The following is a 56731-nucleotide window of genomic DNA, read 5'->3' as shown; positions in this document are numbered from 1 at the left end:
GTGGGCGCGAATGGAAGCCTTGCTTGTGTCGGTAGGGTGCCGCGTCATCGAGGGAAGCGGATCATCCGTGACATTCGAGAAAGATGGGTTTCGCGCCCACTTCCACCGGCCTCACCCGCAGAAAGAAGCCTTGAAATACCGCGTCAGACTGGCGCGGGAGTATCTGGAAAAGATTGGAGCGACCCCATGAACAACGTCATGACTTACAAGGGCTACACCGCCAGCATGAGCTACGACCCGGACGACAAAATCCTGGTCGGGCGTGTGCTGGACATTGCCGACATCATCGGCTTCCACGGGGAGTCCGTGGCCGAGTTCGAGCAGTCCTTCCACGAAGCGATTGATGACTACATCGCCGCCTGCGCAAAGCTGGAGCAGGAACCCGAAAAGCCGGCATCCGGGAAGTTGATGCTGCGGATCGACCCCAGCATTCATGCGGCGGCGGCCAAGGCGGCTGCGCGCGAGGGTCAGAGCATGAACAAGTGGGTGGCGAAAGTGCTGGCAGACGCCACAGCGCATCGCTAAACGAAAGGAATACAAATGAACACGATCAAGCTGTGCTGGCTTTACTTCCGAAACGCTCTGGGTGCGGTTTCGCTGCTATGGCCGATCGCGCTGGCTGCCTGGGTGTTTCACATGGCGCTGGGTCTTGGCGATGCGGGCGGACTGTGGCTGGCGATCCTGGGCGCAGGGGCCGTGCTGGTGTTCTTCCGATCCTACTGGCGCCTGTGGGCGATCCTCTTTCCCGAGGTCTGGCGTTGGTCGCGCCCCTTGCGAGACAACCTGACCTATTGGGCTGCCCGCAAGATTCAGGCGGGCCTGTGGCGCATCCGCACGGACTGGAACGACCTGCGCCGGGCGCTCAAATGAAATCGCCGTGGGCGCGGCCACGGCGAAGAGGGGATTACGGACTCCGGCGTCCGGGTGGCTCACCGATCAGCGCCTGCCCCTGGACTGATCGGCCTGCAACTGCCGAATCTGCATCTGCATCTGCTGCATGACCGGCTGGTCGCGCCATTCCACCTGTTTGCCGCCCCACCAGTAACCCGCAATCGCGACCAGCAACGCCGCAGCGACCGCCGCAGCGACCTGCCACGAAAACAGGGTGTCCGACACAGCGCCCCGGATCGCCTCATGGGCTTCCTTGGCATCCATCTTGACCACCCGGTCAGTCAGGGCCGCCTCGAAGGCGGGCATCGCGGCTTTTGCGACGGCCTGCGCGATCTTGCCCGCGTTGATCTCCGGCGCGGGCACGTCGATCTCATGAGCGTTGATGTGCGGGCCGATGAGCCGACCCAGTTTCTCCGCGTCAATGCCGCCCGTGCTGATGTTTTGCACGGCCCGCAGCAGGGCTTCCTGATCGACGCGCGCCTGCTCCCGGCGGTTGGACAGGAAATACATCGGCAGGATCACGCCCCACTGGCTGTCGTTGTCGTCGAACTGGGTCGCAAGACGGATGGAGTCGATTTCAGCCTGCTGCTGCGAAGACAGACCGTCCGGGGCGAATCGCTCGATCAAATCGGAATAGATGCTCATGGCGTGCCCTCAAATTTCCTCAACGTCAGGACGGACGGCGAAGTGACCAGGCAAAGGGGCGTCCGGCTCTTCCGACTGCTCAGACTCCTTGCTGACGGCTTCCCGTTCCATCTCGGCCAGCCGCTGACCGGCGATCCCGCGAAAGGTCTTGACGGCGATCAAGGAACCCAGGCCGAGACGCTTGCCGCCGTTGACCGCCTTGTTGATCTCGGCATGGTGCAGCGGCGTGCGCGACAACTCAGCAGCGACGAATGGCGTGAGCACCGGCAATTCGATTTCGCGCCAGCCGCTCGCAAGGGCCTGCGTTCTGGTTCCGCTGTTGTTCCAATGCGCAAACTTGTCCCGCGTGCCGTGACGCATATTGAGGACGACGAACCCGCGTTCATAAAACTTGGGGAACTGGTTGAAACGATCCTGCAACTGCCGCACCGACTCATGGTCGGTGCCGATCACCCAGACGTGCACGGCGTTCAGCGCTGACATGACCTCGGTGACTTCACCCGCCTGCGCAATGGCGAGACCGGCCCCGGCAGGCAGAGAAAACACGATCCGGCCTTCCTCGTCTTCGGGCCAACCCTGAATCAGGCCGAAGACCTCATTCCCGACGGAAACCCACTGCTCGGGCGTTTCGATGCCGCGCATCACGGTGGAGACATCGCAATTGCCGACACGCTCATCGACGAATCCGCCCGGCCCGCACACGTCCTGATTCATCTCATCTGCATCAACAACCAGCAGGCGCTTGGCCGGGTGCGGTAAATGGAAACGCTCGGCCTGCATCAGCATGTCGGCGAGGGTTCGCGCGGTGAAGCTTTTGCCGACGCCGCCCTTGTCGCCGTCCACGAAATAGGTTTTGATCATCACGATCTCCAGTTGGTAGGTACACAACTGGATATGCGCGAGGGCGGCACGGCGAATCAATAAGGGATGCCGAGCTTCTTCTGCCTCTCGATCAAATCCTCGATTTCGCGCACCTGCCTGATCAGGCAGGCAAAGTCGTTCACCGCGATCCCGCCCACCTGGACTTTCCCGTTTTTGTCCACGACTTCTACATTCCGCTGATCGCGGGTCCTCAGGTGCAACCCGTACTTCTTGATAGTGGCCCGCGTTTGCGCGTCATGCACCGGCAGATAGCCACTCTTGCTGTTTTCCATCGCCACCGCTTCCGGCGGCCACCACGGTTCGTCGTAGGTGATCCGCCCGTCCGGGGTGAATTGCTTGAACGAATAGGGTTGGCCGGTTTTCTGATTGACCGGCGCTGGCTTGTCCCACAGCTTTTCCAGCCATTCCTGCGCGGCGGGCGTCAACTCGTCGGGCTTGACCTGCGTCGGATGCCGGTCACCAAACTGCGCGGCAATCCACTTCTTGGCAAGCTCCGAGCGTTCCGTGTGGGTCAACTCGCCGCGCGGGATGTCTGGGAACGGGGCGGGTGATGGGGTCTTGGCTGTAGAAACGGACGGGGCCGGACGCGCGGGGGCACCCGCAGCTTTCGCGGCAGGCGCAGGCGGGGCCGAAGGCGCGGCGGGCTGGGTGTCGTTTGTGGTTTTCTTTGCCCCTTGGGGTTGGGGTGCGGTTGCCGCAACCGATTTGGCTTGTTGCAGATCATCGCCCATTTCATTCTTTTTTGGGCGGTGACCGCGCGGCAATTTGAATTCGACGCCAGTCCCGTTGAGGCAGATTTGAATGGCGCGGACGGCCACATGATGGCTTACCCCGAGACGCGCGCTCACGATTTTGAGAATCGTGACAGAGGAAACGCCGCTGTCGAGCATTTCCGCAATCTTGTTCGAGTGCGGTTCCAGGTCGAGCGCCGCGCCTGCCGCGTCCTTGTGCGATTTCAACTGGTCAAGATCGATCCCCAGGAGGTAGGAGGTGCGGGACATTTTCTGCGATTTTTCGGGTTTCGGGTTCATCTTTAGCTCACTGATGGCGTCCATGCCTGGTTATGCCAAACACCGGCAAAAATTGGAGAACCGCTTTCGAACCGCTACACGAACCTGTTTGCAACCGCTTTCGAACCGCTACACGAACCTGTTTGCAACCGCTTTCTAACCGCTACACGAACCTGTTTTCAACCGCTTTCTAACCGCTACGCGAACCCCTGTTTTCAATTAACCACCATAAGACAGATAAAAAACAAGTACAGGGTAGGGGGCCGTGGCCACAATCCTCGAAACCGCCCGCGCTTCGCTTGTCGGTTTCTGCGTTTGTGCCCCGTCCCCACCTGCTCAGGCTCCGCCCGAGACCCGAAAGGCAGCGTTCTCGGCTGCGCCTTGAACGCCAAATCAATCGGCAAACGTACCCGCGTTGCGTGCGAGATAAGACCAGGGGGCAAGAAAGCAAAGTGCCGCCCCCGCGCATATCCCGGTATCTCCCATTCCTGGACATGCCGTCATGCGCACACCCACCGCAATCTACGCTGCCGCAACCCTGCTCGCGGCCAGTCTCGCCACCGCCCACGCCGCCACACTGACCGTGGGCTACGCCAACGTCAGCCTGAACACCGGAAACGGTTTGTCGTCGAGCGTGCCCGCGCTGCACCTGGCCGCTCAAGCAGAGCTACCTGACGGGTACGACGTCACCGCCAGCGTCACCCACGGCAAACGCGAAGCGGCGAGCGACACGGACGCCCACGTTGCCATCAACGGAAATTTGCCACTGGCAATCGGAACCATTCAGCCCGGCCTGGTGACGGGTTACACCCGCATTGACTACAGCGGCAGTTACTTCCATGACGGCCCCGGCTGGCGCATGGCGAGCGGCTACGCCGGCGCGCGCATCGGCTATCTGTACGCGCCGACCTCGGATGTCTCGCTACATGCTGCGTTCGAGTTTGGCCGCAACTTCGCGACCCAATACACGCAGCGCCCGACCATCGGCGGGCTCTACACCGCAGCCGACATCGGCGCCTCCCTGCGCTTTGGCCCTGGCGCGCTGACCGTCGGCGCGCGACTGATGAATTTGCCGATCAGCCAGGACAGTGGTCTGCACATCCGGACTGCCGAGTACCGCATCGGCTACGCGCTGACGTTCTGATCACCGATCTGCCGCCCCTGCGTATATCCCAGCATCCCAACACATTCGGAGATGCCGAAATGTCCAGCAGCAGCCCGCCCATCACCGCGCGCACGAAAGTGCCGCCGCCACAAAACAAGGCCGTGCATCACTTTGTGCGCAGCCTTCGCCGCTCATCAGAACTCGGCTGGACTGTCGGCCTCGATCTGCAGCGCGCCTGGGGAATCCGCCCCGCGTCCTCACGCCGTGCCGCCCCTGCGTATATCCACTCAAGCAGTTCCCATCCTTGAAGGAGAACCCGACATGGCTCAAGCCAACCCTTACCTCAATGCCCGCCGCGAGTGGGACGAGCGCTACGGCGACCAGATCGCCCGCGCCAAGTCCTGGCGCATCGCCGCCATTGCCGCACTTGCCGTGGCGTCCGTCGCCGTAGCGGGTGTGGCCTACATCGGCGCGCAGAGCAAGATCAAGCCCTTTGTCGTTGCCATCGACAAGATGGGCAGCCCGATTGCAGTGGCCCAACCCAGCAACGGCTCTGGCGTGACTCAGCGCATCATCGAAGCGCAACTTGCCAACTGGATCGTCAACACCCGCATGGTGTTGCCCGACCAGACCGCGCAGCAAACGCTGCTCAACCGCAGCTACGCCATGCTGTCCAGCAATGCCGCCAGCACGGTCAGCGACTGGTTCAAGGCCAACAGCCCGTTCGGTGCGGCCTACACCGTCAACCCGCAGGTCAACAGCGTGTTGCCGACGGGCGCCAACACCTACCAGGTGAACTGGACGGAAGTCAAAGCCATCCCCGGGCAGAACAGCACGACGACGCACTGGAAAGCGCAGATCACCGTCGGCGTGGACGCCAAGCTGGCCGACAAGCCGCAAGTCATGCTCGACAACCCGCTGGGCATTTTCATTCAGTCCCTGAACTGGACGCAGAGCGTGTCCTGATCCACCCCGATTCCATCCCCCGGAGAAACCCCCATGAAACGCACTCTTCTTGCCGTCGCCCTGTCGGCCTCTTTCTTTGCCCCTGCCTTTGCTGGCGGGTCGGCGCCTGACAACGGGCGCGTCAGCCATGAACTCCAGCGTTTTCGCGTCGTCCACCGGGCGATCCCGGTCGGCACGCCCGACAACGGGCGCACCAGTCATGAACTGGTGAACCAGACCCCGCCCGTGCCGCTGTCGTACCGGGCGACCGACGCCGCCGCACAGCAATGGCTGCAAACCGGCGTCGCCAATGACATCATCGGTACGAACGGGCAAGTGATGTACGCCTACGGCCAAAGTCGCCCCACCATCACCTGCGCCCCGCTGCATGTCTGCGTCATCAACCTGCTGACCGGCGAGCACATCACCAGCCTGAGCATCGGCGACTCGGTGCGCTGGCTGGTGCAACCCACGAATGCCGGGGAGCGACCCATTGTGATCGTCAAGCCGACGCAAGCCGGGCTGGTCACCAATCTGGTCGTGACCACCGATGCCGGACGGGTCTACTACATGACCCTGAAAAGTGATGCGCACGACTATGTGCCACTGGTCGGCTACTACGACCCGCAGCAACTGGTCATCAACATGCAGCAGCAGGCCGCACAAGCACGCGCCGCCGAACAAGCCAAAGCCGAAGCCAAGAAGCAGGCCGTGGTTGCCCCGCTGGGCAACATCGACCCGGCCAAGCTGGACTTTGATTTCACCTGCACCGCGGATAACGGCAATGACGATACGAACATGCTGCCGGTGCGCGTGTTTGCCGGTGGCGGCCACACCTACCTGCAGATGCCGCAGTCGATGAAATTCACCGATGCGCCCGCTGTGTTCAACACCAGCAATGGCAACACCGAACTGATGAACAGTCGCCTGGTGCATGGCTACTACGTTCTTGACGGCCTGCCGAGCAAATTCAACCTGACGCTGGGTGTCGGAAAGAACGCGCACACCGTGGTGTGCCAGCACGGCGGGCAAAGCAGCGCCGGCTTCTTCGGCTGGGCGCGCTGATCCATCTGCGGCAGCGAGCCCCCAACACAGAGGCAAGAAACATGAATGACGACAACCAACCCGCAGGCGCAATTGAAGGGGCAGCGCTGCCCGTCCCCACCGCGCCCGCCGCAGAACTTCCCCCGATCGCTGACGTGATCGGGCCGGGAAAGACCAAGGGCGGAAAAGATGGGGGCAAAGGCGACGGAAAGGGCAAGGGCATGAAGCTCAAGGCCGACCCGAAGCAAGGCAAGCGCCTGTCCAAGAAAAGCAAGACGCTGATGTTCGGTGGGTTGACCGTGCTCAGCGCGTTGATCCTGATCGGCATCGCCACATCGGGCAACAAGTCCGCTCCTTCCGAAGCCTTGTCAGCCAGCAGCACGGATCAGGTCGGCATGAGTACGCCGCCCGCACCGAGCGCGGCGCAAACGAGCGCGTTCACCGTGCGCGGCGCTGTCACACAGGCGACCGCCGCATCCGCTCCCGCGCCTACAGCCAGCGGTGCAGGGGCTGCACTGGCACATCCGCAGGGCGCCACGCTGCAACCGGGTCAACCGACGGCTTTGACGCCCGCGCAGAAATATCACCAGTGGCTGGTTGACCAGCATTACAAGCGCCTGGAAGGGCTTGTGCTGGCGGACCAAAGCGCCAACCTGGCGGAGACCGGCGTCGGCGGAAAGGGCTTGATGCAGACTGCCGGGACGAACCAGGCCAGTCCGCAAGACTTGCTGGCGTTGCAGCATCAACTGTCGCAAGCCATGGCGCAAAACCCGCAGGCCGCGAACGATCCCAATGTGCGCAAATTGATGGCTGCGCTGAGTGGGATGAATGGGGCGAGCGGGATGGGCGGCGCTGGTGCGCAGTCCAGCAATCAAGGTTTCCTGGACGTGCAGCAGAACAAGGACGGCAACGGCTATCTGCAAGCCGCTGTGCAGCCCAAGGCGTCCAACCATGAACTATTTGCCGGCTCGGTCATTCCTGCCGTGTTGCAAACCGGCATTGATAGCGACTTGCCGGGGACGATCACCGGCATGGTGCGGCAGACCGTGTACGACAGCCTGAACCCGAGCGTTGTCCTGATTCCGCAAGGCACCAAAGTTATCGGCTCGTATAGCAGCGACGTGGCCTATGGCCAGAGCCGCGTGCTGGTGGCCTGGAACCGGCTGATTTTCCCCAACGGATCGATGATCGACCTCAAGGGCATGATCGGCGCGGACGGGCAGGGCGAAAGCGGCTTGTCCGATCAGGTGGACAACCACTACGCGCGCATCTTCGGCAGCGCCATTCTGATGAGCATGCTGGGGGTGGGGGCGCAGTTGAGCCAACCGCAGACCGGCAGCGCACTGACCACGCCAAGTGCCAGCCAGCAGGCTGCAGGAGCCTTGTCGCAGCAGATCGATACCGTCGGGACGAACCTGCTCAACAAGAACCTGAACATTCAGCCGACGCTCAACATCCGGCCTGGCTACACGTTCAATGTGCTGGTCAACCGGACGATGATTCTGCCGCCGTACTCGGGGAGTTGAGAGCAGAGCATCGCAGGGAAGGGCGGCTGAGGCCGCTCTTTTTTTACTTGTCCGACGACGCGGACGGCTCCAGCCCCTGCAATGGCTTGCCCGGTTTGAATTTTGGAAACCGGGTCGCTGCCTTCTGCATAGGCTCGCCCGTCCTCGGATTGCGCGCTAGATGAGCCTTGCGCAGCGAAGCGCTGAAAACGCCGAAGTTTCGAATTTCCACCCGCTTTCCCTCGGCCACCGCCCGCATGATGACGCTCAAAATGACTTCTACAGCCTCTTCGGCATCTTTGCGCACAAGGTGAGGGTGGTTTTCCAGCAGGCTGTCGATCAGTTCGGAGCGGGTCATATCGGCGCCTCGCGCCGATCCCGCTTTTTCAGGGGCGGCAGCAGACTCGTCAGCCGCTGATACAGGCTGAACAAAAACGCCACGCGCGGGGCGTCGGCGCGGTCGCCTTTGTAGCCATAGGCGGCGTCCACGGCGCGGTCGTTGGCCTGGTGGGCTTTGCGCAGTTCGGCGGGCATGGTCAGCGGGTCGTAGAGGTCGGCCAGGGTGGCGTCTGGATAGCGGGCGCGGGCGTCGAGTATGGCGTGGCCCGCGGCCTCGATGGCGGCGCGCTGCGCCTCGGTCGGCTCGGGCCAGGGGAAGTTGTTGTAAACGATGCTGGCGGAATAGCGATAGCGGCTTTCGAGCCTGCCGCCCACGGCGCGCAGCCAGGCGTTGTGCAACGTGCTGTTGAGGAGGGCGAAGTGGTAGGGCGTGGCGTCGGGGATCATCAGGTTGGCGTTGCCGATGATCGTCGATACATCCGCATAACCAAGCGGTATGTATTCCCTTGTTTCAGATGAGTGACAGGGCACAATAATCAGGCGCCCTTCGTCAGGTTGGCGGATCTCTTGAAACAGATATGGCGTGGCAGCGCTTTCCTGCGTAGGCAGCTTGGTGCTTTTGAGTCGCATCGCTTTGACCGCCTGCACCCGGCGATAAACCTCGGGCATGGCGCGCAAATCTGTCGGAGAAATGCCCACCATCCACAGGCAGTAACGCGGCAGTTTGTTGATGAACTCGTCCGCACCGAGAAACGGACGTATCCACTTGGCCGCATGCGGTTCGCTCTGCAACAGCGCGGCACGTTCTTCCGGTGAGAGCAGCAAATGCCCGCCGTCCGTCGGCTTGCTGCCGTAAACCATCTCCGGCACGTTCTGTATCGGCGTTCTGCGGCTGGTCATCACCACATCCGGCGCATCCACCAGATACGGATTGATGCGCTTGGCCGCGATGCGCTGGCCGTCGCTCTTGATGTCTTCGCTGTAATCGAACAGGGTGCAGCGCTCGGGCTCGCGCAGGCCGAAGCCAATGATGACGCAATGCACCGCGGCAATGCCCTTGCCTTCATTGCTCCACTGAAAGGTGCGGTGGGCGAAGCGAATCTTCACCCCGGCCTGCAACAGCGTGGGCCATAGCGCGGCCACCTGCTCGCCCTGGGTGACGGAGTTGGTGGAGACGAAGGCCACGTCGATTGCCGGGTTGCGCTGAATGTAGGCGGCGGCTTTGGCGTACCAGGCGGCGACGAAATCGAGCACGCCCGCACCTTTGACCTTGGCGAACACCGGTGCCATGTCGGCCTTCTGCTCGTCGCTCTGGTTGCTCTTGCCCACAAACGGCGGATTGCCCAGCACATAGCGGCACTGCTCGGGCTCAAGCACCTCGGCCCAGTCGGTGCGCAGGGCGTTGGCGTGGTGGATGTGCGGGCTATCGACCAGCGGCACGGTGGGCCGGGTGGTGCCGAAGCGCTCGGCGGCTTCGAGGTTCATCTGGTGGTCGGTGATCCACAGCGCCACGCGGGCGATGTGCGCGGCGGACTCGTCAATCTCGATGCCGTAGAACTGGCTCACGCGCAGGCGCGACAGGGTGGAGACGTCGAGCAGGCCGCGCGTCTGCCCGCCTTTGCTGAACAGCAGCTCGATGACTTCGTTCTCCAAGCGGCGCAGTTCGCGGTAGGCGATGACCAGAAAGTTGCCGCAGCCGCAGGCGGGGTCGAAAAAGGTCAGCGTGGGCAGCTTGTCGTACAGGGCTTGCAGCCGGGGTTTGCTGTGGCGGGCGGCGGTGAGTTCGTCGCGCAGGTCGTCCATGCACAGGGGCCTAAGCACGCGCAGGATGTTGCGCTCGCTGGTGTAGTGCGCGCCGAGTTCGCGGCGGCTGGCCTGGCGGCGTTCGTCCGGCGAGTGCGCTTCGAGCACGCCCTGGAACATGGCGCCGAAGATGGCCGGGGAAATGCCCGACCAGTCGAGGTCGATGCAGCGCATGAGCAGGGTGCGCAGCGCAGCGTCAAAGGCGGGAATGCGGGTGCGCTCGGCGAACAGGCTGCCGTTGACATAGGCGAAGGCGCGCAGGTCGTCGTCGAGGGTGGACTGGCGCTCGGCTTCGGCGGTGTTGAGCACGTCGAAGAGTTGGGAGAGCGTGGCGCCGAGGTCTTTGCCGTCGGCGCGGGTGCGCTCGACCAGGCGGCGGAACAGGCCGTTATCGCCAAAGATGCCGGTGTCGTCGGCGAACAGGCAGAACAGCAGCCGGGTGAGGAAGACTTCGAGATCGCGCCCTTTGAAACCGGCTTCAAGCAGCCCTTCATGCAGCTTTGAAATGGCGTAGGCGGCATTGCGGTTGATGGGCGATTCTTCAACGATCTGCGGGGCCTCGTCTTCGAGCAGGAAGCTGAACCAGTTGGCCTTGCCCGGGAGACTCTTGAGGGACGTTTCCCAATGCTGGCCTTCGCGCAGGTCGTACAGGCGGATGCGGGCGAAGTCGGAGGTAATGATGAAGCGCGGGCGCTCGGCTTCGGGCAGGGCCAGAAAATAGTCGGCGGCCTGGTCAAAGGCTTTGTCGAGATCTTTGCCCCGGCTCTTGTGTTCGACGATGAGCTTGCCGGGGATGAAGCTGTCGATGAAGCCGCGCGCGCCGCCGAGCTTGTCCACGGCTTTTTCGTAGATGGTGGCCGACTCGGCGCGAATGCCAAAACACTCGTAGAAGCGTAGCCAGAAAGTCTTGGCATCGGCAGCCTCTCGCTGGGCGTTGGCCCATTCCTTGGCGAAGGCGGTGAGGCGGCGGCGGATGTCGAGGGCGGAAGGGCTAGGCATGGGCGGTGTCGAATCAATCGTGCAACCGCAAGCGTAGCGAACTCAGCCCGCCGACCGTGCAATCACCCGATCCCGCTGCACCACCCCCCAATTCCGGCTGTCGAACGACACCTTCGGATCGCCAGAACCAAACGTCCAATACTCGCCATCCGCAAGCCGGTGTACACCGAAATCAGCGGGCAGCGTCAGCCCTGGCCAAGCCTTGGGGCGAACAATCACTCGGCTCTGGGGCAGCAAATGCCCGTTGACCGACACCCCTGCCGATGACACGTCCACCACATCGCCCGGCACGCCGACAACGGTTTTCAGAAACGGCGCACCGCCGTTGGGGCACGCGCCATGAACCATGAACGGATAGAGCGCCACAGGGGGACAAAATGAAATCAGGTCGCCGCGACGAATCACAGTCTGCGCCGTCACGGGCGCCAAGCGGTATAAGCCCAGCGGCTCGCTGGGGGTGGTGTTGAACCGCCATCCGGTCGCCCAGGCAGAACCGATCGCTGACGCGACGATCAGGCCAAGGACGGCAGGCCAGCGCAGACGATGCCAGTTCCCGTGGCGAATGGTGATCTTCATGTTGGCCTCACGAAAGATGGCCCGGCGAACCTTGCGGCTGGCCGGGCCTGATTCAAGCGGCTGTCGGCTTACCCGCCGATGCCAACACCCTGATCAGGGGCGCGCTGCGGCTGCGGTTTGGGTTGCTTGGGTTCCTGGACGTGGAGTACAAGCTTCTCAGGCCGCTCTGCGCGCGCCTTGGCGATGTCGTACTGCTTTTGAGTCAAAAGCAAATGCTCTTTTTCCGGTTGCCGTGGCCAGACGATCGTGCGGGCGACGTGGGTCATCACCCAGCCGTCACGCTTGCGCTCAATCTGAGCTTCCAGGGTGTTTTGCGAGTACTTATAGGCTTTTGCTGTCGGCCCTTCAGGCTTGATGTAAACCACAGCACCGGGGCGGTCAGCCGCGGGGATTTTGAGCGCTTCAAGCCGTTCTTCCGCCTTGTCCGCAGCCAGCCAGATGGCGGATGGGGAGATCAGGTTTTTTTCGATCTTGCCGCGGGCGGCGTCAATCGCCGACTGGATCGCCTTTTCAGACGCCCTGTCAGCTTCCTCGCCAGTCTGCTTGTTCCGCCCGGCCCCGGCGATGAGGATGGGTTTTTCAAGCTTGCCGTTTTCTTTCATCATGATGCATATCTCCAAGAGATGGACGCGGTGTGACCCGCGCGGTCAGCGTGGAGCGGGCGCCCCACGCATAGGGATATGCACGGGGGCGGCACGAATAGAAAAAGCCCGGCGAACCTTGCGGCTGGCCGGGCTGACCGAAGCGGCAAGAACTCAATCCTTGCCCCTGCCTGTCTCTTTTGGCGGCGGCACGGCGCAGCGGGCGGCGAATTCGGGGTCTTTGTAATAGATGATCTTTTTTGCATAGATCGGCGCATGACCGGCCACGAACACCAGTTCATCCTCGGGCGGCAGGCGCATGCATTCGTCTGCTGTCAGTAGCGGGCGAGACACGATCTGCTCATTCGTGTTGACGTTCTGCAGCACCACAGCCAGGCGGTTGCCCGAATACTGCCGCTGCGTATGCTCCACCGTGGCCGTGCCCGCCATCTTGCTCAGCAGCTCCGCCGTCTCAATCTTGTTGGGCGCGTAGGCGATGCGGATGTGGCAGTTGCTGATGATGGATTCGTCCTTGGTGTAGGCCGCATAAAGCTGGCTCAAATCTTGAACGATGAGCAATGCCTTCATGCCATAGCCCGCGATGAACGCCAGCGCTTCCTGGAACACGTCCAGCTTGCCCAGCGACGGAAACTCGTCGATGGCCAGCAGCAGCCGGTGCGGGTAGCGCGACTTGCCGCCACCCTCATCAAAGTCCATGCTCTCGGTGAGTCGCCGAACGGTCTGGTTCAAGATCAGGCGCAGGAGTGGCTTCAGACGGTCCTTGTCCGATGGCGAGACCACCAGGTACAGGCTGGTGGCCTGCTGCATCAGCGATTCCAGCGTGAAATCCGAAACCCGCGTGTTCTCGGCCACGATCGGATCGCGGTAGAGCGACAGGAACGACAGCGCGGTGGACTGCACGCCCGACGCCTCATTGCCCGCTTTGTTCAGGAACGACTGCGCGGCCTGCGCCGCGGCCCGCCAGCCGTGCGCCGAGAACTCATCGGCCAGTCCGTCGTTGAGCATGGCATGCGCCGTATCCCGAATCGCCGTCATCACGGCGGCAGAGCCTTCCATGCGCTTGCCCCCGCCGCCCTCTTGGTCTGCGGCAGCGTCGGCCAGTTGCTCGGCAAGCTCGCGGATCGGCCCGCCGTCGGACAGAATGGCCTGCACGGTGGAAAGCGACTTGTCCTTGATTGGGTCATACAACAGCACGAACAGCACGATGCCCGTCATCAGGTCGAAGCCGGTCTTGGCCCAGTGGTCGTTCAGGCCCTTGCCGTCAGGGTCGACAATCATGGTGGCGATGTTCTGTACGTCCTTGATCAGATTGCCGTCCATGCGGATTTCCATGAGCGGATTGAAGCGGGCCGAATCCGGGCTGGCCGGGTCGAACTTGATGCAGCGCTGACCCAACGCCTTGCTGCGCCAGCCGGATGTGAAGTGCCAGCATTCGCCCTTGATGTCGTTGACCAGCACCGAATGCTTCCAGGACAGCAGCGTGGGCAGGATGATGCCCACGCCCTTGCCGGAGCGCGTTGGCGCGAACGCCAGGATGTGTTCAGGCCCAGCATGGCGCAGGTACTGGTCGTCGTAATCGCCAAAAAACACCCCGCCTGCATTCTTTTCATCGGGCAGCAGTCCGGTGGCCTCGACCTCTTCGGGTTCGGCCCAGTGCGCCGAACCGTGCAGATCGTTCTTCTCGCCTGCAGCCTTGCGCGTGCGCCGGAATGCCAGGGCCACCGGCATCAGCAGCGACAGAAGCCCGCCCACACCCATGATGAGGTGCGCGTGCTCAAAGACTTTCATGACCGCCAGGCCGTAGTCGAGCGAGTTGTATTTCCACGTCCACACCAGGATGTCGAACGGGAAATACACGGCGGGCGCGATCATGGGTTTGCCCAGCATCGGACTCCACTGCAATGCCCAGGCGGCGTATTCCGTGGCGGCCCACATCGAGACCAGCACGATCATGGTGAACAGGCCCAGGGCCGTCCACACGAAGCGGGTGATGTCCTTCTGCGCGCGGGGGATGTGGTACAGGTCGGGTTGGTGTGTGCTCATTTCTTTGCCCCTTGGGGTTGGTTGGATACCTTGATATGCGCGAGACCGGCAACAAAAAAGCCCGGCGCGCATCCCTGTGGCCGGGCTTGTGCTGCGCGACAAAGTGCGGGGTTTAGAACGTCATCGCGTAGCCGACGCTGAAGCGGCTGACGTCGATGTTCAGGCCAGCGGACACGGGCAAGCGGGTGTAGTCGTAGCCGACCTGCACCATGCCAGAGCCAGCCGCAAAGCCCACGCCCGCGTTTGCGCCCAGGTAAGTGCCGTTTTCAGCGCCGGGCACGCCGGACACCCCGAACGAGCGTCCAACCTTCGCGCCGCCGAACAGTTCAACCGGGTCTGCATCGACCGCAGCCTTGACGCCAACAGCAACGTGCTTGGCGGTGTAGGCGTTGATCTTGTCGTAGCCGATTTCGGCATACGGGGTCACGGCAGCAGACTTGCTGACAGTCACTGGCATGCCCGCAAACACGGAGAACTGTCGGGCATAGACACCTTCGCCGTGGCCGTCGGCCAGATTGCCGCCGAAGGCGACCGGGCCAGCTTGATCGGAAACACCCAGAGCAGCCTGCGGAACCGAGGCTGAAACGCCACCGGCTCGGATGCTTGATGTCGCGATGCCGCCGGTCACGCTCAAGCCACCCGCAAAAGCAGGGGCAATGAAAGCTGCGGCGAGGGTAGATGCGAGGAAGAGTTTTTTCATGATCTATTTAAGAAGAGCAAGCGGAAGTCCCGCTTGCTCGGATATGAGAAAGGGCGGCACTGCGCGTCAGCGTTCCAACCCCACGGTCGCGCGCGGGGCAGGGCGGGACGGGCGCGATGGGATGTCGCGCTGCTCCGGCTTGAATCCCAACTCCGCTGCCTTTCGGTCTTCCTTGGCGAGGATCTGACGATGCTCTTCGATGGCCGGCGCGAACTTCTCTTTCAGATCGGGGTATTCATCGAGCACATGCTGAGGCGGCATGCTTTTGGGTTCCATGCCTGGCGGGCGAACCGCATCTAGCATGTGGTCGTACAGCGCGTTATTGACCCGGTTTTTGTGCATCATGCGCAGGGCATCCTCTGCGGTCGGCCCCTCGGCATAGCCCATCAGTTCACCACGCTGCGCGCTGCCGTTGAACACGGCCCACTCCCGCCCATGGTTCGGGCCGAGTTTCTGCGCCGTGGCAACGGTGGCGAACTCGGCAAAGGTCAGTTCGTGAGGCTGCTTGGACAGCAATTCATTTTCACGCAGAAGTGCCTCCTGCATCCTGTCGGACGCGGAGGGTGCGGATTGAACCTCGGGCTCACCCTTGCCGCGAATGGCCGTCACGCCCAGACTTTTTCCATGCTCAGCCATCAGAAGCTGTTTGGCCGCCTGGTCGAGTTCAGCGACGCGCTCCGTCGGCGACAAGCCGTCCTTGACGGGGACGGGAATGTCGTCCCATCCCTGTGCGATCACAAAGCCACTGGACCGGGTATTGACGTTCAGGATTTTCTCGACGGTTCCCTTGCCGTGCGTGAACTCGCCGCCTTTGTTTCGGTTCTTGTCCAGCAGGAAGGTCTTTTCGTAGGAGCCGCCCTTTTTGCGCTCCCACCCGCTGGCTTCCAGGGCTTCATGCAGGGTTGGCGGTTTACCCGTGGGTTTGCCTGCCTCTGGATTCAGCCCGCCGTCCACGCTCGGGCCGATGTCTTTTTCTGGCACCAGGAAGGAATAGGTTGCCATCTCGGTGAGCAAGCCTTCGTGACGCCCCATGAAAGGATCGGACATGGAGACCGGCCAGCCGACGCCTTGCTTTCCGACCCAGTCCTTGACGCAGGCGGCTTCGCTCTCGCCCAGTCCGCTTTCATCGCGGTTGACCAGAGCGCTGCCCCAATGCGCGGGCGCGTCGATCTCGATGGTCTTGAGCTTGCCTTGCGCCGGTTTGGGCTGTTGTACTGAGTCAGCCGCCAATTCCGCCACATTTACCGAAGCCTGCCGTTCCTGCGTGATCTGCAGGGCCTGCTCTTTGGCGAGTACGTAGTCCACCGCCTTGCCCGCTTCGGCTGCGGCCCGGAAGATTTCGTTCTTATCCTGCTTGAGCACCTTGGCCCAGGACTGCAGATAGGCGGTGTGCTGGTCATCGTCGTGCGGGATGCCGGTTTCCGCCGACATGAACGCCGAGAAAAGCTCGGCGCGCAGTTCTTCCTTGGCGTACCCCTCGGAGCCGAACGCATGCTTGCCGGTAATGCCCTCACGGTTCAACCGCTTCTCAGCGCCCGTGGCGTGTCCCATTTCGTGCAGCGCCGTGCCGTAATAGCCCTCAACCGACTTGAACGTATCGCGTGGGGGGAGGGCGATCAAATCCCCTGCCGGGGAGTAATACGCACTTGACCCTTGGTGCACAAAGCGCAGACCGTCTTCCTGCATCGCGGCCATCAGCCGCTCGCCGCGCTCAACGACCGGGATGTTCTGGCGGGGGGCGAGTGGCGGCAGGTTGAGGCCCTCGCATTGCTCCGCGTTGAACACGACGTAGCTGCGCCCGACCAGTAAGTTCAGATCGCGCTCGGCCTGTTTCCAGGTGTAGTCGCGGGACATAACCCCGGCCCCTGTGCGTTGTTCGTGTGTGACCGTGATCTGACCTGGCGACACGACGCGCCCGCCGACCAGATGCACGCCCTCAGCATCGACCCCGCGCTTCGCGTCGACCGCGACAACGCGCCCGCCGAGCGTGAGTTCGACATCCTTGCGCGTCCAGAACGGCTTGTTGTCCCAGCGCTCAATCATCACGCCTTTTTCGCCCTTGCGGACATGTCCGCCCAAGTCGTTCGACTGCTTGACGGTCATCCAGCGCGGGTCGGTGTAGCCCTTTTCCATCGCCGCTAGGCCCAGCACGACGCGGTTGCCGCCAGCGTAGGGTTTGTCGGACACTGCGTTGCGCGGCAGTCCCTGCATCGTGTACCAAGGCTTGTCCCACGGCAGTGCGTTGCTGGAGTCGATGGCGGCAATCACTTTGTCGGTGAACTCCTGGCGGAAGTCGCGCGGCGGGGCCTTGTCTTGCAACTCTTTCTTTGCCCCTGCCTTTGCCTTTGCGCCGCCAGAGGCGGGCGCTTCTTGCTGCCTCGCAGGCGTAGCATCCAGTGCTTCTTGCAGCAAGCCCATGTTGCGCAGGTCCGGCAGATCAACCGAGACCGTGCGGTTCGCGTTGATCGTCAAAGCGCCATCTGGCACGGCGCGGAAGGCGTCGGCGATGGTGCGCGCGTTGGGCGAGTCATAGCGGGCGTTGATGATGTCGGCAAAGTCGGAAAACGAATAGGCGCCAGGGCCTTTGTCGGCCACAAGAAAGCTGTAAGCCTGCACGCCAAGGCGCAGGTCGGGACTGAGGTCTTCGATTGCGGTGTTCATCTCACACCCCCAGTCCGATGTCTTCGACGCCAAGCTCCAGCGCGTCCATCAGCGCCCGCTCCTGCTCAGCATCCGCGTCGTCAATGGCGGCAAGATCGTGATCGATGACGGCGCCTACGCGCTGCGCGTCGCGCGCAAGAATTTCAGTGCTTGATTCATTCATGACGGTTCTCCAAATCCTGGTTGATTTCTTTCAGTAGCCCGGTGATCTGGTTTTCGATGCGCCACGGCAGGCCCATCGACCAATCGACGCCGGACAGATCGCAACCGACCCATTCGGCCAGACAAAAAACAAGCCGGTCGTCGAGGCCCAGCGCTTCACGCACCAGGGCCTCGCGATCCGATTGGCTCAAGCGGCTCACGGTCAGAACCCGATGCCCTGGCCCATGTCCATGCCCCGCCCGGTACGCCCGGAGCGGAAGACGGCAGGTGCGGGGATGGCTTTTTCTTCGGACTTGATCTCGCGCTCTTGCTTCTCTTCGCGGCCCTCCTGCTTGGCCGCTTTCTCCGCGATCTCTTTGTCCAGCGCCTTGTCCGCATTGCGCACCAGAAGGCTCTTTTCGTCGGCCTCCTGCGCCTGGGTCTGCGCGGCGCTGCGTTCGACTTCCTGTGCCTTGGCGATGCTTGCGGCCACTTCCTCGTTCTCGCGCACGCGCTCACCAGCAGTCATGTAAGCCACCTTGAACACTGGCTCCAATTCCTTGTCGAGCGATTCGCGGGTGCGAATCACGCGGTCATCGCGCACGATCACCACGTCCCGTGCCAGTTCCGTCAGGGAACCGTTGCGGGTCAGGTTGGGCGCGAGTTCCTTGAGCTTGCCGATGTCCACGCCACCATCGGGTTTGCGCAGATCGGCTTCGGCCAGAATGTGCAGCGCGACGTTCTGGGTTTCGCGAAACGCGGCACCGGCGGCCAGCACGCGCTCGGCAGGCATGACCACCACGCCATCGCCGTTCGCAGTGACACCCAGCGTGCCAGCCTGCTCGACCGTCAGCGGGTCAGCGCGCAGTTGCACCGGGCCTGTGCGCTCGGCAATCGGCTTGGCCACCGCCAGGTCACCCGTGATGCCGCGCTCGACGCTGGGCATCACTGCCCGCTTGAGTTGCGGGTTGGTGTCGCGGCCCTTTTTCCAGGCCATCAGCACTTCGGGCTCACTGTTCTGCAGCGGGTAGCCCAGCTTGCCCGCGATCTCCGCGGCTTTAACCTTGAAGGCGAGATCGCCGGTCAGCATCAACCCCTTTTGCAGATCGAACTTTTGCGCAGAAATCTTCAGCGCCGCCTCGATGTCGCGGTCATCGTTGCGCTGCACGTCCAGGCGAGAGCCGCGGTCATGGATCACGGTGCGCAGGCCGCGCTTGTAGTGAATCTGGCCGTCCTTGTCGATGTTGTTCACCAGGTCGGACAACGTGACCGCTTTGGGCGGCACACCACCGAAGCCTTCAATGCCGGAATCAGGAGCCTTCTTCGCTTCTTCCAAAAGCGACTCCAGCACGGGATCACCAGGGTTTTCCTGCGCCTTTTCGCCCAGGAAATCGACCCAGCGCGCCGGGCGCGGCATGGACTTGTCCAGTTCGCGCGCGGCGGCATCCTTGCGGGCCTCAAATTCCTCGACCAGCACGGCGGTTTCCTTGGCCAGCAGGCTGTCGTGCAGGTGAGCATCCACGCCCTCGGCAGTCAGCGATTCCGAGCGCTTGGCGCGAGCTTCCTCGACTTCGCCCTGCAGCTTCATCCAGCGCTCGCGCCAGTCCGCGTCGAAGGCGTCGATGGCGGTGTTGCGCTCGGTGCGCTGCGGCGCGGTCAATTCCTCGTATTCGTGGAGCAGATCGATGCGCTTTTGCTGCTCAACGGAAAGCTCCGGGTCAGCGTTTGCGGAAACATCGGGGGCAAGAGATGCGGACGGGGCGGGCTGCGCCTCGACCTCTGGTTGTTGATGCGGTTCGGCGGCAACTTTGGCCTGGGAAATCAGGGAGTCGAGGGTATCGAGTGCGCTCATGGAGTTCTCCGAAATAGGGTCTGTATGACTGGATATGGCGTGGACACGGCACGCTGCAGCAACGCCTCGCCTGGATCAGCGCTCGATGTCGGCCATGGGTTGGCGCTGCACGGACACGGGCCGGCCCTGGACAAGCGTAGGAACCGGCACCTTGTCCCACTTCTGGGCGTTGGCGATGGGTTCGCGGATGGTGCGCTTTGCGGCATCCTGGAGGGTCTTGTCGCGCCGGACTTCATCGAGCACGGTTTCTGGCGCCGGAAACAGCTTGTCTGCCCACTTGTGCGCCTCGGCCATCACGCCCAGCAGGTTTTTCTGCTCCGGGCCATAGTCGATCTGCGCCACCTTGCCATCCACAGCCCGCGCGGCTTCGTGTGCTGCACGTTTGGATGCAACGGTGTTGTCGGGCACCACAACAATGTCCTTGGCCTTGAGCGTGTTCTTCGCGAACTCGGCCACCGACTTCATGTTGTCCGGCGTGAACGAGGGAAGCACAATCGCCCGTTCCCCTGTCGCGTGGTAAATCGCCAGTGCGGACGCCACGGAATGCGTGACGACGACCTGGTTGCCGAACTCGACCGGGTCGGGCGCGTCTTTTGCAGTCATCGGCTCGCCCGCCATCATCTTGAACCGCATGGTTTCGGTCACAGGAATGATGGAAAACGACGCGGCGCCGAACTGCGAACCAGGGTAGATCGCCGCTTTGTCGGGGTTGACCTCGACTTTCTGCGCGCCGTCCAGTCGCAGCGTCTCGCCGACGACACGGAAAACCGGTACGGCGAACTGCGCAGGCTCGCCGCGCATCGCGGCAGCCATCGCCTGCCGGGTGAACTCGGGGCTTTGCTTGCCGAAGTCGGCTTCAAACTCGGGGTTCTTGAACATCGTGGGCTCCTTGGTTCAGCGGCCAATTTCAGCAATTGCGCGGGCGGGGTGAGACAACCCTATGGCTGGGGGCGGCGCGGCGTTTGAAATCGGCTCAAGAATCAGTCGACGGACATCGATGTCCCTCGCTTGTTCGGTCGCGTCGATCAGCGCTGACATGAGGTTGTTTTGCCCAGGCTGGAATGGCACGTTCGCCACCAAGGCGCCTGTTTCACGCGCCGCATTGCGCGCCAGCGCCCGCGACAGAATGTTGTTGTCGGGCACGATCACCACGTCAAAGCCAGCGGCGCGCATGTCGGAGGCCACCGCGCGAAAGTTCTCCGGGCGCATGGCTGCGATCGCATTTCGGCCGCCTTTCGCGCTTATTGCCAGTGCGGACTGGGAACTATCAGTAATAACCACCTTTGGCATCGCTCTGTTGAGCTCTTCGAGCTTGGGCAGTATTCCGTTGGCGGCGCCCAGCCGTTGATGGAATTGCTCGTAGCGCCACGGGGCGGCAAATGCGGCAGGATGGAGGCTTTGTTCTACGCCACTGTCCGGATACAGTGCGCTGAACTCGGCACGGTCGGCGCCATGCAGGCGCAACTTATGTATCGAAACCAGTTGCAGGGTGTCGCCAACTGGCGCGAGGACAGGAATCAAAAATGATGTTTCTTGGCCTGCGAGCGCCCGGCGGATGCCGTTGTCGAAATTGGCATTGCTAAACGCTTTGAGCCTCTCAAAATTGAAATTCGGGTCGTGGTCGTCCATAAAGAGTCTCCAGATGGGGATGTATGGATATAGCGTGGACACGGCATATCAGCGGTTAAGTTCGGCGTAATGCTCGATTTCCTCGCCCCTGTTTTTCTGCAGCAGATCGAACGCATCCACTCGATCAGCCCGCACCTGATCCGGCGAACGCGCTGCATCAATAAATTCGCGCACTGCGGCCATGCCTGCGCGCAGGTCGTGCTTGCGCTCTATGAGCAGGTCGTGCGCGTCGAAGCCGGGCTTGTTGCTGTCCACCAGCGCGACTTTCCCGCCGCAAATTTCGGCCGCCTCGACGGCCTTCTTGATTCCGACGAAATCGGACTTGCGAAGGTCGTTGTCGGCGGCGATCACCACTTCGTGCGATGCCGCCACTCCCGACGCCTTGAGCCAGCGCGCGAGAGCGGGCAGGTTGTGCGCGGACAGCGCCGCCAGCACCACGGTTTCTTTGCTCCCTGCCGCGGCCCACTGCGCCGTCGCCGTGCGCACCGCTTGCCCGGTGCGAACGCCCTCTGTGACGACAATCCGCGTGCCAGACGGAAGCCAGTCGGCGCCGATCTTCGCGCCAGCCTCGAAGAATGACTGGCGAAGCGGCAGCGGCACGAACGCGCCAGCCGTGCGCGAACCCGAAACGATGTACTTGTCCGGGGTCGCTGTTGTGTCCCGTAAAAGCTGCTGCGCGCCGCAAAGCTCGATGGACAGCGACCCTGGCGCGACAGGACGGAACAACGGGGCAATGAGATCGCCAGCATGCCGGTGCCCAGGCGGAAACTCACGCAGCCCCCCAGGGTGTACCCACGCGCCGCCCTTCACGAATTGCGGGTGATCGTCGCGTGGGAAAACTTTGGCATCCCATGCTGCGCGGACACCGGAAACACATGTGGGGTCAACGGGCTCGACCGCCGGTGGCGGCACCAACGCGCGTGATGGCGCATGGCGGATCGTTGACAGGTCAATGCCAAGGTCGCGCGCCGTGATGTAAGCCGTGGGCGACCCATCTTTTGCTTCTCGCCCAGCCCGCCAAGGAGCGGGGAGATCAACTCCGCCGCGATGCGAGGTGACGACCGCGATGCTGTCTTTGATCAGGATCGTTTGCGCATCGGACGATCCCGCGCCGTCGTTAGCCCGGTACATCGTGCCGTCGCGGCCTTGGTGCGGCTTGCCGATTCTCCAACCTCTGAACTCAAGATCGTTCAATACAGCCTGCTCGAATGCGGACATAAAAAATCCCCAGTAGTGCTTCTACGGGGATATGCGCGCGGGCGGCACGGCATAAAAAAGCCCGGCGCACCTCGCGGCTGGCCGGGCTAATCTCGGGAAGGGAAGGGCGAGCGTCAGTCGATGTGGTTCATCCGAATGCTCACACCGCCGGATTGCCCGTCGTGTGACAACCCAGGTTTGCGACGGTTTGCCTCGTATTGCAGGCTCTGCGCCCCACTCTTTAACGTGTCCGCCAAGCTGCGGCCCTTTGGCTTCGGCGCGTTGTCTTTTTCGAATTGGCGCTGCGCGGCAGAAGCATCCGCAGCGTTGGCCGCAGGCGAAGCATCGGCGCTTGCGCCGATTTGCGACTGAGTAGAAGCAAAGCCATTGCCACCCGGCGTTGAGCCAACCGTCGTGCGCGCCGAAGACAGCCCAGCTTCTTGTGTCGCTGGCGCATCGGCTTTGCCAAGTTCCGCGCCGGACTTCACGCCCTCTACAGCCTTGCCTGCGCCCTCTGCGGCTTTGCCTGCAACCTTGCCAGCGCCCTCTACAGCTTTGCCTGTCGCCTCAAGCCCCTTGCCTGCGACCTTGCCAGCCGCTTCGACACCGGTTCCGACCGCCGCACCCACCGCGGCAATGGCCTGCCCGGCAACCGGGATGACATTCGCAGCGCCGGACGCAGCCTTGATGCCGGTTCCAGCGGCAGACCCCGCGGCGCTAACCCCTTGCCCCGCTGTCTGCAAGCCCTTGCCCGCACCGGACGCCAAGGATTCCAGTCGCGAAGTGCCAGACACCCCGCCGACCGGACCGCCGCCCAGCATCGCACTACCGCCAATGCCGCCTTTAGCTCCACCCGATCTTGAGTCTGGAAGCAGCCCTGCAAGCGCGCTTGCGCCTCTCATACCCGCAGCGCCGCCAGCCAAGCCCGCCGCAATCGGAGCCACAGCCATGCCGCCTGCAGCGGCCCCGGCGTTCGACAGGCTCATGGCGGGCGAGCCATTCATCATCGACCCGGCAATGCCCGGCACCAGATAGCCCACCGCGCCATAGGCCAGCGCAGTCGCTCCCGCGGTCAGGAAGTCCACCGGGCCGACGACATTGTTTGGCGGCGCACCGGCCTGCACGGCCGCCCAGTGTTGAATGATGATGTTCGCAAGCTGTCCGCCAAACCCAGCAACCAGGTAAATCGTGAACAGCTTGATGCCGACACTGACCGCGTAGCCAAAGTATTTTTCAGCGAAGGGCAAGGTCCAGCGGCTTCCAGCGAACCCCAGCATAAGCGCACCGCCGCCGATCACGATGTAACTCTCGATCGTCGTGATCAGCAGCTGGATCGCGATGGCGAGGAAGCCGAGAATGATCATCAGCCCTGTCATGCCGATGAAGATTGCCGACAGAAATCCTTGTCCAAGCGCGGCGATAGAGTCGCCGGGGTGAAAAATGCTGATGCCGCTGGACGTTTGCTGCCCGTTGATGCCATTCGCCACGGAAATCACTTTCGCCGCGGTATTGATGCCAGCGTCCAGAATTTCTGACGGCCCGACCGCGCTTGAAATGGACGTCGCCCCGCCGCCGCCGACGGTCTGCCCGGCCTGGACGAAGCTGTTGATGATGGGGGGAATCCAGGTCGGCGCTTCGGTCAACAGCATGGCGAAAAACGCGATGCCGAGAATCTTGAGCGTTATCGAAGTCAGCAGTTCACCGAGGTCGTTTTTGCGCAGCGTGTAGTTGATCGCAGCCCAGGCAAACTCCAGCCCCGCGAGCCCGAAAAACAGCGGGCGGGCGAGATTGAGCGATGCGGTCATCCAGCCCGTCGATGCCGACTGAAACGCGGTTTGAATCTGGTCGAGGACGCCATTGCCTGCGTATGCGGCAGGGGCAGCGAGGGCGAGCAGCAGGAGTGGCAGGAGCCAGCGCTGGGGGCGGTTGATTTTCATGGGTCACCTGTTGTTGCGAGGGTTGTCAGGTGGATATGCGAGACAGCGGCACCGATGCGACCGCGCCGGAAAGAACAAGGGGCAAGGAAGCCACGGGTTCCTTGCCCCTGTTGCTTGCTTTGGCCTCAAGCGGGATCAGTAGAACCCCGCGCCCGTGGTCTGCACTGCGGCGCAGGTGCCGGTTGCGCCAAGGGTTTCTTTGCCCAAAGACTGGCACCACGCAGCCTGTGCGGTGCGCTCTTTGGGGTGCGCCTTGAACCAGCCGTGGTCGCGCCCTGCATAGGGGCCTTGGGCCTGATCGACTCCGGCGTAAAGGTTCTGGCAGGACACCGTGCCGCGCCGCTTGGTCACGGCATCGGCACTCGCAACCGCATTGCCCTGGGCGTCCTTGCCGCCGCACCACAGGGCTTCTTGCCATGCCGGATCGGCGGCTTCGCCGACCACGGCGTGACTGTTCAGTTGCGCGGCGTACCAGGCCACGGTTTGCCCGCCGAACGGGCCTTCACTGGCATTGATCTTCGCCCCAGCAACCGGGCCAACGCCAGGTGCGGTGACGGACGATGCTTGTTGCCCGCAGCCCGACAGCAGGGCGGCGGCAACGATAAGCATCGCGGGAATGGAAAAACGTGCAGACGGTTTCATGGGGCGCTCCTTTGCGCTTGAAAGTGTGGGAATTGGGACTGTTTCTATGAGTCGCCCCGCACTCGCGCCCGAAGGCCGTCTGTACTCTGGATGTTACCGAAGGCGGCAAATCAGTAAAAGCCCGCACCGGTTGATCCGTTCAGAAAGCTCTGGTTGATCTGGTTCTTTTGCAGGTCTTGCGCGTTTTTCGCGCCGACGGCGTTCAGCTCGACTTGGCTGTTGGTCATGATCGTTTGCTGCAGGCCCTGAAGTTGGTTGACCAGCATCCCGGAAATCTGGTTGCCCGCCTGTAGTACCTGCATCCGCCCCGTCGCCGACTGGCTGGCGTTCTGGATTTGCTGTAGCGCCTGCTGCTGCGTCTGGAAGTCCTGCGCCTGCAATCCGTAGGAATTGAGCGCCTGCTGGATCTGGCTGGTCAGGTTGCCGTTCCACTGTGACAGGTTGGCTTGGTAGCTTTGCCCGTTCACGCCGTACTGCGCCTGAACCCCGGCAGCCGTGTTCTGCGAGGCGTAGGTCAACCCCTGCGCTTGTCCGACAAGCGTTACAAGCGACTGCAACTGCCCGGCGATGTTCGGCCAGATTTGATCCGGCAGATTTTTCAGGTTCATCGCCTGGTTGTAGACCATCTGGAACTGCGCTTGCAGTTGCTGCGCCTGGGTGGCGTACTGCTCGACGGCGGTCAGTTCCTGAACGATCTGTTCAGGAAACGTGGCCCCGGCGATCATGCCGGTGGCGTGAGCGGGCGTGCTGGCGAGGGCGGCAATCGCGCCCAAGGCGACGATGGATTTTTTCAGAGTCATGAGGGTTCTCCTGCGAGGTGAGAGGGTTACTGGCCTTGCGGCACGCCGGTTTGTGCGCCGATGTTCTGCAGCGTGGTGCTGGACTGATTCGCTGCGGCGTTCTGCGCTGCGGTGTTGAGCGTGCTGCCGATGCTGGGCGACAGGGCGTTCTCTTGTGCTGCAGTCGCGTTTCCGGTGGCAATCGCTTGGCTCTGGATGTTCTGTTGGTAGTCGTAAAGGCCTTGCTGCTGGTCAACCTCGTTCTGCGCGATGCCCGCGGCCTGCGTCCAGGTAGGGTCGCCCGTGGACTGCGCCTGAGCGTTGTCGTAGCTGGCAATCTGGTTGGCGGCATTGCGCGAATACTCGGCGCTCAACCCAGCGAGACCGGCCTGCGCTGCGATGACGGCGGCGTTCTGGTTCTGCTGCGCCGCTGCACCCAGGGCGTTCTGCTGGGCGTCGGCAGCGGACGTGTAGGACGTGTCCGTACTGGCCGCGGTTGCCGATTGCCCTTGCTGCACGCCGGTCTGCGCGGTCGTTTGCGCGAGCGCCTGCTGGGTATTCGTCGATCCTGCCGCCTGACCCTGCTGCACGCCTGTCATGGACTGAATCTGTTGCAGCGTGCCCTTGGCGCTGTTCAGCGCCGATGCGGCGGCTGCGACGTTCAGCGCCGTGCCCAGTACCGGGGCTGCGGCGACGTTGGCGGCATAAGCGCCGTTGGCAATGTTCTGCTCAACCGCATTGGCGGCCATCCAGCCCGCAGCACACCACGGATTGCCGCAGGACGCGGCGTTTTGCGCGTCCTGGTAGGCGGCTTTGTTCGCGGTGAAGCCGGTAGTCGTCAAGCCGTTCATCGCGGCCTGCGTTGCTGCCCCGGCGATCAGGTATTCGCCCGTGTTATTCGTCACCGTGGGTTGACCTTGCTGGACGCCGGTGCTCTGCGTGATGCTGGCCGTTGATTGTGCGGCGCCGGACGACGCAGCGGACTGCGCGGCGGAGTTGTTGGACTGTGCGACGGCGGGTGCAGCGGACACCTCGGCGTTATATGACGCGCTTTGAGACGTGGCCGCCTGCTGCTGCACAGGAATCTGGGCGCCAGCTTGTGCCTGGTTGTCGTTGGCGACCGATTGCGCCTGATCAGCGGCTTGCTGCCAGGCGTCGCTGTAGCCGCCGCCGCGCCCTCCGTAGTAGTCGCTTCCGACGTTCGCCGCATCCTGATTCGAGATGTCCTGCGCCGTGTTCGACGCAGCCTGGTACGCCTGCTGGTTGTAGTAAGACATCCCGCCGTTGTAGGCGCTGGTCGAGTTTTGATTCGCAGACGCGCCCAGGCTCTGCTGGGCAGTCGGATCGGGCGTGGGCGCCGGGGCTGGATAGGTCTGCGCGGACGCCAGCAACGGCAAAGCCGCCAATGCGGCGGCGAGGGTGAATTTTTTGAGATTCACGGCAAATTCCTTTCTGGCCCCTTGTTGGGGCTGTGTCTGGTTATGCTGTGACCACGGCAAAGCGATCAACCCACGGGCACGACACGCGCCTTGCCGCCATACAGATTGCCGATCACCTCGACACGCTGCCCGGCGACAAGATGCACATCGGCAGCTTGCGTGATCGCCACAGCTTGCCCGTTGTCCAGCCGGATCGTGATCTGCAGGCCCTGTTCGCGGGTTGCAGCGCCCTCTGCCGCGCTTCCGGCGATGCCGCCAGCGACAGCGCCGATGATGGCCATGGCTGTAGAGCCATGGCCGTTGCCGATGCGCGAGCCGAGATAACCCCCGGCAGCAGCACCGCCCAGCGTGCCGATGCCGGTGGAGTTCGGCGCGATCAGCACGGGCTGAATCGCCATCACCGTGCCGAACTGGACGGCCTGCGCCTGTTGCGAGCCCTGGACGGTGTAGTTCAGGGCGGATGCGTCAGGCACGCCGGGGTTGGCGCACGCAGACAGAAAAGCAGGGGCAAAGAGAATGGGGATCAGGAGTTTGCGCATGATGGACTCGCGTGTTGAGTGCTGATGCCTGGATATACGAGGGGGCGGCACGAGGCGGAGTCGGTTGATGAAGCCACACTTTCCTTGCCCCTGTCTGTGCGCCGCCGTAGGCGGGTGCAGTTGCACCGCGCGCAGCGTCCGGTCAGTACCCCTCCCAGGTCTGGGCAGCATCAAACTGCCCGCGCTCGCGCAGCCACTGCGCAGGCCAGGCATCGCCCAACGTGTCGCGCAGTTCTCGAATGCGCGCGATGTCTTCCTTGCCTGACACCCCTACAAAAGCCAGTTCGGGCGCGGACAGCCCCAGTTCGAACAACCGGCGACCGTCCGGGTGAATGACGTAGTACTGACGCTTCGGAGTGGCCATCGTCAGAATCTCGATCTGGCGATGATTCAGCCCGACACCCTCATAGAGGGGCCGGATGTTCTCGGTCATCGCCTCGGGGTTGGGCAAAAAAATCTTAGTCGGGCAGGACTCGAAGATCACATCGGCAATGCCCGATTTGGTCAGATCGGTCAGCGATTGCGTGGCGAACACCACCGCGACGTTGGCCTTGCGCAGCACCTTGAGCCATTCCCGAATCTTGGCCTTGAACGCCGGGTGTCCGAGCATGATCCAGGCTTCGTCCAGCACGAGCAAGGTCGGCTGACCCTTGAAGCGCTGCTGGATGCGGTGAAACAGGTAGGCCAGCACCGGCAGCACCACCTTGTCGCCCTTGTTCATCAGATGTTCCATTTCGAACACCTGGAACGGATCTTCCGCCAGCGCGTCGGTCTCGGCGTCGAGCAAGTGCCCGGCTGCGCCGCTGATCGTGTAATAGCTCAGCGCGTCGCGCAGTTCCGCATCCTGCAACTGAATCAGGAAGTTGGTCATCGTGCGCTGGTTCATCGCGTCGGTGGATTGACCGAGTTGCTGAACAGCGCGATAGATTTTCTGGCGATGCTCCGGCGTGACGCGCACGCTCTGCAGTTCGCATAGTTGCTCGATCCACTCTGCGACCCAGGCCTGCTCGTGGGGTTCATCACAGCGGCCCAGCGGACAAAAGGCCAGATCGCCGTGCTCGCCGCCGATGTCGTAATGCTGGCCGCCTGCGCCCCAACACAGGGGCAACATGGAATAGCCTTTGTCGAAGGCGAACACCTGCGCTTTTTTGTAGCGAAACTGCTGTGCGACCAGCGTGGACAGCAGGGTGGACTTGCCCGAGCCGGGCGGCCCCAGAATCACGGTATGCCCCAGATCGCCCGCGTGCAGACTCAGACGAAACGGAGTCGCGCCATCGGTCTTGGCGTACAGCAACGGCGGGCTGGCAGGCGGATAGAAAGGGCAAGGATTGCTGTCCGGCCCAGCCCAAACCGCCGTGAACGGCAGCAGATGCGCCAGGTTCAGGGTGTTGATCAGCGGACGGCGCACGTTCGCGTGCGTGTTGCCCGGCATCGTGCCCAGATAAGCCTCAACCGCATTCACCGTTTCGATGCGCGCGCCGAAGCCGGCGTTCTCGATGATTTTCTTGACTTCGCGGGCGATTTCGTCCAGCGTCGTGCTGTCGTCATGCGCAAGCAGAATGACGCTCGTGTAGTAGCCGAAGCGCACCGCGCCTGATTGGTTTTCGCTGATGGCGGCCACCGCATCTTCGGTCTGTTCGACCGCGTGCATGTTCAAGTGCGTCGCCGCGCCACCCGAGGCTTCGCGCACCAGGTTCATCATGCTCTTGCGCTTTTGCGCCCACTTGCTGCGGTAGCTGTTGAGCACCTTGTCGGCCTGGGCTTGCGACAAGTAGATGAAGCGGTTGCTCCAGCGATAGGCCACCGGCAGGCGCGACAGGAAATCGAGGATGCCAGGGGCAGAAAAAGCCGGGAAGCCTTCAACGGCCAGGCAGATCATGGGCCGACCGTCCAGACGGGGCTCAAAGCCAGTCGTGAAGTCGTGCTGGCCGATCACCGCGTCCAGGTACATCGGCACTTCGGGCATGCGCACCCGGCGCGGCGCTTGCAGCGTGATGCACGAGTCCAGATAGCCCAGCAGTTCGCTGGTGACCGCGCCAGTATGTTCATCGACCGAATCGGTCATCCGATTGATCTTGACAACCGTGGACAGGCGGGATTCGACTTCGCGGATGCCGTCCTTGAAGCGCTGCAGGTTGCGCGCGGCAACGCCGGTTTTTTCACCGCCGTCAATAAACATGGACGCGGCTTTGTCCGCAGCGTCAGGATCGGGAAACCAGGAAATGGTGAGCGCAAAGCGGCTCTCGAATCCTGCATGCTGACCTTCGTGCCGAGCCTTGCGCATGTCATCGATCAACCGCGTGGTGCGGTCGGGGAATGCCCCGGCCTTGGCATAACCGGGAGCCTGCTGGCGGATCGCATCGCAGTTGACCACCCAGCCGTCGTCGAGCAACAGCGCGTTGTTGATGCGCGCGGCCATGGCGCCGAGTTCGCCCTTGGTGGCGGAATCCAGATCAGGGCCTTGGTACCACCAGCCAGCAAGCAGCGCACCAGCCTTGGTCAGCACAATGCCATCATCGACCAGGGCCGCCCAGGGCAGCAAGTCGGGCAATCCGGCGGCGCGGTCACGGAATTCTTTGAGGGCAAGCATGGGTGTTCCTTTGTTGGTTGCTTCCGGGGTCACTTCCGGGGGTTACTTCCACTCGCGCGACTTGCCAAACGGCGTGGCGCGACCGGAGTAAAAGCGTTTGAATGCAAGAGAGCGGCGTCCGGTTTTGGAAAGCTGTGGATCAAACGTTGCGGCGCGGGACAGCGCCCAGGTGCCGAGCACCCAAAGGCCGATCCCGAGCCCCGCAGCCCACAGCTTGGCCAGCGAAAACACGAACACCCCGGCGAGAGTCATCAGACCAAGAACCAGGGTGCGCTCACCGCCCAGCATGAGCAGCGGACGGTTGAGCGAACCGTGGATCGGCGCGGAAATGTTCTGATCGTCCACGGCTGCTCCTCAGATGACCGCGCCGGACAGGCCGAGCGCCGACAGGAACTTGTTGCCCATGACGATCATGGCCACGCCCAGCACGACGTACAGGGCCTTCTTGGCGATCCCGCCCAGCTCTTCGCCGAATACCAGGGCGGCGCCCGCAGCGAGGAAAGCAATGACGCTGATGCCGGTGGCAACCGGGCCGGTCAGATCGTTCTGCAGGGTCTGGATGGGCGTATCCCAGGGCAGGCCCCCAGAGGTGGAAGCGAACGCTTCCATGGTGGTCGCCGCAAACACGGCGGCAGCGAGGGTGAGGCGACGCACGACGGCGGCGCGCAGGTTGCGGATGGTAGAAAACTTCATGGCTGATCCTTTCGTGATCAAGTAACTGGTTGGGGCGCGGCGGAAGCCTTGCTTGAGTGGATATGCGCAGGGGCGGCACGGCGCGATTCAGCGCAGGGGCGGATCACGGGGTAGGACGGGGCGACGCGGGCGGGATGGACTGCGCTCGACTTCGATTTGCGCGCGTTCCTGCTCAACGACCTGTTGCAGGTCGGCATCCTTGACGCCAACACCCAGGCGAGCGGCCTGTCGTGCAGCCTGCTCGCGGAATGCGGCGTCGCCAGTGATGTAGACCTCGCCACCAAACTTCTGAGCAGCCAACCGCAGTCCGGCCTCAATCGTGTCGGCATCCGCGATGTGGACATCGACGCGCGGGCCGGAATCGGTCATGCGCACGCGCCCGGCTTGGTCGTGGTATTCGATGCGCTGGTGGCGGCGATCGACCTGGATGCGGGCGTCTTCGAGCGCAAAGGCTTTCCTTGCCCCCGCTGTTGGGTCTGGCGGAGCACCGCCAATGGAGCCAGCCATAGCGCGCGGCTTTAACGGGTCAAGGTCTTCGCCCTCGAAGCCATTCTTGCCTTTGTTCTTTTGCTGTCCCTCGCGGTAGCGAATGCCGCGCAGCGCCGATGCGGCTGCTTCATCGTCCGCCATGGCTTGGCGCTCAAGCCAGTCCACCCAACCCACGCTCGGCGCATCCTTAGTCAGAGATGTACGTTCGGCTTTCTGCCGCTTTTGCAGTTCCTGTCGCCGAATGACCGCTTCGGCAGCCCACAGCCCCTGCGCGATTTGCTTGCTGCCATGCTTGGCGGTGAGTTCTGCAATGCGCACCGGCTTGATGGCCTTGAGTTCTTGCCGGAGCGTGGCGCGCTCGGCCTGGTGATGCGCGCGCAGGCTGGAAACCAGCGTGCCACGGGCCTGCTTCTGCGTCGCCTGCTCACGCTTGAATGTGTCCGCCAGTTCCTTGCGTGCCAAGGCGCGCGCCTCGCGCTTCGCCTGCCGTTCCGGGGTTGACCCCGTGCGTCCGGGGATTTCCTGCAAACCCGGTTCAGTCCCGGCGCGCACGCCATCGACAAAGCGGGCATAGGTTTTGGCGGGCTGCACGCGAGCGGCAGAAACATCAGGAGCGACGAAGGGTGAACCAAACTTTTTCTCCAGCCGGCCCAGGCTCAAGGAGTAATGCACGCCGCTGGCCTTGGTGCTGGTGGCGCGACCATCGGGCAGGTTGGTGTCGATGACCAAGCCGCCACCGCTCTGCCGCAAGGTGCAGCCGCGCTCGGCCAGCGTTTGATGTAGTTCCTGCCACGACCGCGCGGCGAGCAGTTCATCCTTGGCGCGTTTGCTCAGCCAGTCCGACAGGCTGGGAACGCCGCTGTGGACTTCCGCAGCACGCGCACCCGGCGTCGGCGCCCGATCGGTCTTGCGCAGGCCCAGTTGTTCGCGCTGGGCTTTGCTCAGGCGCTGAACTTCGCCGTCGATGACGACATACGGCCCCTTGTCATGCGCCCATCCCTGCGCAAGCTCAAGTTCGCGCATGCACTTGTCCAGCACCAGAAAATCCAGCTTTGGCGGACCGGACAAATGGAGTTTTTCCGGGTGAACGCGGTTGGCTAGGATGTGGATATGCCAATGATGGTCGCGGTCGGTGTGCAAGCCCCAGACCGCTTGATTTTCAGACAGTCCAAGCGCCTTGAGCGTGTGCGCTGCAGCTTCACGGCACTGCTCCGGCGTGGGGTGCTCGCCCTCGCGCCAGGAAATGGCGTAGTGATAGAAAGGGTTGCTGGTGAACCGATTGCGCAAGCGGCCCGCCTCGGCGGTGTAGTCCATCATGCGGATGGCCAGAGCGCGATCCAGCGGGTCGGTCAGATCGAGGTCGCCCATCTCCAGGTTGAAGCTGCCACCGGTGACGTTGCGATCCAGCGCGTGCTCTTCGCCGCCCTCGCGGAAGATGTATTGCACGCCGTGGTGCGCGGAGACCCGCCCGCCGCGCTCGTTGTGCAGCTTGATGACTTTGGCGAGCATTCAGGCAGCCTCGTGCTCGTCGCCTTCATTCTTGCCGCCCGCGAGCCTGTCGGCGTGCTCCAGCACGGCTTGCATGGCCGACCAGTAGTGTCGCTTTTCCTCATTCGTCCAGTTGGACTCTTTTGGGTACTGGCCCTTGAGCATCGCGCCCAGGCGGCGTAACTCAAACACCGCGCTTTCATCGACGCGGGAAGCAATGCGCAGCTTGCCGCCAGACAGAGCGAGGTCGCGCACAAAGACGCCGGGCCGCATGCCGGCTTGCGCGGCATGGGCGTTGATGACGTCGATTTCCGCGCGCGTGCAGCGGAAATGAAAAAAGAGTTCGCGCGGCGCGCGTTTGGTTTTTTGAGTGATGTTGGTTGCCATGAAAGTCCCCATGTGTGCTTATGGGGATATGCGCGTGGGCGGCAACACAAACAGCACCCGCGCTGCGCGCGGCGCCCAGGCAAAGGCAGGGGCAAAGAAAAGGGCGGGCGGGGGATGCTCAACGACCGAGGTCGATGTCCGGATTTTGTCGGTGTATTGCCGACAGCCCGGCGCTGCGGCCTGCTGAGCGTGTGTAGCGGTCGGCCTGTTCCAACGCCCACTTGATGGATGCATCGAACGCTGGCTTGTCGGGAGCGCGGATCGCATCCCATGCCGCTTGCGCCGCCCGTGATGTGGTCATGGCATGCAAGGACTCTCGAATCGCATCGAGCCGGTCGCCAGGCAAAAAAACCTGCATGGACTTCGCGACGTGCCCAGCCGCGCTGTGCGCGACGACCGCGCGCCAGTCAAACAGGTCGCGGGGCGTCAATGCCCATCCGCGATAGAACAATTTCTTTGCGAGGACTTCATCCACCGGCTCAAGTGCGAAAGGCACCTCGACATCGGACGCATGCTCATCGGGCAAGCCAAGCAGCGACATGCTCACGATGAAGTCGATTTCCCCGGCAGGGAGTCGAAGTTTCAGCGCTGTGGCGGACTCTTCATATCCCGTCATGACGGACTCAAAGCGATCGTTCAGCCGGGGAGTGAGATACCCGATCCACTGTGGATCACGGATAAACAGGTCAATGTCATCGCTGATCCGGTGTTCGAAGGCCAGCATGAGCCGCGTTCCACCACCCAGCTTGGGGTCCATCTTGGACCCAGCGCGTTGCTCCGCATCGGCCACCATCTCGGCAGCAGCACGGGCGAGTTCGCGCCACGGGCCGCTGGCCTTGAACTGAGACACGTCGTCGCGCGTGGTCATGTCCGATCGGCAACCAGTTGCTCCCACGCCTTGACACGCGGCATGCCGTCCGCCAGGGTTTCGGCGTAAAGCTGATGGGCGTGTCGCCAGTCGGTCTTCGCTTCGCGGGCGCAGCTCAGGATGAGCGCAGGGTCGATTTCCGTAAAAAGGCTGTGCAGCAGTCCCCGAACGATGCGGGTCTTCTGTCCGGCAACGATATGCGCAACGGTGCCTTCGCGCAGCGCAAGCGCAAGATCAGCCGGGCGAACCACCGGGCCGGTCGCCGCGTTCAAATGCCCGACGGCAAGATCGAGTTTGCTGTCCATAGGTGCATTTTGCAGCAGGCGGCCCCTTCAAGCCAGCCGCTCGACGTGGAACCCGCCGCTGGACGACCAGCCGCGCACGGCGGCCACTTCTTCGACCCGGCGACCATCGGCGGTGCGCTTGATCGAGACGACCACATTCACCGCTTCGGCGATGAGTTCGGGGTTGGGCGGCACGCCAGCTTCTTGAATGAGCTGGCCGATGCGGATCAGCGCAGCGCTGGCGTCATTCGCATGCACCGTGCCGACGCCGCCTGGATGCCCGGTGTTCCAGGCTTTGAGCAAGGCCAGGGCGCTACCGTCACGCACCTCGCCCACAACGATACGGTCTGGCCGCAGCCGCATGGTGGCGCGCAGCAGTCGGGTCATGTCGGTATTGTCGCTGGTGCGCAGGAACACGACGTTTTCAGCATTGACCTGCAGCTCGCGCGTGTCTTCGATCACCACAATGCGGTGTTCCCCGTCAAGCCGGGCCACGGCGTCGAGGATGGCGTTGGCCAAGGTGGTCTTGCCTGTGCCGGTGCCGCCGCTGACCAAAACATTCAGCCGGCCAGCGACCGCCTCTTCGAGCGCTTGGCGCTGGGCGCGCGTCATGATGCCCTTGACGACATAGTCATCTAGGGTAAAGACCAGAGTGGCTTTTTTGCGCAAGGCAAAGCTCGCGCGCTCGACCAAGGGAGGAATCAGCGCCTCGAACCGGCTGCCGTCCAGCGGTAGCTCGCATTCGAGGATGGGTTGCTGGGACGTCACCACGGTATCGAGCATGGCCGCCACGGTGTTGACGATGGTCAGCGCCCGCACAGCGTCGATGCGGCCGGTCTGCCGCATGCCCTCGCCCAGGCGATCCACCCAGAGCGTGCCATCTGGGTTGAGCATGATTTCGACCACACGGGGATCACCCAGAGGATCGAGGATTTCACTGCCCATCGCCCGTCGCAGGGCCTCGGTTTGCCGTGCGCGTGCCGCTGATTGTTGTTCGTCTGCCATATTCCTGCTCCTGTATCACACACACAGATATGGAAAACGGCGGCAAACAAACGACGATGTTGATTATTCGATGATTATAAGTTGATATTCGACATTACTGGTGCGCGCTGAAAAAATTGTGGTCACTGCAGTTTAGGAGGAACCACAATGGACGCAGAAATAATGACAAAAACGGAAATCCGGGTGATGCGCATCATCCATGGCTTGCCTGACAGAAAGCCGGGCTTTACATGGCGCGATTTCTGCAATTCGCCAAGTGCATTTTTGAAAACCTGGCCCCTGGGCCGCGCGGGCCGCAGGCTAGCATTCCTGCTGTCGCGCAAACAAAAAACCGCGGCGCGCAGCGGCCTGGTTGTTGCTCGACACGCGAAACTGGCGCTGGAAAAAATGGCCCAGAAAATCAAATCGCGTGGCGGCGATCTGGCGCGGCAGTTTATCGGTTTTGTTGTGCTGCTCGGAGTTTGGGCTGCGCGCACGATTTCTGTGGTGCTGCCCGACGTGCCGCTAAAACGGCAGCGGAAACTGGCTCTCGAATCGCAGCTTCAGATCGAGATCTGAAACCACCAACACCAAAGACAAAAGGAATGAAAATGAAAAATGAACTCTCACTTACCCCGCTGCAAACCTGGGGTGCCGAGTCGATTTACCAGGAAGCCATGCGGGCCGCGCGCCGTTGGCGCAGCGAGCCAGCATTCAATTCTGGCGGGCCGCTTGATTATGTTGAAGACCGTGCGCAGGAAGTTGTTTGCCACGCCTGGGGATACATCAAAAAGCGTGGCTTTAGCGAGGAAGAGTTGTGTATGGATCAGGTGACCCTTTTCCACCGGATCGCAGAATACTCAAAATTTGGAATGATACAGCGATGCTACGCTGTAAAAACGACCGAAATTTTTGCTGACGAAGCTAGCGACGAAGACGCGCGCACCGACAATGCGTCTGGATGTACGGAAGATGCGGAGCATGAGGAACGCGATCAAGAAACGCGAAGCCGCATCAAAGAGATTTTCAGGGCAGTCGGAATTACCGATGCCGACTGGGCCATTTTTGGCGACGCAAACAGCGATCTGACAGAATCTCTCGGCGTCTGTCCGCGAGAAGTTCGGAATATCAAGTCGGATCGCAGTAAGGCGATTATCAAGAGGTTCGAAAAACTTGGCCTGCTGGGCGAAATAAAATCAATTCTCGGCGTCCGGCAACTCAACAAGCTCAACCCGATTTGATCGCCGCTGATCACCACTTCACAGCCAGCCCGCCGCCCTGGGGCGCCAGCGGGCTTGCCTGCGGCGTCCAGGTGATGACGGGGCGAACAGGCGGCAGCGCGCCTATGTTTGCCGGATCACTGCTTGCCCACTGCGCCAGCTTGCCGCCCGGAATGGCTGGCACGAAAACGCCAGCTTTCCCGAACACCTTCTCCCCATAAGCCATTCCCACAGGGCTGTGGAGCTGGCCGGTGTTGTACGCTGACAAGGTGGCGCGTAGATCGCCCGAACGCATCCATCCCTCCATCAGAACCGTCTGCGCGGCGCGCAGATTCGCGCAGGGGTCGAGAACCTGATCGACGCCCAGCCCCAGCCGGGGCAGGTTCCTGCTGTTGATCTGCGCCAGTCCGATGTCCACCGAGTGTCCTCGCGCGATCAGCTCGCGTGCGATGCGCGCAGCTTCCGCCACGCTCGCAGGCCGATAGCTCTTTCCGCCGGTGTTGTCGTGCACGGCCAGCGGATCGCCCCCGCTTTCCTGCTGCACAATCGCCGCCAGCGTCACGGGCGCAATCTGGGGTGCGCATTGCTGAAGCATGGCAACCGGCGTCATTTCGCGGCTCCACCAAGCAGGCCGAACCAGACGCTTGCCATCAACGCAGCGGACGCAATGACGGCAACGGCAGCAAGCGTGCCGAGAAACCATCCGGAATCCTCAAGCTCTTTGATCCCAGAATCGTTGCGCCCAGAATCCCCGTTACTCACATCGCCGTTGCTCATCTCATCGCCCCCCACTTCGTGCCAAGCTTGCCTTCATCCTTGCTGTCGGGCCCTTGCAGGTCGGGCACTTCGGGCCGGCGCCTGCAGCGCTCGATGTTTTTTGCGCAGTCTCGCCTGCCGGTCTGTCCTCGAAACGCTTGCCCGGCTTGCCGCCGTCATCGCCGAATGCGGCTTGGCAGTCCATGCAGCGGTGATAGACGTTCCCGGCCTTGCTTTTGAGTTGGGCGCAGCGACTGCCGCCGCATGCAGGACAGGCATGCATGACCATCTGGCCGTCCGTCAGCTTGCCCTCCAACAGCGCCCGCGAAAACTCCCGCGTTGCATCCACCTGGACCTGCATGAACGCAGCCAGCGCTGCACGCCCTGCGGCGATGTCCGCCAGCGCGTCCTCCTGCAATGCGGTGTAGCCTGGGTCGGCCAGATCAGGCGCGACCTTGCGCAGCATGTCGATCAGCTGCACACCTCGGTCGGTCGGGTGGATTTCCTTCTTGCGGCGCTCGGCGTACTCGCGCGTGATCAGCACCTCGATCATCGAGGCCCGCGTCGCCTCGGTGCCCAGCCCTGACGTCTCCTTCAGTCGCGCCTTGAGCTTTGGATCCGTCACCAGCCTATGCACGCCAGTCATGGCGGCGATGAGCGTGCCGTCGGTGTAGGGCTTCGGCGGTGTGGTGCGCTTGGCGACGACCTCACCGCGCTCACAGGTGCGGACTTCACCCTCGCGCAGATCGGGCAGCGCACCCTGGGCTTCGCCTTGCTCTTGCCCCTCGTCTTCATCCTTGGCGCCGAGCCGCGTCCAGCCGGGATCGAACACCACGCGCGCCGCCGCGCGGAACGCAAGCCCGTCGATCTCGAACAACCCTTCGCGAGTCTCGAATTTCTCGGGCGGCATGAACAGGCGGATGTAGGACTCGCGGATCAGATCGAACACCCGCTTGGCGTTGGCCGACAGGCTGGCCGCATCGGGGCTCTGCCCAGTCGGGATGAGTCCGTGGTGCGCCTCGACCTTGGCGGTGTTCCAGGCCGCGTGCTTGCGCGCCGGGTCGATCCCCGCAACATCCGCGCCACCAATGGCCTTCAGAATGCCCGCCGCTGCACCATGCATCTCAACGGGCAGGTAGGGGCAATCAGTACGCGGGTAGGTGGTGACCTTGGCTTCGTAGAGTTCCTGTGCCGCAGCCAGCGTGTCCTTGGCCGACAAGCCCAGACGGCTGCTGGCGGCCTTCTGCAACCCGCCCAGCGTGTAGGGAATCGGTGCGGCACGCTCACCCGCCTTGCGGGTGAATTTGGTGACTCGCGCAGCCTTGTCGGTGATTTGGCGAGCAACCTCGTCCGCCTTGGCCTTGTCCAGCAACCGCCCATCTTCATCCACCAGATCGTCCGGCATCTGCCATACAGCCCTGATGCCGCCGTCCAGATACGCAATGACCTGGTAGAAGTCGCGGGGCTTGAAGTGATCGATCTCGCGCTTGCGATCGACCAGCAGTGCCAGAGTCGGGGTCTGCACCCGCCCGACACTCCAGGCGCCCGGCACGCCGCAGCCTTGCAGATTGCGGCTCAAGGCGATGGAGCAGTTCATGCCCATCAGCCAGTCGGCCCGCTGACGCGCCAGGGCGGATTCGTAGACGGGGCGCATAGCGGCGTTGTTTTTGATGCCAGAGAGCGCTTTACGCACACTGGCATCATCCAAACTGGACAGCCACAGGCGCGAGGTCTTGCCCTTCCAGTTCAGGAACAGCAAGACCTCATCGACCAGCAGTTGGCCTTCGCGGTCGGCGTCCCCCGCGTTGACGACCTCGGCGGCTTCTTTGAGCAGATCGCGGATCACCTTGACTTGCTTGCCTGCACCACCGTCGCGCGGCGACAGCTTCCAGGTCGTGGGGATGACGGGTAGATGCGACGCGAGAACCTTGCCGCCATCTACATACTCTTCCGGCTTGGCCTGTTCCAGCAGATGGCCGAAGCACCAGGTGACGCGGGTCTTGGCCTGCGGGCAATCAATGAATCCGTCGCTGCGTTTGGCTCCGCCGATGACACCGGCGATGGCTTGGGCTACGGAAGGTTTCTCGGCAATGATGATGCGCATATCCGGCTCCAGAAAAAGGAGCCGGGTGCGTCGGCACCACCCGCGAATCGCGGCAAAGGAGCAACGCAGGAAATCCGCGAACCGCACCCGGCATAGAGATATACGCCGGGGCGGCACGGGCGGGCAGGTGTCGCGGAAGAACGAAAAGCCAAGGCAAAGGAGGGGGCAAAGAGAGGGTACAGCGCAGCGCAGTTATCCCAACTTCTTCGCCAGCTTTTCCGCCTCGATGTGCGTGTAACGCTTGAGCATGGACAGGCTTTTGTGTCCCGTCATGCTCGCCACTTCCATGACGCCCAGGCCCTTCTCAAACAGCCGCGACGCGGCTTCGTGTCTGAGGTCGTGGAAGCGAAGATCAGCCAGGAATGCGGGATCTGGCTTCTTGCCGGACTTGGCGCACTCTTCTGCATAGGCCGCTTTAGCGCGCACGATGCAGCGCTGCCAAGTTTTCTCGAATGAGTCCTTGGCTTGCCAGCCAAACACGCGCCCATCGAGGCGTCGAGGCAGGCTATGCAGTGCGTCCAGTGCGGCGGTTGACAGCGCGACGGTGCGTGCGCTGCCGTTCTTGGTGTCCACCAGGTGTGCCGTGCGCCTGGCCAAGTCGATGCGTGACCATTCCAGCCCGAGCAGTTCCCCCAGGCGCATCGAAGTCTCGACGGCAAGAATGATGATCTGTCGAAGCCCAACCGCACGCGCCTGCGCGGCAGCGGCCAGCAGCGCATCGACTTCGCCTGCTCGCAGCCGACGATCCCGCGCTGGCGGCGCGGCTGGTTTGCGTACCTTGCTCGCCGGGTTGCCTGCGGGCAAATCGATGCTCAAATCTTTTTCGACGAATGAAAACAGGGCTGAGAGCACGTTGATGTGGTGGATGACGGTTTGCGGTGCCAGTCCTTCTTGCAGCAGATCATCGCGCCAGCCCGACACGTCCACCCCGCGCACATTGGACAAGTAGTGAGCGCCGAAGCGCTCGCGTGCCTTGCCGAGGCGCGCGCGAACATCCTTCGCCGATTTCATGGCCTGCACCGGCCCGGCAAGGTAGCGATCCATCACTTCGGCGACTGTCACGCGCTGCGCATCTTGTCGCAGCACAGCAACGTTGCCCCGCTGGGCTTCGCGCTCGATTTCCCGCGCCCAGGCTTCTGCATCGGCTTTCAGGTCAAACGTGCGGCTCAACGTCGGCATGCCACGTCGCCGAATCTGCGCCATCCACCCGTTTTTTCGCTGTTCAAAGTATGCCATGACCGAACCCCCAATTCCCACTCAATTCCCACAAACCAATGGGAAAATACTAGCAGATCAAGCGTTTATGCGGGTTCTAGGCATACTGTATTTAGACCTGTCACGCCGGGGGTCGCGGGTTCGAGTCCCGTCCACTCCGCCAATAAAATCAACGGGTTAGCGATTTCGCTAACCCGTTTTTGTTTCTGCGGCTGCCATGATGCTTGGCCCTTTACTTAGCACGAGTTCGGCGAAGGCTTGGGCGGCGGGGCTGAGTCGTTTGCCGTCGCGTTGCACCAGAAACCACTGGCGCTTGAGCGGAAAACCTTCGACGTCGAGGACGCTCAACTGGCCAGAGGTGAGTTCCGCTTGGACCGTGTGCAGCGAGACCAATCCCACGCCCAGACCGGCTTCGACGGCGTGTTTGATCGCCTCGTTTTTGTTCATTTCCATGGTCGGCTTGAACGGTAACTGTCGTTCTCGGATGAAGTTCTCCAGGGCGCCGCGGGTGCCTGATGCGGGTTCCCGCACGACCAGGGGCTCTTCGAGCAGGCGCTTTAGGGGGATTGCGCGTTTTCTGGCGAGCGGGTGGTCGGGGGCGGCGATGATGACCAGCGGGTTGTCCATGAAGGGTTGCGCGCTGAGTTGATATCCCTCGGGCGGCGTGCCCATCAGCGCGAGATCGCTGACGTTCTCGGTTAAGTGACGCAGCAGGGTTTCGCGGTTGACGACATTCAGGCTGACCTCGACGTCTGGAAACTGGCGTCGAAACAGCGCCATAAGGCGAGCGGCAAATACGCTGGCCGTGCTGGCGACAGACACCGTCAGCACGCCTCCTCTGAGTCCTTTCAAGTTGGCCAGAGACTGTTCGAGGTCGTTTAGTTCGCGGGTGACGATTCCGGCGCTGCGCAGGGCGACGTTGCCAGCTTCGGTGAGCCGGATTTTTTTGCCCGCATGCTCGAACAGGGGCATATCGAGCAAATTCTCCAATTGTTTGATCTGCATCGAAACAGCAGGCTGGGTGAGATGTAGCTTTTCGCTGGCGCGCGAAAAACTGCCGCAGTCCGCTACAGCTTGGAGAATTTCGAGTTGCCGGAAGGTGATTCTGATCATCAGTGAAAAATTCTCTAACTGCAAAAAAGTCTTAGTTTACCTTATGAACTAAGCGATCCTATAGTTGATTTTTTTCAACCCACTTGGCCGACAAAGGCCAACGCACAGAGGAATGACATGGCTCACGATCAATCCAGCCGCTACGCCAATCTCGATCTCAAGGAATCGGATCTGATCGCCGGTGGCAAGCACATCCTTGTTGCCTACAAAATGAAGCCCAAGGCGGGCTATGACTATCTGGCGACGGCGGCGCACTTTGCGGCCGAATCGTCCACCGGCACCAATGTGGAAGTCAGCACGACGGACGATTTCACCAAGGGGGTCGATGCCCTGGTTTATTACATCGATGAAGCCACGGAAGACATGCGCATCGCCTATCCGATCGAACTGTTCGATCGGAATGTGATCGACGGCCGCTTCATGATCGTGTCCTTCCTCACGCTGGTGATCGGCAACAACCAGGGTATGGGCGATGTCGAGTACGGCAAGATGATCGATTTCTATGTGCCCGAGCGCGCGATCCAGATGTTCGACGGCCCGGCCACCGACATCTCCAACCTGTGGCGCATTCTGGGTCGGCCGATCAAGGACGGCGGCTACATCGCCGGCACCATCATCAAGCCCAAGTTGGGTCTGCGCCCGGAGCCATTTGCCCAGGCGGCCTATCAGTTCTGGCTGGGAGGCGATTTCATCAAGAACGACGAGCCGCAGGGCAACCAGGTGTTCGCCCCGGTGAAAAAGGTGATTCCGCTGGTCTATGACGCCATGAAACGCGCGCAAGACGAGACTGGCGAGGCCAAGCTGTTCTCCATGAACATCACCGCGGACGACTATCACGAGATGTGCGCCCGCGCGGACTTCGCGCTGGAAGTCTTCGGTCCCGATGCTGACAAGCTGGCCTTCCTGGTGGACGGCTACGTGGGCGGCCCCGGCATGGTCACCACCGCGCGTCGCCAGTATCCGAACCAGTACTTGCACTATCACCGTGCGGGTCACGGCGCCATCACCTCGCCCAGTTCCAAGCGCGGCTACACCGCCTTTGTGCTGGCCAAGATGAGTCGGCTGCAGGGGGCTTCGGGCATTCACGTCGGCACCATGGGCTACGGCAAGATGGAAGGCGAGGGCGACGACCGCAACATCGCCTACATGATCGAGCGCGACGAGTGCCAAGGCCCGGTCTACTTCCAGAAGTGGTACGGCATGAAGCCCACCACCCCCATCATCTCCGGCGGTATGAACGCGCTGCGCCTGCCCGGCTTCTTCGAGAACCTGGGCCACGGCAACGTGATCAACACCGCGGGCGGCGGCTCCTACGGACACATCGACTCGCCGGCAGCTGGCGCCAAGTCGCTGCGCCAGGCCTATGAGTGCTGGAAGGCCGGAGCCGATCCGATCGAGTACGCCAAGGAGCACAAAGAGTTCGCGCGCGCATTCGAATCCTTCCCGGGCGATGCCGACAAGCTCTTCCCGGGCTGGCGCGACAAACTGGGCGTCCACAAGTAAGCCGCTCCTGACGACATCGTTTTTGAAAGTTTCAGCGCCCCCGCTTTCACGGGGGCGTGTTGTTTTGGAGGTGGATGCATGAGCATTGACGCGCAGCAGTACCGGGTTCAAGCTGAGCCCTATTACCAGCCGCAGGGACGCGAGGTGGCCTTGTTTGAGGCCGCCTACCGTAATCGTTTGCCGGTCATGGTCAAGGGGCCGACGGGATGCGGCAAATCGCGCTTTGTCGAGCACATGGCGTGGCGGCTGGGCAAGCCGCTCATAACCGTCGCCTGCAACGAAGACATGACGGCGAGCGATCTGGTCGGACGTTATCTGCTCGAAGGCGGCGGCACGCGCTGGCTCGATGGGCCGCTGACCACCGCCGCGCGCATCGGCGCGATCTGCTACCTCGACGAAATTGTCGAGGCGCGTCAGGACACCACCGTGGTCATCCACCCGCTGACCGATCATCGCCGCACCCTGCCGCTCGACAAGAAGGGCGAGCTGATTCAGGCGCATCCCGATTTTCAGTTGGTGATTTCGTATAACCCGGGTTACCAGTCGCTAATGAGGGATCTGAAGCAGTCCACCAAACAGCGCTTCACCGCCTTCGATTTCGACTACCCCGAGGCCGGGCTCGAAACCGCCATTCTGTGCAAGGAAAGCGGCCTTGACGCCGAGACTGCCGCCAAGCTGGTGAAAATCGGCCACGCCGCGCGCAATCTCAAGGGGCACGGTCTCGATGAGGGCATTTCCACACGCCTGATGGTGTACGCCGCGCAGTTGATCCGCGACGGTGTTGATGCAGGAGACGCCTGCCGCATGGCGCTGGTGCGCCCCATCACCGACGATGCCGACATTCGCCAGACACTCGATCACGCCATCGACGTGACTTTCGCCTGAGTGCGGCAAACCAAGCCGAACCATGGTGAGTGACGCCCTGATGGACGATTCGATACGCGCCACTTGGGCGCGGCTCGACACGCGCTTTCCTCTCGTGGAGGCCATCTTTCCGGCCTGCATGGCCGATGCCCAGAGCGCGCTCACACCCGATGGACTGAGCGCCTTCCTCGAAGCGGGCCGCATCATCGGCAAACTGGGGCGGGGCGCCGAGCCTTTGCTGGCCTTTCTGGAAGCCTGGCCGTCCACCGCCCGCGCCGTGGGTGAAGACCTGCTGGCGCCCGTGATGGCCGTGGTGCAAGGGCTGCAAAAATCGCCCAACGGTCGGGCCATCACGCCCTTTTTGCAGACCCTGGCTCCCGTCGCCCAGCGCCTGCAAGCGGGCGAGCAACTCCAGCACTATCTCGACCTCACGCTCGACCTGATGGCGCGCACCACGCGCTCCATCCACGGCTTTCACACCACCTATCCCAGTCCAGGGCTGCCGGACTTTTTCAATCAGGCGCCGACCTTGCTGGCCCAGCTCGACATTGGCGGCTTGCAGCGTTGGGTCGATTACGGCGTGCGCAACTATGCCACCCATCCCGAGCGGCAAAAAGATTACTTCAGCCTGCAATCGGCCGACGCGCGCGCCGTGTTGCAGCGCGAGCGCCACGGCACGCTGCTGGTGGATGTGGAGCGCCATCTCGATCTGTATCTGCGCGCCTTGTGGCGAGATAGCGATCTGCTGATCCCTTACTCCACCGCCTTCGACGAACTGCGCAAACCGGTTCCCTATTACGACCCGCTGGGCATTCGTCTGCCTGATGTGCAAGATGATGCTTTCGGCGTGTCGGGCCTCGATCGTTACCGGGCGATGCTCGCCCACATGGTCGGCCACCGCCGCTGGTCCACCCCGCAGATTGCCGACAACTGGAGCCCGTTTCAGCGCATGGCGGTCGAGTTTTTCGAGGACTGCCGGGTTGAAACCCTGCTGATCCGCGAATACGCCGGACTGCGGCGGCTGTTTCTCGCCCTGCATCCCCGCCCTGTCGAAGACGCCTGCAATCCCGAGACCACTTCCTGTCTGCGCCACCGTCTGGCGATGTTGTCGCGGGCGTTGCTCGACCCCGAGCACGGCTACCGCGACGCCGATCTGAATACCTTCGTTGCCCGCTTTCACGCGCTGATGGCGCAGGGCACCTCATCCACCCGAGACATCGCCGTGCTGGCTCTGGCCTATGTGGCGAAAACCCGCCGCCAGAGCGACCAGTTTGCCAAAGTGCACTTCGAAAACACCGTCATCGACTACCGCGACGACAACCGGCACCTTTGGCGCTTCATCGAACAAGGGGACGAGGAAGAGCGCTTCGACGAAACCCGCCGCAACGATGCGCAGGACGACTTGCCGCGCCTGCCGCCGCGGCACTATCCCGAATGGGACTATCACAGCCAGACCTATCGGCCCGACTGGGTCAGCGTGTACGAGGGTTTGCATCCGTCTGCACAGGCGGGCGACATCGACCGCTTGCTGCAAAAGCACGCCCCGCTGGCCAAGCGCCTGCAAAGACTGCTGGAACTGCTCAAACCGCAAGACAAGGTGCGCATTCGCTATCAGGAGGAAGGCAGCGAACTCGATCTCGACGTCGCTATCCGTTCGCTGATCGATTTCAAGGCAGGCTCCAACCCTGATCCGCGCATCAATCTGAGCCACCGCACCAACGGGCGCGATATTGCCGTGACCCTGCTGCTCGACCTCTCCGCCTCGCTCAACGACAAAGTGAAAGGCTCAGAGCAGACCATCCTAGAACTCTCGCAGGAAGCCGTCTCGCTGCTCGCCTGGGCGATCGAGCGCTTGGGCGATCCGCTGGCAATCGCCGGTTTTCAGTCCAACACCCGGCACGAGGTGCGCTACCTGCACATCAAGGGTTTTGGCGAGCCGTGGGGCGATGAAGTCAAGGCGCGTCTCGCGGCGATGCAGGCCAACTACTCCACCCGCATGGGGGCGGCGCTGCGGCACGCTGCCCAATCGCTGCGCGCGCGCAAGAGCGACAAAAAGCTGCTGCTCGTGCTCACCGACGGCGAACCCGCCGATATCGACGTGCAAGACGAACGCCTGCTCATCGAAGACGCCCGCCAGGCGGTGCGGGAACTCGAACGCGACGGCCTCTTCACCTATTGCATCAGCCTCGACCCGCGCGCCGATGCCTATGTGTCCGATATTTTTGGCCGCCGCTACACCGTGATCGACAACATCGAGCGCCTGCCCGAGAGATTGCCGGAAGTGTTCCTGGCGCTGACCAAATAGCGCGCGTTCCTCAGCGGTTTCAAACCCTCGCCCCGGCACAGAGATGGGGGGCTGTGGACAATACGGCTTCTTTCTACCCCGCTCATTCACTCCACGGTCTACCTCTATGCAATCCTTGCGACAGCTTTGGCGTGACTGGCGCAGCGGCGAGCTGCGGCTCTTATTCTTCTCGCTGGTGCTGGCCGTGGCCGCGTTGTCGGCCGTGGGCTTCGTCGCCCAGCGGCTGCAAGGCGCGCTGGTGCGCGATGCTGCGCAGTTGATCGGTGGTGACGTGGTGATCGTCAGCGATCATCCGCTGAAACCGCTGTATTTGCAGCAGGCGCGAGCGCAGGGGCTGCGCTCTATGCAGACGGCGGTGTTTCCCAGCATGGCGCTCGACGTCACGGGTGACCGCACCCGGCTGGTCTCGCTCAAGGCGGTAGGCGCGCATTACCCCTTGATCGCGCAGGTGGTGCTGCGCGACGGGCTGCAGGCGCCGGAGGTGTCGCGCAGCGGGCCGCCCGAGCCCGGTACGGTCTGGGTGAATGCCAGTGTGCTCGGCGCTCTGCGGCTGCAGGTGGGTGATCTGTTGCAGTTGGGCAATGCGCGGTTGCGCATCGCGGCCATTCTGGTGCGCGAGCCCGATACCGGCGCGGGCTTCATCAATTTCGCCCCGCGGGTGATGATGAATCGCGCCGATTTGCCCGCTACCGGGCTGATCCAGCCCGCCAGCCGGGTGACTTATCGCCTCGCGCTGGCTGGGCCATCGCAGGCAGCAGCCGCCTACGCCAAGTGGGCGCAGGAGCAGATTCGCCAAACCTCCGCGCGCGGCATGCGGGTGGAAACCGTGGCCGACAGCGGCCCGGCGCAAGAACAGACGCTCAAGCGCGCCTCTGATTTTCTGCATCTGGTGGCGCTGATTACCGCGCTCATGGCCGCTGTGGCGGTGGCGCAGTCGGCGCGCGACTTTGCGCGCCGACGTTTGCAGCCCTGCGCGGTATTCAAGGCTTTGGGGCTGCGTCAGGGTGTTTTGCTCCGTCGCTACGCCGCCGAGTTTGTCTGGCTGGGCGGCTTTGCGGCGGCGCTGGGGGTGTTGCTCGGCCTGGCGGTGCAGGCGGCGATGATCGGGCTGCTTCACGGGCTGATTCAGGTTCAGGTGCGCGAGCTGCCCGCGCCCGGTTGGGCGCCCGCGTTGTTCGCCGGGGCGACGGGCATGGTGCTGCTGCTGGCCTTTGGCCTGCCCTCGATTCTGCAGTTGGCGCGCATACCGCCCCTGGCGGTGCTGCGCCGCAGTCTGGGCCGCCTGCAGTCCGCGCCGTTCATCACGGTGCTGGCAGGCGTGGGGGCATTCGGCCTGTTGCTGTGGCTGCAGGCCGGCGACCTTCGCCTGGGGCTGATTGCCGCGGGTGGTTTCATCGGCCTGACGCTGGTGTTCGCCTTGCTGGCCTGGCTGATGATGCGGGGTTTGCGGCGCTGGATACGCGGCCATGCGGCGTCATCCGTCGCCGCCGGCGGTTTGATGCAGATGGCGGCGCGTCAGTTGGCCACCCGGCCTTGGAGTGCGGTGATTCAGATCACGGCGCTGAGTCTGGGTTTGTTCGCGCTGGTGTTGCTGGTGCTCATGCGCACCAGTCTGATCGACGCCTGGCGTGCCTCCATACCCGCCAACGCGCCCGACCGCTTTGTCATCAACATCCAACCCGCGCAGAGCCAGGATTTTCTGGCCGCGCTGCGCCGCGATGGCGTGAACCACGAAGACTGGTATCCCATGCTGCGCGGCCGTCTGGTGGCCATCAACGAAAAGCCGGTCTTTGGACGCGACTACGACAGCATCCGCGCCCGCGACCTGATCGACCGCGAATTCAATCTTTCAGCCAGCGCCACCCTGCCCAAGGCCAATACCCTGGTCGCAGGCGACTGGAACGATACCGGCGGGCCCGATGCCAAAGGCCTGTCGGTGGAACAGGGCATCGCCAAAACCCTGGGCTTCAAACTCGGCGACACCCTGACTTTCGACATTGCAGGCCAGCGCGTGACCGCGCCCATCACCAGCGTGCGGCATGTCGATTGGAGCTCCATGCATGCCAACTTCTTTGTGCTGCTGCCGCAGGCCCTGCTGAAAAATCAGCCCGTGACCTATCTGGCCGCCTATCGCGCCCCCGGAGATGCGCAGCGCATGGACGACACCCTGGTGCGGCAGTTTCCCAATCTCACCGTGGTCGATGTCGGCAGCCTGCTCACGCATTTGCGCAAGCTGGTCGAGCAGGTCATCACTGCGGTGCAGTTTTTGTTTTTGTTCGCCCTGGCGGCCGGGCTGGCCGTGCTCGCCGCTTCGCTGGCGTTGTCGCGGCAGGACCGCTCGCGCGAAATGGCGGTGTGGCGCGCCCTGGGCGCTTCTTCGCAGTTGCTGCGGCGTATGGCCCTAGTGGAAATGATGTGGGTCGGCGCGCTGGCCGGACTGCTCGGCGCAGCCGGGGCGGCGGCCGTGAGCGCGGCGCTGGCGCACTGGGTGTTTCTGTTTCCCTGGCAGCCGCCATGGTGGCTCTGGCCCGCGGCCATGCTGGCGGCCTCCATGCTGGCGATGGCGGCCGGGTGGTGGAGTCTGCGCGATGTGCTGCGCCGGGCGCCGGGTCAGAGTTTGCGCACCTTGACTTGAAAATGAGCTGAAAATCTTTTGCCACTTTGCGGGACGATTGATTGCAGATTGACCTGAGGCAAGTTCTGCCGGGGCGCATCTCCCATAATCGCGATTCTTTTGTTTCAGCCTTGTTTGCAAATTGCTCCGCTCCATGTCCGAAACCATCGCCATCACGCCCGCCGCACCTGTCCCCCAGCCGGTTTCCAGCACGCCTTATCAGCGCCTCGGCGGCGCGGAGGGCGTGCGTCGGTTGGTCGATCATTTCTACGACTTGATGGATCTAGAGCCGCAATATGCCGATCTGCGGGCCATGCATCCCACGAATTCCGAAGAAACGCGGGAGAAGCTCTACCTGTTTCTCAGCGGCTGGCTGGGCGGACCCGATCTGTATTCCCCGCAATATGGGCATCCGCGCCTGCGGATGCGCCACTTTCCCTACGCCATCGGCACCAAGGAGCGCGACGAGTGGATGGCCTGCATGGTGCAGACCCTCAACGAAGTCGAGATGGACGACACACTGCGCCGCCAGTTGCACGAAGCCTTCGCCGGCACGGCCGACTGGATGCGCAACAAAGCCGAGCCCGGCAATATGCCGGCGGGCAATGTGGTGCATGGTTGACCGCTTTGCCCCAATGAGCCCGCCGCTCTGTGTTCTCAACTTCGCTCTCAAATCGCCGGCTTGTTTTAAGCATTGTTTCAACCGCCGCGTTCAGTGCGCCGGGCCGAGCGCAGCAGCACCACAAGAGCACCGGCGCCGCCATCGCTGGGCCGGGCCTGCACATAGGCCATCACTTCGTCGCGCTGCATCAGCCAGCTTCGCGCCTTGTGTTTGAGCACCGGCTCGCGCAAGGGCGAACTCAGCCCCTTGCCGTGGATCACCCGCACGCAACGCCATTCGCGCTGTAGCGCGGTGCGTAAAAACTGACCAAGAGCCTCGCGCGCCTCGTCACGGCGCAGACCGTGCAGGTCGATTTCGTTCTGGATCGTCCAGTGCCCCCGGCGCAACTTGCGCAGGGTGTCCGATCCCACGCCTTCTCGCCGCCAGGACAAGGCGGCGTCGGTCTCCAGCAAATGATCCAGATCGAGCTCGTCTGACATCGCCTCTAACAGCACCAACCGTTCGTCGCGCAGCGATTGGTGCGGAATGGGTTTGGGCGGCGCGGGCTGCAATCCTGGCGGGGGAGGGTGGATCGATGCCCCCAAGACCTTGGCGCCCGCAGTGGCCGCGCGAAACAGGGCGCGATCTGCGGAGGTGGGCACAGACTCGGCGGGAGCGGCCGCGATGGGTGGTGGAGTTGGCCCAGGTTTCGTGCGCGCAGGCTGCGGCGGCTGGCGCAGGCGCCGGCGCAAGTCGCGCAATGCGTCCTGGCTGCTTGCCTTGAGCGCAGGCGCGGCGGGTTTCACAACAGACCCCTTTCGGCAAACGAAACCACGCTATGCCGGGTGACCACCAGATGATCGAGCACCCGCACATCCACCAGGGCCAGCGCCGCTTTCAGGGTTTGCGTCAGCGCGCGGTCGGCAGCGGACGGTTCGGCCAGGCCGCTGGGGTGGTTGTGAGCCAGAATCAGCGCACCGGCATTCAGGCGCAGCGCGGCTTTCACGACCTCGCGCGGGTAGACGCTGGTGCTCGCCAGCGTGCCGCGAGAAAGCTCTTCCGAGGCGATGAGCTGGTGCTGGTTGTCGAGAAACAGCACCGCGAAAATTTCCACCGGTTGCGGCCCGAGCCAGAGTCGCAAATAGTCGCGCACCGCAGCGGGCGAATCGAGCAGGGGTTGCTGCATCATCTGCTCGTTCAGGGTGCGGCGAGCGAGTTCCAGCACGGCGGCAATCTCGGCATATTTGGCCGCGCCCAGTCCTTTGATTTTGCGGAGTTGCTCGGATGAGGCGTTGAGCAGGCCGTGCAGGCCGCCAAACTGATCGAGCAAGGCGGCGGCCAGGTCGAGGGCGCTCTGCCCGCGCACCCCGGTGCGCAGCACGATGGCGACCAGTTCGGCGTCGGCCAGCGCGTGCGGGCCGCGCGCCAGCAATTTTTCGCGCGGTCGCGCATCGGCAGGTAGATCGGCGATACGTGTGGCCATGCAGGGTTCCCCCTAAAATGCGGTTTACGTCGCCTTTGCGGCTCGCTTTCAGCCGCTATTTTGCCTGCCCGCCCATCATCGTGCCTTGCGTCCAGCCTGATTCCTATCTCACCCTGCATTACCGCCTCAGCGATCCGGGCGGCGTCGATGCGGTCAACACCTTCGGCGGAACGCCTGCGACGTTTACGCTGGGACAGGGGCAACTCAGCCCGGCGCTGGAGGCCTTGCTCGTCGGCCTCGATGAAGACACGCACACCCGATTCGATCTGCCTGCGGGCGCAGCTTTTGGCGCGCGCATTCCAGGCTTGCTGCGTTGGGTTTCGCGCGGGGAAGTTGAGCGTGCGCGCGAATATCCCGGGCCCGCGGCGCAGGTCGGCGATGTGATGCGTCTGCGTTTGCCGACCAGTGCGGATGGCGAAGCCGGTCTGCTCACCGCACTGGTGCGTGAAATTGACGAAGTCGGCGACGCGCTGCTGCTCGATTTCAATCACCCCCTGGCCGACTGCCCCACGACTTTCGAGGTCAAGATTCTCGCCGTGCTATGAAGCCAGACGCTTTCGCCTTATTGCCAGACCCTGAAGTTTCAGCGTTCGAACCGCAAGTGTTGCTGGCCAGCCCGCGCGGTTTTTGCGCCGGTGTAGACCGGGCCATCGACATTGTCGAGCGCGCGCTGGAACGCTTTGGCGCGCCCATCTATGTGCGCCATGAAATCGTGCACAACACCTATGTGGTCAACGACCTGAAGGCCAAGGGCGCGGTTTTTGTCGAAGAACTCGAACAAGTGCCCCAGGGCGGCACCGTGGTGTTTTCTGCGCACGGGGTGTCGCAGGCCGTGCGTGCGCAGGCGCAGGCGTTGGGCTTGCAGGTGTTCGACGCCACTTGTCCGCTGGTCACCAAAGTGCACGTTGAAGTGGCCAAGATGCGGCGCGACGGGCTGGAAATCGTGATGATCGGTCACGCCGGTCATCCAGAGGTCGAAGGCACCATGGGGCAGGCCGAGGGCATCCACCTGGTGCAGACCCTCGACGATGTCGCGCGCCTGAACATTGCCCCCGATGCACCGCTGGCCTTTGTGACTCAAACCACGCTGTCGGTCGATGACGCCTCCGAAATCGTCGCGGCTCTGCGCGCGCGGTTTCCTCAAGTGCATGAGCCGAAAAAGCAAGACATCTGCTACGCCACCCAAAATCGCCAGGACGCGGTGAAGATGCTCGCCCCACAGGTCGATGTGGTCATCGTGGTCGGCAGTCCGACTAGTTCGAATTCCAATCGCCTGCGCGAAGTCGCCCAGCGGATGGGCAAGCCCGCCTATATGGTCGATCAGGTCGAAGACCTGCGCGCGGAGTGGCTGGAGGGCGCGCGCCAGATCGGCCTGACGGCGGGCGCTTCGGCCCCCGAAGCCCTCGTCGATCAGGTCGTGGCCCGGCTGAAGGCATTGGGCGCCGTAGCGGTGCGGCAGCTCGACGGCGTGACCGAATCGGTACAGTTTCCGCTGCCGCGCGGCTTGGTGGTCAAGACCGACTCCTGACCGATTCACCGCCCAGCCATCCGGCGCAAGGCTTGGCCCGGATCGCCCGGCGGCGGCTTCATTTCTCGTTCAACTCAAACGCATCATGCTCGACATCACCCTGCTGCGCAAAGACCTGCCCCACGTCATCGCCCGGCTCGAAACCCGTCAGTCCCCTCAGCCCTTCCTCGATGTGGCCCGCTTTGAAGCCCTCGAAGCCGAGCGCAAAACCCTACAGAAACAAACCGAAGATCTGCAGGCGCGGCGCAACCTGCTCTCCAAGCAGATCGGGCAGGCCAAAGCCAAAGGTGAGGATGTCGCGCCGATCATGGAAGAGGTCGGCCACATCAAAACCACGCTGGAAGCAGACGCCGCCCGGCTCGACGCCTTGCAAGCCGAACTGCAGGGTCTGCTCATGGCTGTTCCCAATTTGCCCGCGGCCGACGTGCCCGTCGGCGCGGACGAGACGCAGAACGTCGAACTGCGCCGATGGGGCACCCCGCGCACGTTTGAATTCCCGGTGCGCGACCACGTCGACGTCGGGACAGACCTCGGGCTGGACTTCGAGGCCGCAGCGCGCATCTCCGGTTCGCGTTTTGCCGTGCTGCGCGGGCCGATCGCCCGCCTGCACCGGGCCCTTGCCCAGTTCATGCTCGACGTTCACACCACCGAACATGGCTACACCGAAGCCTACGTGCCTTACATCGTGTCGGCGCAAGCGCTGCGCGGCACGGGGCAGCTCCCTAAATTCGAGGAAGACCTCTTCCCCGTGAAGCACGGAGAGGGCGAGAGCCACTACCTCATTCCCACAGCCGAAGTGCCGCTGACCAATCTGGTGCGCGATCAGATCGTCGATGCCGTCCAACTGCCGCTGCGCTTTGTGGCGCATACGCCGTGCTTTCGTTCCGAGGCCGGGTCGGGCGGGCGGGACGTGCGCGGCCTCATCCGCCAACACCAGTTCGACAAAGTCGAGCTCGTCTGGGTGACGCGGGCAGAAGAATCGGCCACCGTGCTGGAACAACTCACCGCCCACGCCGAGAGCATCCTGCAACGCCTGCAATTGCCCTATCGCACCATCGTCCTCTGCACCGGCGACATGGGCTTCGGTAGCGCGCGCACCCACGATATCGAGGTCTGGCTCCCGGCGCAAAACACCTACCGCGAAATCTCTTCCTGCTCCAATATGGAAGCGTTCCAGGCCCGCCGCATGCAGGCGCGCTATCGCGCTGAGAGCGGCAAGACGGAACTCGTACACACCCTTAACGGCTCCGGCCTGGCAGTTGGTCGCACGCTCGTGGCGATCCTCGAAAATTATCAACGCGCTGACGGGGGTATCGACATTCCCCAGGCGCTCCAGCCCTACATGGGAGGACTGACCCAGATCGAGCCGCGTGCCTGATATACTTATTGGTTTTTCGCGACCACGACAGCTCGCAAGCTTAAAGCGACCTGTGAAGCGAATAGCAACGAACACCCCGGAAAGGTGGCAGAGTGGTCGAATGTACCTGACTCGAAATCAGGCGTAGGCGCAAGCCTACCGAGGGTTCGAATCCCTCCCTTTCCGCCAGGATTGATCCAAAGTAGTCCTTCGAAGCCCCGCGCAGTCTCTGCGGCGGGGCTTTTTCATTGGTGGGTGCGTCCATAATCGTCCCGTTGCATCCGGGGCGATACCACGCCAGCCAGCCGCCAATCGTGGTATCGTCCATGGCATCCAGAAGGGCGATACCATGAGTCTCACCGTGAAGGCTGTCGACGCAGCCAAGCCGCAGGAGCGGCCCTACAAACTCACCGACGGCGGCGGCCTGTACCTCTTTGTGGCGCCCACCGGGCTGAAGAGCTGGCGTGCCAACTATGCGCAGAACGGCAAACAGCGCACGCGAACCTATGGCCGCTACCCGGCCATGACTCTGGCGCAGGCCCGCGCTGCGCATGCTCAGGCCAAGAGCGCGCCGACCGACGCAGCGACCGCCACGCCACTCGCGAAGGTCGCACCGACGTTCAAGGCGATCACGGAGCAGTGGCTCAAGATCAAGCTGCCATCCCTGTCCAACGGGAAGCACCAGGGGCAGGTTGCCGGCACGCTGGAGCGCTTCGCGTTTCCCTCCATTGGTGCACTGCCGATCGACCAGATTCCCCGCACGAAACTCGTCGAGGTGGTGCAGGCCGTGCAGAAGGGCGGCCGTGTGGAAACCGCGCACCGGGTGGCCGGGCGCATCGCCGCGGTATTCGACTACGCCCAGGACGTGGGCTACATCGAGAGCCACGGTGCTGGCGGCTTGGTGCGCGTGCTCCAGCCGCGCAAGGTGAAAAAGCCGATGGCCAGCATCCCGCCTGGCGAAGCTGGCGCGTTGCTCGCAGCGATCGACAGCTATGAAGAACCGGTCACCCGCCTGGGGCTGCAGTTGCTGGCCTTGACCTTCGTGCGCGTAGGCGAGATGCGCGGTATGCGTTGGAGTGAGCTGCGCGAGGACGGCGCGGTCTGGGTGGTTCCCGAGGACCGCATGAAGGCGGGATTGCCGCACGTCGTGCCGCTGTCACAGCAGGCACAAGCGGTGCTCGAGCAACTCCGGGTGTTTACCGGCGATCGCGATCTGGTGCTGGATTCACCGCTGCGCCCAGGGCATCCGCTGTCCGAGAACACCTTCCTCTTTGCGCTTTACCGGTTGGGTTATCGCGGCCGGATGACGGCGCATGGGTTCCGGGCGCTGGCGTCCACCGTGCTCAACGAGCAGTCAGGCTTTCCGCACGATGTCATCGAGCGCCAGCTCGCGCACCGGGAGACTGATGCAGTTCGCGCGGCGTACAACCGGGCGCAGTATCTTGATCAGCGCCGGGGGCTGATGCAGTGGTGGGCGGACTGGCTGGATCGACAGCACGAATCAGATCAGCCACCCGCCAGCACGTGAGGCTGCCGAGCCGCACGGCCGCGGCCGACAGAGCACTCATAGACTGGCCGTCCGGCTTTCGGCGGAGGCGGACTTCAAATTCAGTACGCAGGAAGGGTAGGGGAAAATGCCGTTTAGAGCTCAGGGTTGAGTTCTAAAGCCGCTGTGAAGCTTAGGCAATATGTGACGCGCATCGACGGCAATTGAAGGGGGGGGAGATGCAGATTCGGCACCTCAGGGCGGAGAACTTTCGGGGGACCGCCACGCTCGATTGGGCGCCCGGCGCGGCGTTCTGCTGCTTGATAGGGCCCGGTGACGCCGGGAAGTCCACCGTGCTCGACGCCATAGAGGCCGTCCTCTCCTCGCGCTGGCTGTTTTTCGGCGAGCACGATTTCATCGGAGGAGACACCTCCAAGACCATCATCATCGAAGTCACGGTGGGCGAGCTGTCCAAAGCGCTCAAGTCGGACGAGCGCTTCGGGCTCTACATCCGCGGTTGGACCTCCGACGGCCAGCTTCGCGATGAGCCGGAAGGCGACGACGAGGCGGTACTGACGGTGCGACTGACTGTCGACGCCACGCTCGAGCCTGTTTGGCAGATCGTCTGTGACCGGGCGGACGAGCCGCGCACGATCTCCAACCGCGACCGTGCCCTGTTTGGCCTCGTCCGCCTCGCGGGCGATGACGCCAGGCACCTCGCCTGGGGGCAAGGCTCGATCCTCTCGCGGCTCACGGGCGAATCGGACGAGGCATCTGCCAGGCTCGCGGCGGCCTACAAGGCGGCGCGAGACAGCGCGAACCTCTCTGAGATCGAAGCTCTAGCGAAGGCCGCCGGCGCCGCCGAGCGCTTTGCGTGTTCGTGCCGATGGAATT

At 62.9% G+C, this 56731-nt stretch carries 55 protein-coding genes, 1 tRNA gene and 1 pseudogene (1 of these 57 cut by a window edge); 21 read left to right on the top strand and 36 right to left on the bottom strand.

All coding sequences use genetic code 11. From position 1 onward, the window contains the following. The 3 genes in view from B3H47_RS09505 to B3H47_RS09495 are tightly spaced (at most 15 nt apart) and all read left to right on the top strand, a layout consistent with a single transcriptional unit that may run on beyond the window. Window positions 1-190, top strand: partial view of a type II toxin-antitoxin system HicA family toxin gene (locus B3H47_RS09505; RefSeq protein ID WP_286986822.1) — the 3' portion only. Its footprint begins 65 nt before the window's first position; 190 of the gene's 255 nt are visible here — the last part of the coding sequence; its start codon lies beyond the left edge, outside the window; its stop codon occupies window positions 188-190. Further along, complete coding sequence (locus B3H47_RS09500) at window positions 187-525, top strand: type II toxin-antitoxin system HicB family antitoxin (RefSeq protein WP_286986821.1); 339 nt, start codon at window positions 187-189, stop codon at window positions 523-525. The genes B3H47_RS09505 and B3H47_RS09500 overlap by 4 nt, the downstream gene beginning before the upstream one ends. 15 nt (window positions 526-540) lie before the next feature. Then, the gene (locus tag B3H47_RS09495; protein WP_286986820.1) at window positions 541-870 is read left to right on the top strand and encodes a hypothetical protein; all 330 of its coding nucleotides are present in this window, start codon (window positions 541-543) and stop codon (window positions 868-870) included. A 66-nt stretch (window positions 871-936) separates the two neighbouring features. On the opposite strand, the gene B3H47_RS09490 is transcribed toward B3H47_RS09495, so the two are convergent. From B3H47_RS09490 to B3H47_RS09480, 3 genes are read right to left on the bottom strand one after another with little or no spacing between them, the layout of a single operon-like run. Continuing rightward, a complete protein-coding gene (locus B3H47_RS09490; RefSeq protein ID WP_286986819.1) occupies window positions 937-1536 on the bottom strand; it encodes a hypothetical protein in 600 nt (199 codons plus the stop codon). Between the two features lie 9 nt (window positions 1537-1545). After that, window positions 1546-2457 carry a hypothetical protein gene (locus tag B3H47_RS09485; RefSeq protein WP_286986818.1) on the bottom strand — a complete coding sequence of 304 codons (912 nt, stop codon included), beginning with the start codon at window positions 2455-2457 and terminating at the stop codon, window positions 1546-1548. Continuing rightward, window positions 2454-3473: a hypothetical protein gene (locus B3H47_RS09480; protein ID WP_286986817.1), complete on the bottom strand. Its 1020-nt coding sequence runs from the start codon at window positions 3471-3473 to the stop codon at window positions 2454-2456. Before B3H47_RS09480 ends, B3H47_RS09485 begins: the two co-directional genes overlap by 4 nt. A gap of 457 nt (window positions 3474-3930) precedes the next feature. Between B3H47_RS09480 and B3H47_RS09475 the strand changes: the two genes are divergently transcribed. From B3H47_RS09475 to B3H47_RS09455, 5 genes are read left to right on the top strand one after another with little or no spacing between them, the layout of a single operon-like run. Beyond that, complete coding sequence (locus B3H47_RS09475) at window positions 3931-4572, top strand: hypothetical protein (protein ID WP_064971523.1); 642 nt, start codon at window positions 3931-3933, stop codon at window positions 4570-4572. Between the two features lie 59 nt (window positions 4573-4631). Then, a complete protein-coding gene (locus B3H47_RS09470; protein WP_156055190.1) occupies window positions 4632-4841 on the top strand; it encodes a hypothetical protein in 210 nt (69 codons plus the stop codon). Window positions 4842-4854: 13 nt separating this feature from the next. Beyond that, the gene (locus B3H47_RS09465) at window positions 4855-5499 is read left to right on the top strand and encodes a VirB8/TrbF family protein (RefSeq protein WP_064971524.1); all 645 of its coding nucleotides are present in this window, start codon (window positions 4855-4857) and stop codon (window positions 5497-5499) included. Window positions 5500-5532: 33 nt separating this feature from the next. Continuing rightward, complete coding sequence (locus tag B3H47_RS09460) at window positions 5533-6543, top strand: TrbG/VirB9 family P-type conjugative transfer protein (protein ID WP_084440236.1); 1011 nt, start codon at window positions 5533-5535, stop codon at window positions 6541-6543. A 41-nt stretch (window positions 6544-6584) separates the two neighbouring features. Then, window positions 6585-8048, top strand: coding sequence for a TrbI/VirB10 family protein (locus B3H47_RS09455; RefSeq protein ID WP_064971525.1), 1464 nt, complete (start codon window positions 6585-6587; stop codon window positions 8046-8048). 43 nt (window positions 8049-8091) lie between these two features. Here B3H47_RS09455 and B3H47_RS09450 read toward each other — a convergent pair whose 3' ends face one another. The 26 genes from B3H47_RS09450 to trbB form a co-directional block, all read right to left on the bottom strand. Further along, window positions 8092-8385 carry an HU family DNA-binding protein gene (locus B3H47_RS09450; RefSeq protein WP_286986816.1) on the bottom strand — a complete coding sequence of 98 codons (294 nt, stop codon included), beginning with the start codon at window positions 8383-8385 and terminating at the stop codon, window positions 8092-8094. Further along, complete coding sequence (locus B3H47_RS09445; protein WP_286986815.1) at window positions 8382-11168, bottom strand: class I SAM-dependent DNA methyltransferase; 2787 nt, start codon at window positions 11166-11168, stop codon at window positions 8382-8384. The genes B3H47_RS09450 and B3H47_RS09445 overlap by 4 nt, the downstream gene beginning before the upstream one ends. A gap of 42 nt (window positions 11169-11210) precedes the next feature. Continuing rightward, on the bottom strand, window positions 11211-11744 hold the full coding sequence (locus tag B3H47_RS09440; protein ID WP_286986814.1) for a S26 family signal peptidase: 534 nt from the start codon (window positions 11742-11744) through the stop codon (window positions 11211-11213). Window positions 11745-11812: 68 nt separating this feature from the next. Then, window positions 11813-12349, bottom strand: a complete 537-nt coding sequence (locus B3H47_RS09435; protein ID WP_286986813.1) for a hypothetical protein — start codon at window positions 12347-12349, stop codon at window positions 11813-11815. A 150-nt stretch (window positions 12350-12499) separates the two neighbouring features. Continuing rightward, window positions 12500-14389: a type IV secretory system conjugative DNA transfer family protein gene (locus B3H47_RS09430; RefSeq protein WP_286986812.1), complete on the bottom strand. Its 1890-nt coding sequence runs from the start codon at window positions 14387-14389 to the stop codon at window positions 12500-12502. Between the two features lie 112 nt (window positions 14390-14501). Then, on the bottom strand, window positions 14502-15089 hold the full coding sequence (locus tag B3H47_RS09425) for a hypothetical protein (RefSeq protein ID WP_064971532.1): 588 nt from the start codon (window positions 15087-15089) through the stop codon (window positions 14502-14504). Between the two features lie 66 nt (window positions 15090-15155). Next, window positions 15156-17750: an ArdC family protein gene (locus B3H47_RS09420; RefSeq protein WP_286986811.1), complete on the bottom strand. Its 2595-nt coding sequence runs from the start codon at window positions 17748-17750 to the stop codon at window positions 15156-15158. Window position 17751: 1 nt separating this feature from the next. Further along, the gene (locus tag B3H47_RS09415; protein ID WP_156052516.1) at window positions 17752-17913 is read right to left on the bottom strand and encodes a hypothetical protein; all 162 of its coding nucleotides are present in this window, start codon (window positions 17911-17913) and stop codon (window positions 17752-17754) included. After that, window positions 17906-18112: a hypothetical protein gene (locus B3H47_RS09410; RefSeq protein ID WP_064971534.1), complete on the bottom strand. Its 207-nt coding sequence runs from the start codon at window positions 18110-18112 to the stop codon at window positions 17906-17908. Before B3H47_RS09410 ends, B3H47_RS09415 begins: the two co-directional genes overlap by 8 nt. A 2-nt stretch (window positions 18113-18114) precedes the next feature. Continuing rightward, the gene (locus B3H47_RS09405; protein WP_286730207.1) at window positions 18115-19743 is read right to left on the bottom strand and encodes an LPD7 domain-containing protein; all 1629 of its coding nucleotides are present in this window, start codon (window positions 19741-19743) and stop codon (window positions 18115-18117) included. A 75-nt stretch (window positions 19744-19818) separates the two neighbouring features. Next, the gene (locus B3H47_RS09400) at window positions 19819-20622 is read right to left on the bottom strand and encodes a hypothetical protein (protein WP_064971536.1); all 804 of its coding nucleotides are present in this window, start codon (window positions 20620-20622) and stop codon (window positions 19819-19821) included. A 15-nt stretch (window positions 20623-20637) separates the two neighbouring features. Next, a complete protein-coding gene (locus B3H47_RS09395) occupies window positions 20638-21372 on the bottom strand; it encodes a hypothetical protein (RefSeq protein ID WP_064971537.1) in 735 nt (244 codons plus the stop codon). Window positions 21373-21420: 48 nt separating this feature from the next. Then, the gene (locus B3H47_RS09390; protein ID WP_156052518.1) at window positions 21421-22590 is read right to left on the bottom strand and encodes a hypothetical protein; all 1170 of its coding nucleotides are present in this window, start codon (window positions 22588-22590) and stop codon (window positions 21421-21423) included. A 113-nt stretch (window positions 22591-22703) separates the two neighbouring features. Beyond that, on the bottom strand, window positions 22704-24506 hold the full coding sequence (gene trbL, locus B3H47_RS09385; protein WP_064971539.1) for a P-type conjugative transfer protein TrbL: 1803 nt from the start codon (window positions 24504-24506) through the stop codon (window positions 22704-22706). 135 nt (window positions 24507-24641) lie between these two features. Then, window positions 24642-25148: a hypothetical protein gene (locus B3H47_RS09380; RefSeq protein WP_064971540.1), complete on the bottom strand. Its 507-nt coding sequence runs from the start codon at window positions 25146-25148 to the stop codon at window positions 24642-24644. A gap of 110 nt (window positions 25149-25258) precedes the next feature. After that, the gene (gene trbJ, locus B3H47_RS09375) at window positions 25259-25948 is read right to left on the bottom strand and encodes a P-type conjugative transfer protein TrbJ (RefSeq protein ID WP_064971541.1); all 690 of its coding nucleotides are present in this window, start codon (window positions 25946-25948) and stop codon (window positions 25259-25261) included. 26 nt (window positions 25949-25974) lie between these two features. Continuing rightward, on the bottom strand, window positions 25975-27366 hold the full coding sequence (locus B3H47_RS09370; protein ID WP_064971542.1) for a hypothetical protein: 1392 nt from the start codon (window positions 27364-27366) through the stop codon (window positions 25975-25977). Between the two features lie 65 nt (window positions 27367-27431). After that, on the bottom strand, window positions 27432-27905 hold the full coding sequence (locus B3H47_RS09365; protein ID WP_064971543.1) for a glycine zipper 2TM domain-containing protein: 474 nt from the start codon (window positions 27903-27905) through the stop codon (window positions 27432-27434). 142 nt (window positions 27906-28047) lie between these two features. Next, window positions 28048-30495, bottom strand: a complete 2448-nt coding sequence (locus B3H47_RS09360; protein WP_064971544.1) for a transporter — start codon at window positions 30493-30495, stop codon at window positions 28048-28050. 42 nt (window positions 30496-30537) lie between these two features. Further along, entirely contained in the window at window positions 30538-30840 is a 303-nt protein-coding gene (gene trbD, locus B3H47_RS09355) for a conjugal transfer protein TrbD (protein WP_232054130.1), read from the bottom strand. Between the two features lie 9 nt (window positions 30841-30849). Beyond that, complete coding sequence (locus B3H47_RS09350; RefSeq protein WP_084440238.1) at window positions 30850-31188, bottom strand: TrbC/VirB2 family protein; 339 nt, start codon at window positions 31186-31188, stop codon at window positions 30850-30852. An 87-nt stretch (window positions 31189-31275) separates the two neighbouring features. Beyond that, window positions 31276-33186, bottom strand: coding sequence for a TraI/MobA(P) family conjugative relaxase (gene traI / locus B3H47_RS09345; RefSeq protein WP_064971545.1), 1911 nt, complete (start codon window positions 33184-33186; stop codon window positions 31276-31278). Beyond that, window positions 33187-33552, bottom strand: coding sequence for a plasmid mobilization protein (locus B3H47_RS09340; RefSeq protein ID WP_156052520.1), 366 nt, complete (start codon window positions 33550-33552; stop codon window positions 33187-33189). 118 nt (window positions 33553-33670) lie between these two features. After that, window positions 33671-34420 carry a nucleotidyl transferase AbiEii/AbiGii toxin family protein gene (locus B3H47_RS09335; RefSeq protein ID WP_156052521.1) on the bottom strand — a complete coding sequence of 250 codons (750 nt, stop codon included), beginning with the start codon at window positions 34418-34420 and terminating at the stop codon, window positions 33671-33673. Continuing rightward, window positions 34417-34725 carry a hypothetical protein gene (locus tag B3H47_RS09330; protein ID WP_013106262.1) on the bottom strand — a complete coding sequence of 103 codons (309 nt, stop codon included), beginning with the start codon at window positions 34723-34725 and terminating at the stop codon, window positions 34417-34419. The genes B3H47_RS09335 and B3H47_RS09330 overlap by 4 nt, the downstream gene beginning before the upstream one ends. 27 nt (window positions 34726-34752) lie before the next feature. Beyond that, window positions 34753-35709, bottom strand: coding sequence for a P-type conjugative transfer ATPase TrbB (trbB, locus tag B3H47_RS09325; protein WP_064135054.1), 957 nt, complete (start codon window positions 35707-35709; stop codon window positions 34753-34755). 147 nt (window positions 35710-35856) lie between these two features. Between trbB and B3H47_RS09320 the strand changes: the two genes are divergently transcribed. Both B3H47_RS09320 and B3H47_RS09315 read left to right on the top strand, forming a co-directional pair. Continuing rightward, window positions 35857-36267: a hypothetical protein gene (locus tag B3H47_RS09320; RefSeq protein WP_141130566.1), complete on the top strand. Its 411-nt coding sequence runs from the start codon at window positions 35857-35859 to the stop codon at window positions 36265-36267. Between the two features lie 32 nt (window positions 36268-36299). Then, the gene (locus B3H47_RS09315; protein ID WP_141130565.1) at window positions 36300-36929 is read left to right on the top strand and encodes a hypothetical protein; all 630 of its coding nucleotides are present in this window, start codon (window positions 36300-36302) and stop codon (window positions 36927-36929) included. 10 nt (window positions 36930-36939) lie between these two features. Here the strand turns inward: B3H47_RS09315 and B3H47_RS09310 are convergent, their stop codons facing one another. The 5 genes from B3H47_RS09310 to B3H47_RS09290 all read right to left on the bottom strand — a co-directional run bounded on the left by B3H47_RS09310 (window position 36940) and on the right by B3H47_RS09290 (window position 42096). Further along, window positions 36940-37518, bottom strand: coding sequence for a lytic transglycosylase domain-containing protein (locus B3H47_RS09310; RefSeq protein ID WP_064135051.1), 579 nt, complete (start codon window positions 37516-37518; stop codon window positions 36940-36942). Continuing rightward, window positions 37515-37685 carry a hypothetical protein gene (locus B3H47_RS09305; protein WP_156052522.1) on the bottom strand — a complete coding sequence of 57 codons (171 nt, stop codon included), beginning with the start codon at window positions 37683-37685 and terminating at the stop codon, window positions 37515-37517. Before B3H47_RS09305 ends, B3H47_RS09310 begins: the two co-directional genes overlap by 4 nt. Window position 37686: 1 nt before the next feature. Then, window positions 37687-39768, bottom strand: coding sequence for a DNA topoisomerase 3 (locus B3H47_RS09300; protein ID WP_079668488.1), 2082 nt, complete (start codon window positions 39766-39768; stop codon window positions 37687-37689). A gap of 192 nt (window positions 39769-39960) precedes the next feature. Further along, window positions 39961-40947: a tyrosine-type recombinase/integrase gene (locus B3H47_RS09295; RefSeq protein WP_232054131.1), complete on the bottom strand. Its 987-nt coding sequence runs from the start codon at window positions 40945-40947 to the stop codon at window positions 39961-39963. 225 nt (window positions 40948-41172) lie between these two features. After that, on the bottom strand, window positions 41173-42096 hold the full coding sequence (locus B3H47_RS09290) for a LysR family transcriptional regulator (protein WP_013106008.1): 924 nt from the start codon (window positions 42094-42096) through the stop codon (window positions 41173-41175). A gap of 117 nt (window positions 42097-42213) precedes the next feature. Here B3H47_RS09290 and B3H47_RS09285 point away from each other — a divergent pair, with 117 nt between their 5' ends. The 5 genes from B3H47_RS09285 to B3H47_RS09265 all read left to right on the top strand — a co-directional run bounded on the left by B3H47_RS09285 (window position 42214) and on the right by B3H47_RS09265 (window position 50004). Further along, window positions 42214-43599, top strand: a complete 1386-nt coding sequence (locus tag B3H47_RS09285) for a ribulose-bisphosphate carboxylase (RefSeq protein WP_156052524.1) — start codon at window positions 42214-42216, stop codon at window positions 43597-43599. Window positions 43600-43677: 78 nt separating this feature from the next. Then, window positions 43678-44484, top strand: a complete 807-nt coding sequence (locus tag B3H47_RS09280) for a CbbQ/NirQ/NorQ/GpvN family protein (RefSeq protein ID WP_286986810.1) — start codon at window positions 43678-43680, stop codon at window positions 44482-44484. Between the two features lie 22 nt (window positions 44485-44506). Further along, window positions 44507-46768: a nitric oxide reductase activation protein NorD gene (locus tag B3H47_RS09275; protein WP_286986809.1), complete on the top strand. Its 2262-nt coding sequence runs from the start codon at window positions 44507-44509 to the stop codon at window positions 46766-46768. Between the two features lie 106 nt (window positions 46769-46874). After that, window positions 46875-49403: an ABC transporter permease gene (locus tag B3H47_RS09270; RefSeq protein WP_286986808.1), complete on the top strand. Its 2529-nt coding sequence runs from the start codon at window positions 46875-46877 to the stop codon at window positions 49401-49403. A 133-nt stretch (window positions 49404-49536) separates the two neighbouring features. Next, window positions 49537-50004 (top strand): group II truncated hemoglobin, encoded by a 468-nt coding sequence (locus tag B3H47_RS09265; RefSeq protein ID WP_013106003.1) that lies wholly within the window; start codon window positions 49537-49539, stop codon window positions 50002-50004. A 77-nt stretch (window positions 50005-50081) separates the two neighbouring features. On the opposite strand, the gene B3H47_RS09260 is transcribed toward B3H47_RS09265, so the two are convergent. Both B3H47_RS09260 and radC read right to left on the bottom strand, forming a co-directional pair. Next, window positions 50082-50789, bottom strand: coding sequence for a Smr/MutS family protein (locus B3H47_RS09260; RefSeq protein WP_286986807.1), 708 nt, complete (start codon window positions 50787-50789; stop codon window positions 50082-50084). Beyond that, entirely contained in the window at window positions 50786-51466 is a 681-nt protein-coding gene (gene radC / locus B3H47_RS09255) for a RadC family protein (RefSeq protein WP_156052530.1), read from the bottom strand. Before radC ends, B3H47_RS09260 begins: the two co-directional genes overlap by 4 nt. Before the next feature lie 80 nt (window positions 51467-51546). Between radC and B3H47_RS09250 the strand changes: the two genes are divergently transcribed. From B3H47_RS09250 to B3H47_RS09225, 6 genes and pseudogenes are all read left to right on the top strand, one after another. Further along, entirely contained in the window at window positions 51547-52011 is a 465-nt protein-coding gene (locus B3H47_RS09250; RefSeq protein ID WP_286986806.1) for an FKBP-type peptidyl-prolyl cis-trans isomerase, read from the top strand. Then, window positions 52008-52994, top strand: coding sequence for a 4-hydroxy-3-methylbut-2-enyl diphosphate reductase (gene ispH, locus B3H47_RS09245; protein WP_286986805.1), 987 nt, complete (start codon window positions 52008-52010; stop codon window positions 52992-52994). Before B3H47_RS09250 ends, ispH begins: the two co-directional genes overlap by 4 nt. Before the next feature lie 85 nt (window positions 52995-53079). After that, window positions 53080-54372: a serine--tRNA ligase gene (gene serS, locus B3H47_RS09240; RefSeq protein ID WP_286986804.1), complete on the top strand. Its 1293-nt coding sequence runs from the start codon at window positions 53080-53082 to the stop codon at window positions 54370-54372. 78 nt (window positions 54373-54450) lie between these two features. After that, a tRNA-Ser gene (locus tag B3H47_RS09235) sits at window positions 54451-54540 on the top strand. A gap of 160 nt (window positions 54541-54700) precedes the next feature. Beyond that, on the top strand, window positions 54701-55879 hold the full coding sequence (locus B3H47_RS09230) for a tyrosine-type recombinase/integrase (protein ID WP_286986803.1): 1179 nt from the start codon (window positions 54701-54703) through the stop codon (window positions 55877-55879). 311 nt (window positions 55880-56190) lie between these two features. Beyond that, window positions 56191-56731 (top strand): annotated as a pseudogene (locus tag B3H47_RS09225) (hypothetical protein); the annotation flags it as partial.

The organism is Thiomonas sp. UBA7699 (genome assembly GCF_002482605.1).
Classification (GTDB): Bacteria; Pseudomonadota; Gammaproteobacteria; order Burkholderiales; family Burkholderiaceae_C; genus Thiomonas; species Thiomonas arsenitoxydans.
The sequence above is the reverse complement of the archived record's forward strand: the minus strand, read 5'-3'. Positions and strand labels throughout refer to the sequence as shown.

Coding starts and splice junctions, on each gene's coding strand:
- B3H47_RS09415 (WP_156052516.1), bottom strand. CDS start 17,913: ATGAATGAATCAAGCACTGAAATTCTTGCGCGCGACGCGCAGCGCGTA.
- trbB (WP_064135054.1), bottom strand. CDS start 35,709: ATGGCAGACGAACAACAATCAGCGGCACGCGCACGGCAAACCGAGGCC.
- B3H47_RS09330 (WP_013106262.1), bottom strand. CDS start 34,725: ATGGACAGCAAACTCGATCTTGCCGTCGGGCATTTGAACGCGGCGACC.
- B3H47_RS09300 (WP_079668488.1), bottom strand. CDS start 39,768: ATGCGCATCATCATTGCCGAGAAACCTTCCGTAGCCCAAGCCATCGCC.
- B3H47_RS09335 (WP_156052521.1), bottom strand. CDS start 34,420: ATGACCACGCGCGACGACGTGTCTCAGTTCAAGGCCAGCGGCCCGTGG.
- B3H47_RS09360 (WP_064971544.1), bottom strand. CDS start 30,495: ATGCTTGCCCTCAAAGAATTCCGTGACCGCGCCGCCGGATTGCCCGAC.
- B3H47_RS09480 (WP_286986817.1), bottom strand. CDS start 3,473: ATGGACGCCATCAGTGAGCTAAAGATGAACCCGAAACCCGAAAAATCG.
- B3H47_RS09420 (WP_286986811.1), bottom strand. CDS start 17,750: ATGAACACCGCAATCGAAGACCTCAGTCCCGACCTGCGCCTTGGCGTG.
- trbL (WP_064971539.1), bottom strand. CDS start 24,506: ATGAAAATCAACCGCCCCCAGCGCTGGCTCCTGCCACTCCTGCTGCTC.
- B3H47_RS09350 (WP_084440238.1), bottom strand. CDS start 31,188: ATGAAGTTTTCTACCATCCGCAACCTGCGCGCCGCCGTCGTGCGTCGC.
- B3H47_RS09495 (WP_286986820.1), top strand. CDS start 541: ATGAACACGATCAAGCTGTGCTGGCTTTACTTCCGAAACGCTCTGGGT.
- radC (WP_156052530.1), bottom strand. CDS start 51,466: ATGGCCACACGTATCGCCGATCTACCTGCCGATGCGCGACCGCGCGAA.
- trbJ (WP_064971541.1), bottom strand. CDS start 25,948: ATGACTCTGAAAAAATCCATCGTCGCCTTGGGCGCGATTGCCGCCCTC.
- B3H47_RS09450 (WP_286986816.1), bottom strand. CDS start 8,385: ATGACCCGCTCCGAACTGATCGACAGCCTGCTGGAAAACCACCCTCAC.
- traI (WP_064971545.1), bottom strand. CDS start 33,186: ATGCTCGCCAAAGTCATCAAGCTGCACAACGAGCGCGGCGGGCGGGTC.
- B3H47_RS09365 (WP_064971543.1), bottom strand. CDS start 27,905: ATGCGCAAACTCCTGATCCCCATTCTCTTTGCCCCTGCTTTTCTGTCT.
- B3H47_RS09275 (WP_286986809.1), top strand. CDS start 44,507: ATGGTGAGTGACGCCCTGATGGACGATTCGATACGCGCCACTTGGGCG.
- B3H47_RS09425 (WP_064971532.1), bottom strand. CDS start 15,089: ATGAAAAAACTCTTCCTCGCATCTACCCTCGCCGCAGCTTTCATTGCC.
- B3H47_RS09490 (WP_286986819.1), bottom strand. CDS start 1,536: ATGAGCATCTATTCCGATTTGATCGAGCGATTCGCCCCGGACGGTCTG.
- B3H47_RS09475 (WP_064971523.1), top strand. CDS start 3,931: ATGCGCACACCCACCGCAATCTACGCTGCCGCAACCCTGCTCGCGGCC.
- B3H47_RS09435 (WP_286986813.1), bottom strand. CDS start 12,349: ATGATGAAAGAAAACGGCAAGCTTGAAAAACCCATCCTCATCGCCGGG.
- B3H47_RS09400 (WP_064971536.1), bottom strand. CDS start 20,622: ATGTTCAAGAACCCCGAGTTTGAAGCCGACTTCGGCAAGCAAAGCCCC.
- B3H47_RS09445 (WP_286986815.1), bottom strand. CDS start 11,168: ATGCCTAGCCCTTCCGCCCTCGACATCCGCCGCCGCCTCACCGCCTTC.
- B3H47_RS09380 (WP_064971540.1), bottom strand. CDS start 25,148: ATGAAACCGTCTGCACGTTTTTCCATTCCCGCGATGCTTATCGTTGCC.
- B3H47_RS09340 (WP_156052520.1), bottom strand. CDS start 33,552: ATGGCAACCAACATCACTCAAAAAACCAAACGCGCGCCGCGCGAACTC.
- B3H47_RS09280 (WP_286986810.1), top strand. CDS start 43,678: ATGAGCATTGACGCGCAGCAGTACCGGGTTCAAGCTGAGCCCTATTAC.
- B3H47_RS09265 (WP_013106003.1), top strand. CDS start 49,537: ATGTCCGAAACCATCGCCATCACGCCCGCCGCACCTGTCCCCCAGCCG.
- B3H47_RS09320 (WP_141130566.1), top strand. CDS start 35,857: ATGGACGCAGAAATAATGACAAAAACGGAAATCCGGGTGATGCGCATC.
- B3H47_RS09305 (WP_156052522.1), bottom strand. CDS start 37,685: ATGAGCAACGGCGATGTGAGTAACGGGGATTCTGGGCGCAACGATTCT.
- ispH (WP_286986805.1), top strand. CDS start 52,008: ATGAAGCCAGACGCTTTCGCCTTATTGCCAGACCCTGAAGTTTCAGCG.
- B3H47_RS09405 (WP_286730207.1), bottom strand. CDS start 19,743: ATGAGCGCACTCGATACCCTCGACTCCCTGATTTCCCAGGCCAAAGTT.
- B3H47_RS09310 (WP_064135051.1), bottom strand. CDS start 37,518: ATGACGCCGGTTGCCATGCTTCAGCAATGCGCACCCCAGATTGCGCCC.
- B3H47_RS09390 (WP_156052518.1), bottom strand. CDS start 22,590: ATGTCCGCATTCGAGCAGGCTGTATTGAACGATCTTGAGTTCAGAGGT.
- B3H47_RS09395 (WP_064971537.1), bottom strand. CDS start 21,372: ATGGACGACCACGACCCGAATTTCAATTTTGAGAGGCTCAAAGCGTTT.
- B3H47_RS09315 (WP_141130565.1), top strand. CDS start 36,300: ATGAAAAATGAACTCTCACTTACCCCGCTGCAAACCTGGGGTGCCGAG.
- B3H47_RS09430 (WP_286986812.1), bottom strand. CDS start 14,389: ATGAGCACACACCAACCCGACCTGTACCACATCCCCCGCGCGCAGAAG.
- B3H47_RS09500 (WP_286986821.1), top strand. CDS start 187: ATGAACAACGTCATGACTTACAAGGGCTACACCGCCAGCATGAGCTAC.
- B3H47_RS09460 (WP_084440236.1), top strand. CDS start 5,533: ATGAAACGCACTCTTCTTGCCGTCGCCCTGTCGGCCTCTTTCTTTGCC.
- B3H47_RS09270 (WP_286986808.1), top strand. CDS start 46,875: ATGCAATCCTTGCGACAGCTTTGGCGTGACTGGCGCAGCGGCGAGCTG.
- B3H47_RS09465 (WP_064971524.1), top strand. CDS start 4,855: ATGGCTCAAGCCAACCCTTACCTCAATGCCCGCCGCGAGTGGGACGAG.
- B3H47_RS09455 (WP_064971525.1), top strand. CDS start 6,585: ATGAATGACGACAACCAACCCGCAGGCGCAATTGAAGGGGCAGCGCTG.
- B3H47_RS09295 (WP_232054131.1), bottom strand. CDS start 40,947: ATGCCGACGTTGAGCCGCACGTTTGACCTGAAAGCCGATGCAGAAGCC.
- B3H47_RS09230 (WP_286986803.1), top strand. CDS start 54,701: ATGAGTCTCACCGTGAAGGCTGTCGACGCAGCCAAGCCGCAGGAGCGG.
- B3H47_RS09440 (WP_286986814.1), bottom strand. CDS start 11,744: ATGAAGATCACCATTCGCCACGGGAACTGGCATCGTCTGCGCTGGCCT.
- serS (WP_286986804.1), top strand. CDS start 53,080: ATGCTCGACATCACCCTGCTGCGCAAAGACCTGCCCCACGTCATCGCC.
- B3H47_RS09470 (WP_156055190.1), top strand. CDS start 4,632: ATGTCCAGCAGCAGCCCGCCCATCACCGCGCGCACGAAAGTGCCGCCG.
- B3H47_RS09290 (WP_013106008.1), bottom strand. CDS start 42,096: ATGATCAGAATCACCTTCCGGCAACTCGAAATTCTCCAAGCTGTAGCG.
- B3H47_RS09285 (WP_156052524.1), top strand. CDS start 42,214: ATGGCTCACGATCAATCCAGCCGCTACGCCAATCTCGATCTCAAGGAA.